This window comes from Halobellus sp. MBLA0158 (assembly GCF_041477585.1).
Classification (GTDB): domain Archaea; phylum Halobacteriota; class Halobacteria; order Halobacteriales; family Haloferacaceae; genus Haloquadratum; species Haloquadratum rubicundus.
On record NZ_JBGNYA010000001.1, the window covers coordinates 612,166 to 666,578 of the forward strand.

The 54,413-nt window shown below is 59.7% G+C and carries 62 protein-coding genes (2 of these 62 only partly in view); 19 read left to right on the plus strand and 43 right to left on the minus strand.

Features of this window, described 5'->3' with window-relative positions:
- Positions 1-28: the 3' portion of a zinc-dependent alcohol dehydrogenase family protein gene (locus tag OS889_RS03090; RefSeq protein WP_372387173.1), read on the plus strand. The gene continues 989 nt to the left of window position 1, outside the view; 28 of the gene's 1,017 nt are visible here — the last part of the coding sequence; its start codon lies beyond the left edge, outside the window; it ends in the stop codon at positions 26-28.
- An 18-nt stretch (positions 29-46) separates the two neighbouring features.
- Here the strand turns inward: OS889_RS03090 and pdxT are convergent, their stop codons facing one another.
- Together pdxT and OS889_RS03100 are read right to left on the minus strand one after the other, a co-directional pair.
- Positions 47-643, minus strand: coding sequence for a pyridoxal 5'-phosphate synthase glutaminase subunit PdxT (gene pdxT, locus OS889_RS03095; RefSeq protein ID WP_372387175.1), 597 nt, complete (start codon positions 641-643; stop codon positions 47-49).
- Positions 644-695: 52 nt separating this feature from the next.
- Positions 696-860 carry a preprotein translocase subunit Sec61beta gene (locus OS889_RS03100; protein ID WP_372387176.1) on the minus strand — a complete coding sequence of 55 codons (165 nt, stop codon included), beginning with the start codon at positions 858-860 and terminating at the stop codon, positions 696-698.
- A gap of 157 nt (positions 861-1,017) precedes the next feature.
- On the opposite strand from OS889_RS03100, the gene trxA reads away from it, so the two are divergent.
- Entirely contained in the window at positions 1,018-1,296 is a 279-nt protein-coding gene (gene trxA, locus OS889_RS03105; RefSeq protein ID WP_372387178.1) for a thioredoxin, read from the plus strand.
- Between the two features lie 120 nt (positions 1,297-1,416).
- Positions 1,417-1,566: a 50S ribosomal protein L40e gene (locus tag OS889_RS03110; RefSeq protein WP_372387180.1), complete on the plus strand. Its 150-nt coding sequence runs from the start codon at positions 1,417-1,419 to the stop codon at positions 1,564-1,566.
- Between the two features lie 119 nt (positions 1,567-1,685).
- On the opposite strand, the gene OS889_RS03115 is transcribed toward OS889_RS03110, so the two are convergent.
- The 6 genes from OS889_RS03115 to OS889_RS03140 all read right to left on the minus strand — a co-directional run bounded on the left by OS889_RS03115 (position 1,686) and on the right by OS889_RS03140 (position 6,603).
- Positions 1,686-2,171 (minus strand): hypothetical protein, encoded by a 486-nt coding sequence (locus tag OS889_RS03115; protein WP_372387181.1) that lies wholly within the window; start codon positions 2,169-2,171, stop codon positions 1,686-1,688.
- Positions 2,172-2,291: 120 nt separating this feature from the next.
- The gene (locus OS889_RS03120; RefSeq protein ID WP_372387182.1) at positions 2,292-4,121 is read right to left on the minus strand and encodes a ribosome biogenesis/translation initiation ATPase RLI; all 1,830 of its coding nucleotides are present in this window, start codon (positions 4,119-4,121) and stop codon (positions 2,292-2,294) included.
- Positions 4,122-4,124: 3 nt separating this feature from the next.
- Positions 4,125-4,439 carry an EMC6-like membrane protein gene (locus OS889_RS03125; protein WP_372387184.1) on the minus strand — a complete coding sequence of 105 codons (315 nt, stop codon included), beginning with the start codon at positions 4,437-4,439 and terminating at the stop codon, positions 4,125-4,127.
- A gap of 65 nt (positions 4,440-4,504) precedes the next feature.
- Positions 4,505-5,221 carry a class I SAM-dependent methyltransferase gene (locus OS889_RS03130; RefSeq protein WP_372387186.1) on the minus strand — a complete coding sequence of 239 codons (717 nt, stop codon included), beginning with the start codon at positions 5,219-5,221 and terminating at the stop codon, positions 4,505-4,507.
- Positions 5,221-5,880 carry an organomercurial lyase gene (gene merB, locus OS889_RS03135; protein ID WP_372387187.1) on the minus strand — a complete coding sequence of 220 codons (660 nt, stop codon included), beginning with the start codon at positions 5,878-5,880 and terminating at the stop codon, positions 5,221-5,223. The genes OS889_RS03130 and merB overlap by 1 nt, the downstream gene beginning before the upstream one ends.
- Before the next feature lie 81 nt (positions 5,881-5,961).
- Positions 5,962-6,603, minus strand: a complete 642-nt coding sequence (locus OS889_RS03140) for a helix-turn-helix domain-containing protein (protein WP_372387189.1) — start codon at positions 6,601-6,603, stop codon at positions 5,962-5,964.
- Positions 6,604-6,816: 213 nt separating this feature from the next.
- Between OS889_RS03140 and OS889_RS03145 the strand changes: the two genes are divergently transcribed.
- A complete protein-coding gene (locus OS889_RS03145; RefSeq protein WP_372387191.1) occupies positions 6,817-7,407 on the plus strand; it encodes a 50S ribosomal protein L15e in 591 nt (196 codons plus the stop codon).
- A 337-nt stretch (positions 7,408-7,744) separates the two neighbouring features.
- Here the strand turns inward: OS889_RS03145 and OS889_RS03150 are convergent, their stop codons facing one another.
- Positions 7,745-8,176, minus strand: a complete 432-nt coding sequence (locus OS889_RS03150) for a rhodanese-like domain-containing protein (protein ID WP_372387192.1) — start codon at positions 8,174-8,176, stop codon at positions 7,745-7,747.
- A gap of 59 nt (positions 8,177-8,235) precedes the next feature.
- Entirely contained in the window at positions 8,236-8,847 is a 612-nt protein-coding gene (locus OS889_RS03155; RefSeq protein ID WP_372387194.1) for a DUF7384 family protein, read from the minus strand.
- Between the two features lie 498 nt (positions 8,848-9,345).
- Here OS889_RS03155 and OS889_RS03160 point away from each other — a divergent pair, with 498 nt between their 5' ends.
- On the plus strand, positions 9,346-11,013 hold the full coding sequence (locus OS889_RS03160; RefSeq protein ID WP_372387195.1) for a sensor histidine kinase: 1,668 nt from the start codon (positions 9,346-9,348) through the stop codon (positions 11,011-11,013).
- A 43-nt stretch (positions 11,014-11,056) separates the two neighbouring features.
- Here OS889_RS03160 and OS889_RS03165 read toward each other — a convergent pair whose 3' ends face one another.
- Positions 11,057-11,647, minus strand: a complete 591-nt coding sequence (locus tag OS889_RS03165; RefSeq protein ID WP_372387197.1) for a DsrE/DsrF/DrsH-like family protein — start codon at positions 11,645-11,647, stop codon at positions 11,057-11,059.
- Between the two features lie 110 nt (positions 11,648-11,757).
- The gene (locus OS889_RS03170) at positions 11,758-12,003 is read right to left on the minus strand and encodes a sulfurtransferase TusA family protein (RefSeq protein WP_372387199.1); all 246 of its coding nucleotides are present in this window, start codon (positions 12,001-12,003) and stop codon (positions 11,758-11,760) included.
- 333 nt (positions 12,004-12,336) lie between these two features.
- Here OS889_RS03170 and OS889_RS03175 point away from each other — a divergent pair, with 333 nt between their 5' ends.
- From OS889_RS03175 to OS889_RS03185, 3 genes are read left to right on the plus strand one after another with little or no spacing between them, the layout of a single operon-like run.
- Positions 12,337-13,530, plus strand: coding sequence for an MBL fold metallo-hydrolase (locus tag OS889_RS03175; protein ID WP_372387200.1), 1,194 nt, complete (start codon positions 12,337-12,339; stop codon positions 13,528-13,530).
- Positions 13,531-13,538: 8 nt separating this feature from the next.
- Positions 13,539-14,096, plus strand: coding sequence for a YeeE/YedE family protein (locus OS889_RS03180; protein ID WP_372387202.1), 558 nt, complete (start codon positions 13,539-13,541; stop codon positions 14,094-14,096).
- Position 14,097: 1 nt separating this feature from the next.
- Entirely contained in the window at positions 14,098-14,517 is a 420-nt protein-coding gene (locus OS889_RS03185; RefSeq protein WP_372387204.1) for a YeeE/YedE family protein, read from the plus strand.
- Positions 14,518-14,956: 439 nt separating this feature from the next.
- Here OS889_RS03185 and OS889_RS03190 read toward each other — a convergent pair whose 3' ends face one another.
- Positions 14,957-15,613: a potassium channel family protein gene (locus OS889_RS03190; RefSeq protein WP_372387206.1), complete on the minus strand. Its 657-nt coding sequence runs from the start codon at positions 15,611-15,613 to the stop codon at positions 14,957-14,959.
- Positions 15,614-15,703: 90 nt separating this feature from the next.
- Positions 15,704-16,342 (minus strand): DUF2238 domain-containing protein, encoded by a 639-nt coding sequence (locus OS889_RS03195; RefSeq protein WP_372387208.1) that lies wholly within the window; start codon positions 16,340-16,342, stop codon positions 15,704-15,706.
- Between the two features lie 122 nt (positions 16,343-16,464).
- Between OS889_RS03195 and OS889_RS03200 the strand changes: the two genes are divergently transcribed.
- Positions 16,465-17,088 carry a metal-dependent hydrolase gene (locus OS889_RS03200; protein ID WP_372387210.1) on the plus strand — a complete coding sequence of 208 codons (624 nt, stop codon included), beginning with the start codon at positions 16,465-16,467 and terminating at the stop codon, positions 17,086-17,088.
- Positions 17,089-17,156: 68 nt separating this feature from the next.
- On the opposite strand, the gene OS889_RS03205 is transcribed toward OS889_RS03200, so the two are convergent.
- Positions 17,157-17,339, minus strand: coding sequence for a hypothetical protein (locus tag OS889_RS03205; protein ID WP_372387212.1), 183 nt, complete (start codon positions 17,337-17,339; stop codon positions 17,157-17,159).
- A gap of 121 nt (positions 17,340-17,460) precedes the next feature.
- Between OS889_RS03205 and OS889_RS03210 the strand changes: the two genes are divergently transcribed.
- Complete coding sequence (locus OS889_RS03210; RefSeq protein WP_372387213.1) at positions 17,461-17,856, plus strand: hypothetical protein; 396 nt, start codon at positions 17,461-17,463, stop codon at positions 17,854-17,856.
- Between the two features lie 47 nt (positions 17,857-17,903).
- On the opposite strand, the gene OS889_RS03215 is transcribed toward OS889_RS03210, so the two are convergent.
- From OS889_RS03215 to OS889_RS03230, 4 genes are read right to left on the minus strand one after another with little or no spacing between them, the layout of a single operon-like run.
- Positions 17,904-18,914 carry a cytochrome b/b6 domain-containing protein gene (locus OS889_RS03215; RefSeq protein ID WP_372387215.1) on the minus strand — a complete coding sequence of 337 codons (1,011 nt, stop codon included), beginning with the start codon at positions 18,912-18,914 and terminating at the stop codon, positions 17,904-17,906.
- Positions 18,911-19,318 carry a hypothetical protein gene (locus OS889_RS03220; RefSeq protein ID WP_372387216.1) on the minus strand — a complete coding sequence of 136 codons (408 nt, stop codon included), beginning with the start codon at positions 19,316-19,318 and terminating at the stop codon, positions 18,911-18,913. Before OS889_RS03220 ends, OS889_RS03215 begins: the two co-directional genes overlap by 4 nt.
- Complete coding sequence (locus tag OS889_RS03225) at positions 19,315-19,956, minus strand: 4Fe-4S dicluster domain-containing protein (RefSeq protein WP_372387218.1); 642 nt, start codon at positions 19,954-19,956, stop codon at positions 19,315-19,317. Before OS889_RS03225 ends, OS889_RS03220 begins: the two co-directional genes overlap by 4 nt.
- Before the next feature lie 37 nt (positions 19,957-19,993).
- The gene (locus OS889_RS03230; RefSeq protein WP_372387219.1) at positions 19,994-23,353 is read right to left on the minus strand and encodes a formate dehydrogenase subunit alpha; all 3,360 of its coding nucleotides are present in this window, start codon (positions 23,351-23,353) and stop codon (positions 19,994-19,996) included.
- 198 nt (positions 23,354-23,551) lie between these two features.
- On the opposite strand from OS889_RS03230, the gene OS889_RS03235 reads away from it, so the two are divergent.
- The gene (locus tag OS889_RS03235; protein ID WP_372387220.1) at positions 23,552-25,738 is read left to right on the plus strand and encodes a hydrogenase iron-sulfur subunit; all 2,187 of its coding nucleotides are present in this window, start codon (positions 23,552-23,554) and stop codon (positions 25,736-25,738) included.
- A complete protein-coding gene (locus tag OS889_RS03240; RefSeq protein ID WP_372387222.1) occupies positions 25,738-26,364 on the plus strand; it encodes a TorD/DmsD family molecular chaperone in 627 nt (208 codons plus the stop codon). Before OS889_RS03235 ends, OS889_RS03240 begins: the two co-directional genes overlap by 1 nt.
- A gap of 4 nt (positions 26,365-26,368) precedes the next feature.
- Here the strand turns inward: OS889_RS03240 and OS889_RS03245 are convergent, their stop codons facing one another.
- From OS889_RS03245 to OS889_RS03255, 3 genes are read right to left on the minus strand one after another with little or no spacing between them, the layout of a single operon-like run.
- On the minus strand, positions 26,369-26,596 hold the full coding sequence (locus tag OS889_RS03245) for a hypothetical protein (RefSeq protein WP_372387224.1): 228 nt from the start codon (positions 26,594-26,596) through the stop codon (positions 26,369-26,371).
- On the minus strand, positions 26,589-26,867 hold the full coding sequence (locus OS889_RS03250; RefSeq protein WP_372387226.1) for a hypothetical protein: 279 nt from the start codon (positions 26,865-26,867) through the stop codon (positions 26,589-26,591). Before OS889_RS03250 ends, OS889_RS03245 begins: the two co-directional genes overlap by 8 nt.
- On the minus strand, positions 26,858-26,998 hold the full coding sequence (locus OS889_RS03255; protein ID WP_372387228.1) for a hypothetical protein: 141 nt from the start codon (positions 26,996-26,998) through the stop codon (positions 26,858-26,860). The genes OS889_RS03250 and OS889_RS03255 overlap by 10 nt, the downstream gene beginning before the upstream one ends.
- A gap of 79 nt (positions 26,999-27,077) precedes the next feature.
- On the opposite strand from OS889_RS03255, the gene OS889_RS03260 reads away from it, so the two are divergent.
- A complete protein-coding gene (locus OS889_RS03260; RefSeq protein WP_372387230.1) occupies positions 27,078-28,295 on the plus strand; it encodes a DUF7405 family protein in 1,218 nt (405 codons plus the stop codon).
- Between the two features lie 7 nt (positions 28,296-28,302).
- Here OS889_RS03260 and OS889_RS03265 read toward each other — a convergent pair whose 3' ends face one another.
- From OS889_RS03265 to OS889_RS03300, 8 genes are all read right to left on the minus strand, one after another.
- A complete protein-coding gene (locus OS889_RS03265; protein WP_372387232.1) occupies positions 28,303-28,446 on the minus strand; it encodes a hypothetical protein in 144 nt (47 codons plus the stop codon).
- 184 nt (positions 28,447-28,630) lie between these two features.
- Complete coding sequence (locus tag OS889_RS03270; protein WP_372387234.1) at positions 28,631-28,969, minus strand: hypothetical protein; 339 nt, start codon at positions 28,967-28,969, stop codon at positions 28,631-28,633.
- On the minus strand, positions 28,966-29,109 hold the full coding sequence (locus OS889_RS03275) for a hypothetical protein (RefSeq protein WP_372387236.1): 144 nt from the start codon (positions 29,107-29,109) through the stop codon (positions 28,966-28,968). Before OS889_RS03275 ends, OS889_RS03270 begins: the two co-directional genes overlap by 4 nt.
- Positions 29,109-29,372, minus strand: coding sequence for a hypothetical protein (locus tag OS889_RS03280; protein WP_372387238.1), 264 nt, complete (start codon positions 29,370-29,372; stop codon positions 29,109-29,111). The genes OS889_RS03275 and OS889_RS03280 overlap by 1 nt, the downstream gene beginning before the upstream one ends.
- Before the next feature lie 48 nt (positions 29,373-29,420).
- A complete protein-coding gene (locus OS889_RS03285; RefSeq protein ID WP_372387240.1) occupies positions 29,421-30,182 on the minus strand; it encodes a DUF7124 domain-containing protein in 762 nt (253 codons plus the stop codon).
- A 598-nt stretch (positions 30,183-30,780) separates the two neighbouring features.
- The gene (locus OS889_RS03290) at positions 30,781-31,701 is read right to left on the minus strand and encodes a hypothetical protein (protein WP_372387242.1); all 921 of its coding nucleotides are present in this window, start codon (positions 31,699-31,701) and stop codon (positions 30,781-30,783) included.
- Positions 31,702-31,786: 85 nt separating this feature from the next.
- Positions 31,787-32,506: a hypothetical protein gene (locus OS889_RS03295; RefSeq protein WP_372387244.1), complete on the minus strand. Its 720-nt coding sequence runs from the start codon at positions 32,504-32,506 to the stop codon at positions 31,787-31,789.
- 312 nt (positions 32,507-32,818) lie between these two features.
- A complete protein-coding gene (locus OS889_RS03300; protein ID WP_372387246.1) occupies positions 32,819-33,808 on the minus strand; it encodes a Cdc6/Cdc18 family protein in 990 nt (329 codons plus the stop codon).
- Positions 33,809-33,870: 62 nt separating this feature from the next.
- On the opposite strand from OS889_RS03300, the gene OS889_RS03305 reads away from it, so the two are divergent.
- Positions 33,871-34,908 (plus strand): Cdc6/Cdc18 family protein, encoded by a 1,038-nt coding sequence (locus OS889_RS03305; protein WP_372387248.1) that lies wholly within the window; start codon positions 33,871-33,873, stop codon positions 34,906-34,908.
- Positions 34,909-35,099: 191 nt separating this feature from the next.
- Here OS889_RS03305 and OS889_RS03310 read toward each other — a convergent pair whose 3' ends face one another.
- From OS889_RS03310 to OS889_RS03330, 5 genes are all read right to left on the minus strand, one after another.
- Positions 35,100-35,495, minus strand: a complete 396-nt coding sequence (locus tag OS889_RS03310) for a GIY-YIG nuclease family protein (RefSeq protein ID WP_372387250.1) — start codon at positions 35,493-35,495, stop codon at positions 35,100-35,102.
- Positions 35,496-35,677: 182 nt separating this feature from the next.
- A complete protein-coding gene (locus tag OS889_RS03315; protein ID WP_372387252.1) occupies positions 35,678-36,076 on the minus strand; it encodes a hypothetical protein in 399 nt (132 codons plus the stop codon).
- Positions 36,076-37,197, minus strand: a complete 1,122-nt coding sequence (locus OS889_RS03320) for a hypothetical protein (RefSeq protein WP_372387254.1) — start codon at positions 37,195-37,197, stop codon at positions 36,076-36,078. Before OS889_RS03320 ends, OS889_RS03315 begins: the two co-directional genes overlap by 1 nt.
- A gap of 142 nt (positions 37,198-37,339) precedes the next feature.
- Complete coding sequence (locus tag OS889_RS03325; protein WP_372387256.1) at positions 37,340-37,732, minus strand: DUF8104 domain-containing protein; 393 nt, start codon at positions 37,730-37,732, stop codon at positions 37,340-37,342.
- 36 nt (positions 37,733-37,768) lie between these two features.
- Positions 37,769-37,921 carry a hypothetical protein gene (locus OS889_RS03330; RefSeq protein WP_372387259.1) on the minus strand — a complete coding sequence of 51 codons (153 nt, stop codon included), beginning with the start codon at positions 37,919-37,921 and terminating at the stop codon, positions 37,769-37,771.
- 114 nt (positions 37,922-38,035) lie between these two features.
- Between OS889_RS03330 and OS889_RS03335 the strand changes: the two genes are divergently transcribed.
- Complete coding sequence (locus tag OS889_RS03335; RefSeq protein WP_372387261.1) at positions 38,036-38,452, plus strand: hypothetical protein; 417 nt, start codon at positions 38,036-38,038, stop codon at positions 38,450-38,452.
- A 157-nt stretch (positions 38,453-38,609) separates the two neighbouring features.
- Here OS889_RS03335 and OS889_RS03340 read toward each other — a convergent pair whose 3' ends face one another.
- The gene (locus tag OS889_RS03340) at positions 38,610-39,872 is read right to left on the minus strand and encodes a PD-(D/E)XK nuclease family protein (protein ID WP_372387263.1); all 1,263 of its coding nucleotides are present in this window, start codon (positions 39,870-39,872) and stop codon (positions 38,610-38,612) included.
- A gap of 473 nt (positions 39,873-40,345) precedes the next feature.
- On the opposite strand from OS889_RS03340, the gene OS889_RS03345 reads away from it, so the two are divergent.
- Positions 40,346-40,612 carry a hypothetical protein gene (locus OS889_RS03345; protein ID WP_372387265.1) on the plus strand — a complete coding sequence of 89 codons (267 nt, stop codon included), beginning with the start codon at positions 40,346-40,348 and terminating at the stop codon, positions 40,610-40,612.
- 502 nt (positions 40,613-41,114) lie between these two features.
- Here the strand turns inward: OS889_RS03345 and OS889_RS03350 are convergent.
- The 6 genes from OS889_RS03350 to OS889_RS03375 all read right to left on the minus strand — a co-directional run bounded on the left by OS889_RS03350 (position 41,115) and on the right by OS889_RS03375 (position 47,316).
- The gene (locus OS889_RS03350; RefSeq protein WP_372387267.1) at positions 41,115-41,510 is read right to left on the minus strand and encodes a TRAM domain-containing protein; all 396 of its coding nucleotides are present in this window, start codon (positions 41,508-41,510) and stop codon (positions 41,115-41,117) included.
- Between the two features lie 107 nt (positions 41,511-41,617).
- A complete protein-coding gene (locus tag OS889_RS03355; protein WP_372387269.1) occupies positions 41,618-42,289 on the minus strand; it encodes a nucleotidyltransferase domain-containing protein in 672 nt (223 codons plus the stop codon).
- 47 nt (positions 42,290-42,336) lie between these two features.
- On the minus strand, positions 42,337-43,575 hold the full coding sequence (locus tag OS889_RS03360) for a tyrosine-type recombinase/integrase (RefSeq protein WP_372387271.1): 1,239 nt from the start codon (positions 43,573-43,575) through the stop codon (positions 42,337-42,339).
- 283 nt (positions 43,576-43,858) lie between these two features.
- Positions 43,859-44,569, minus strand: coding sequence for a hypothetical protein (locus OS889_RS03365; RefSeq protein ID WP_372387273.1), 711 nt, complete (start codon positions 44,567-44,569; stop codon positions 43,859-43,861).
- A gap of 150 nt (positions 44,570-44,719) precedes the next feature.
- Positions 44,720-45,136: a hypothetical protein gene (locus tag OS889_RS03370; RefSeq protein WP_372387275.1), complete on the minus strand. Its 417-nt coding sequence runs from the start codon at positions 45,134-45,136 to the stop codon at positions 44,720-44,722.
- Positions 45,137-45,312: 176 nt separating this feature from the next.
- Entirely contained in the window at positions 45,313-47,316 is a 2,004-nt protein-coding gene (locus tag OS889_RS03375) for an ATP-binding protein (RefSeq protein ID WP_372387277.1), read from the minus strand.
- A 128-nt stretch (positions 47,317-47,444) separates the two neighbouring features.
- Here OS889_RS03375 and OS889_RS03380 point away from each other — a divergent pair, with 128 nt between their 5' ends.
- The 3 genes from OS889_RS03380 (at position 47,445) to OS889_RS03390 (ending at position 48,589) form a co-directional block, all read left to right on the plus strand.
- Positions 47,445-47,678 (plus strand): DUF433 domain-containing protein, encoded by a 234-nt coding sequence (locus OS889_RS03380; protein ID WP_372387279.1) that lies wholly within the window; start codon positions 47,445-47,447, stop codon positions 47,676-47,678.
- 109 nt (positions 47,679-47,787) lie between these two features.
- Complete coding sequence (locus OS889_RS03385; RefSeq protein WP_372387281.1) at positions 47,788-48,069, plus strand: UPF0175 family protein; 282 nt, start codon at positions 47,788-47,790, stop codon at positions 48,067-48,069.
- Between the two features lie 10 nt (positions 48,070-48,079).
- The gene (locus tag OS889_RS03390; protein ID WP_372387284.1) at positions 48,080-48,589 is read left to right on the plus strand and encodes a PIN domain-containing protein; all 510 of its coding nucleotides are present in this window, start codon (positions 48,080-48,082) and stop codon (positions 48,587-48,589) included.
- Positions 48,590-48,657: 68 nt separating this feature from the next.
- Here OS889_RS03390 and OS889_RS03395 read toward each other — a convergent pair whose 3' ends face one another.
- Positions 48,658-54,413 carry the 3' portion of a GLUG motif-containing protein gene (locus tag OS889_RS03395; RefSeq protein ID WP_372387286.1) on the minus strand. Its footprint extends 5,119 nt past the window's final position, so the window shows 5,756 of its 10,875 coding nt (coding positions 5,120-10,875); its start codon lies off the right edge, out of view; it ends in the stop codon at positions 48,658-48,660.

A 54,413-nucleotide genomic window follows, 5' to 3' on the forward strand; every position in this document is an offset into this window, starting at 1 on the left:
GGGCAAGGTCGTGATCAGCGTCGACTGAGAGTAATCAGTATGAGGATCAGGCCTCGACGGCCCGCTCTTCGAAGAACGCGAGGTCGTGGATCCGGCTGTCCTGGGTGAGTTCGGGGTGGAACGAGGTCCCCACGACGACCCCGTCGCGGACGGCGACCGGGCGGCCGTCCCACTCGGCCAGCACCTCCACGCCGTCGCCGACCTCGTCGATGACGGGCGCGCGGATGAACACCGCCGGGAACGGCTCGTCGAGGCCGGCGACGTCCAGCGGCGCCTCGAAGCTGTCGACCTGGCGGCCGAAGGCGTTGCGGTCGACGGTCGCGTCCAGGACGTCGAGTGTGTCGACGCGGTCGTCCTTGGCGTCCCGCGAGGCGACGATGAGCCCCGCGCAGGTCGCGAGGACGGGCTTTTCGGCCTCGACGTGAGCGACGATCTCCTCGTCGATGCCCTCGCGGGCGAGGAGTCGCGAGATCGCGGTCGACTCCCCGCCCGGCAGGAGCAACACGTCGCAGTCGGGGACGTGCCCCGACTGTCTGATCTCGACTACCTCGACCTCCTCGCCGTGGGCCGCGCCGGCGCGCCGGATCGCGGCGGCGTGTTCGGAGACGTCGCCCTGAACGGCGACGACACCCGCTCGTAACATACGCGTGGCTCGGGGGTGAGTGGACAAAAAGCGTCCGTTCGCCTCGCCGACCTCAGATCGCGACGACGTTCAGGACGAGCACGCCGATCCCGAAGAGGAGTCCGAACGCGACGACGGTCTTGGGGTCGATGCGGATGGCGTTGCGATCCTCGGCGTCGAAGTAGCGAACGAGGCCCGCGCTCGACATCAGGCCGCCGCTGTTCTGGCCGCTGCTCATACTCCCACCTCGGTGGTCCGGCGCCTAAACGTTTCGGATGCGCGGTTCCGCGGTCGCCGACCCGACCGGCCGCGACTGCGGCGGAGTCCGCTTCCGGGCGGAATTGATCCTGTGGAAACGCTTATGCGACGCCCCGCGTTACGTCGCTACGCACACGATGACCGTCCGAGTACTCGACTTCTACGCCGACTGGTGCGGCCCGTGTAAGAAACAGGACCCGATCCTCGACGAACTCGAATCGGAGTACGGCGACGTCGACTTTCAGAAGATCGACGTCGACGAGGAACAGGACCTCGCGAATCAGTACCAGGTCCGCTCGCTGCCGACGGTCGTCGTCGAGCGGGACGGCGAGATCGTCGACCGCTTCGTCGGGTTCACCCAGCGCGAGGACATCGAAGACGCGCTCAATCAGGCCGCCCAGCCGGCCGGCGCCTGACCCGCGCCCGACCACCGAGTTCCGCCGCCGCCGCTCTGTTCCGCCTTTTCGGCCCCGATCGCACGACCCGGAGTCGCCCGTCTCGCAAGCGTTATACTGCCGCGTCCGGTAGCGGGGCGTATGCCAAAGAACGAGGCCGCGGTCGACCGGATGCTGGAAAAGCAGATCTGTATGCGCTGCAACGCGCGGAATCCCCAGCGCGCCGAGCAGTGCCGCAAGTGCGGGTACAAGAACCTTCGACCCAAGTCGAAGGAACGCCGCACCGCGTAATCGACGGTCTCGCTTCTCTCGCCGTCTCCGACGCGTCAGCGGCGGCGCTCTTCTAACCGAATCTTGGCACCGACGCCGCCGTCGCCGACGACAACCCAAAAACAGAACGTCGGACCGCTCTACGCCCCTCGGGCCCACAGCACCGTCGCGTCGACGGCGTCCGCGAGGTCGCGCTTGTGCGTCACCGCGAGCGCGATCGTCAGTCCGACGCCGTACAGCGCGATGGCGATCCACCCGTAGCCGACGAGCGCGGCGTCGATCCCGGCGACGAGCCCCGCCGTCCACGCGCCGGTGAGGACCGCCCACCCGACGAGCGCCGCGACGTACGCGTAGAGCGGCGCGCCGCTCAGGCGGTGCTCGTCGAAGCGCGCGAGCCGCCGTCGGTTCGGCTCGGTCCGGAACAGGCCGTCGCCCCGGAGGTGTACCGACGCCATCGACACCCCGACGACGGCGCCGAACGCCGCGATTGCGAGCCACCCGTAGCCGAGCACCGACGGGTCCATCCGCAGATCCGTTCCGAGCCAGACCGCCGACCAGCCCGCCCACACGATCACCGCGGCGCCGTAGCCGCGGTACGCCTGCCGAATGACTCCTTCCAGAGACATAGGTCACGTATGCTAACGACCATCATAAATACATACGGTAATTTATGTATATTATACGACTAAAACGTCGAGAACCAAATTCGGCGTCCGCGGCGCGCCGTTTCGGCCGCGCGGCGTCCGCTACGGCGCGTAGTAGTACTCGCCCTGTTTCTTCTGCTTGCGGTCCAACTGCGATCCGGGCTTGTTGATCCGAGGGCGCTGAGTCCGCTCGTCGCGGCGGAACGTGATGTCCAGGTCCGCGAGGAAGTCGTTCATCCCCGCGCGCATCTCCTGGGGCGCCGCGGCGTGGCCGTACTCGGAGGGTTCGCCGTCGAACACCATCAGCCGGTCCGCGAGCAGGTCGATCATGTAGATGTCGTGGTCGATGACGAGCACCGTCTCGTCGTGGTTCTCGGCGTACCGCCGGATGGCGCTCGTCGCCTGCACGCGCTGTTCGACGTCCAAGTGCGCCGAGGGCTCGTCCATCACGTACAGGTCGGCGTCCTCGGAGAGACACGCCGCGATGGCGACACGCTGGCGCTCCCCGCCCGAGAGGTCGTCGAGGTTCCGCTCCATAATCCGGTCGAGCTGGAGCGGGTCCGCGACCTCGGTCTTCCAGTAGGAGGTGCCGAAGTCGTCGGTGATCGACGAGAGGAAGGCGTCGACGCGCATCGGCTGGTCGATCTCGATGTACTGCGGCTTGTAGGAGATGTCGAGCCGGAAGTCGAGTTCGCCCTCGTCGGGGGAGAGCGCGCCCGTGAAGAGCTTCGCGAGCGTCGACTTCCCGATCCCGTTGGGACCGACGACGCCCAGGACCTCCGACTCGTAGATCGTCCCGGCCTCGACTTCGAGGGCGAACTCGCCCTCGCCGTAGGACTTCCGGAGCTCGGGGTAGTCGACGAGCGGCGTCGACTTCGAGGTCTCGCGGGGGGCGTGCTCGTGGAACTCGATCTCGTTCGGCCGGATCCGCATGTTCTCGTTGGAGAGGTAGCCCGTGAGGTACTCGTTGATGCCGTTTCTGACGGACTTCGGGTCGGTGATGACGCCGAAGGCGCCGGGCTCACCGTAGGCGACGTGGAGGGTGTCGGCGAGGAGGTCCAAGATCGCGAGGTCGTGTTCGACCGCCAGCACCGCGCGGTCTTCCTCCTCGGCGAGTTCGCGGATCAGCCGCGCCGCGGTGACGCGCTGGCCGATGTCGAGGTACGGCGAGATCTCGTCGAGGAAGTAGAAGTCCCGGTCGCGAGCGAGCGTGGCCGCGAGCGCGACCCGCTGGAGCTCGCCGCCCGAGAGCGTATCGAGCGGCTGGTCGACGACCGGGCGGATGCCCAGCCGGTCGATGTAGTCGTCGAGCGCGCCGCGCTCGTCGGTCGACTCCAGGAGGTCGATCGTCGTGCCGTCGAACTGCTTGGGGAGCTGGTCGACGTACTGGGGCTTGCGCGCGATCGACACCTCGTCGTTCCGCACGCGCTCGACGTAGGTCTGGAGCTCGGTCCCGCGGAAGCGGTCGAGGACGGCCTCCCAGGTCGGCTCCTCGTCGTGGGCGCCGAGGTTCGGCACCATCTCGCCCGCGAGCGCCCGGACGGCGGTCGTCTTCCCGATCCCGTTCGGCCCGAGGATCCCGGTCACAGAGCCCGATTCGGGGACCGGCAGCCCGTAGAGCGCGAAGGCGTTCTCGCCGTAGCGGTGGACCGGCTCCTGGTCCAGCTCGGTGGGCAGATTGATGATCTCGATGGCGTCGAAGGGGCACTTCTCGACGCAGATGCCGCAGGTCTCGCCGAGGCAGACCTCTTCCGAAATGCGAATCTGGTCTGGGTCGCCGTCGAAGGGCTCGTCCTCCTCGTAGTACTCGCCGCGGGTGACGATGCACTCCTTTCCGGTTCGATTGGGCGGGCAGTAGTTCGCGCACTCGTAACTGCAGCGGTCGGGCTGACACCGATCGAGATCGACGACCGCGATGCTGTCGTCCGCCATAGCTTACAGCGCGACGCCCTCGGTCAGGAGAATGCCGAACGTGATGAACCACAGCGCGAACGTCATGAACGCCACGTAGAGGTAGTCCTTCGCCCCGAAGTCGGAGACGTCGATCCCGCCCAGCCGCAGGATCGGGAACTGGAGGACGACGAACCCCGCGACGATCATCAGCGACTGCCGGCTCGTCGCGGCGTCGACGCCGGTCCCGACGACGTTCGCCGACGCCAAGGCGGCGGCGACGCCGGCCAGACAGGCGAGCGTGGTGACCGTGACGCCCCGGAGGTGATCGGAGAGTCCGCTCTGCGTTTCCGTAGCCATAGGTACGCCTCCGACACCCGGCGTCAAAAGCCGTTCGTTCCCGCAGCGACCGCCGACGCCGCGGCCTACAGCTCGAAAGTGGTGATCGTGCCGAACAGCCCGGTCGTCACGTCTACCGGATCGAGGCCGGCGCGCGCGACGATCCGCCGGGGCTCCTGCGTCCAGCGACAGCCCGCGTTCGCGTAGTGGGCGTCCGAACGCCAGTCCTGATACCGGGCGATGATGCCGACGTCGCTCCGGCCGTGTTCGACCAGACGGATCGTCCCGCCGGGCGCACGGACGCGATCCATCTCCCCGAGCGCGGCGACCGGATCCGGGAACGTACACGTCGACAGCGCCGAGAGCACCGCGTCGAACGCCCCGTCGTCGAAGTCGAGGTCCTGGGCGTCCATCCGGTACAGGTCCCCGTCGATCCCGAGGCGATCGAGCCGGTCCCGCGCCTTCGCGAGCATCTCGCCGCTGATGTCGACGCCGACGTACTCGACCGATTCGGGGAGGTACTCGGCGTTCGTGCCCGTCCCGCAGGCGACGTCGAGCACCCGGCCGCCCACGTCGCCGAAGCGCTCGCGCCGGTACCGGCCGGTGACGAGTCGCTCGATCCGCTCGAAGCGGTGCAGCCAGTCGGCGTACTCGTCGTACGACGCCCGGATCTCGTCGAGCGACATCGGGCGGTCCAGGCCGGCCGTCTCTGCGGGCTCGGGGGTCGCCGCCGACTCGCCCGCCTCGCGCCCCGTCGGATCGGTCTCCCGCCCGTGGTCCCGCTCGCGGCGACGGGCGGACATCAGGGATCGACCTCCCCGACGCAGGCACAGCCCTCGTCGGCGCCCCGCCTCGGCTCCCGCCCTCCGTCACCGCCGAACTCTCGCCCCGCGAGCCGCGCCAGCGCCGCCAGGGCGCCGTCGAGCGGCAGGGCCTGGGTCGCGACCTCGGGGCGCGCGGCCGCCCACCGCTCGTACTCGTCGCGGGAGACGAACGCCTTGCTGTGCGGACAGACCCGGCCGTACATCCGCTCGGGAGTCACGGGCCCGCCCGGCGGGCTCGCGTCGCGTTCGACCCCGAACGAGAGCACGGCCCCGTCGGGCGCGTTGACCGCCCCGTCGGCGTCGTATTCGACGCTCAGCCCGCGGCCCTCCAGCGGCGAGACGGTCCGGACCGTGACGTCGCCGCCGCGTAGCCCGGCGTAGATGAAGGCGTCCGTGACACACCGGAACGACTGCGACTCGCCGCCGGCGACCGCGCGGTGCGGGGACGCGTCGGTCGTACAGAGGTCCGTGGCGCGCGCCGGGCGGCCCAGGGCGTCGGCGAAGGTTGCCATCATCCGCCCCCACAGGTCGCCGAAGGTCTCCGGCTCGGCGTCGAAGCCGAAGGCGTCGGCGGCGTGCCGCCGGACCGGCTGGTCGAGTTCGATGCTCGCGTCGTCGGTCGCTCGCTCGTCGGACATCACACTCGAAACGACGGGACGCCGACGGATCGCCCTGGCTCCCACGCACGTGGGGGGATTTATCCCCCGCTCTCCCGGCCGTCACCGGCCGTCAGAGAGCAGCGCCGCGAAGACGTTCCGCTGTGCCCGCTGGAGGTGCTCTCGCACCGTCGAGGGATCGAGGCCGAGCGCGTCGCCGACCTCCTCGGTCGTCGCGCCGCGGGGGACGTCGAAGTACCCCCGATCGAACGCGGCTCGGAGGACCTCCCGCTGCCGCGGCGTCGCCGCGTCCAGCGGATCATCGGGCCCCTCGTAGTCCGACATCGCCCGCAGGAGCACGTCCGCGCCGGCGGCCTCGTACTCGCGGACGCGCTCGCCGATGGCCTCGTGGCTCCCGAGGATGGTCACGTCGAGTCCCTCTTCGGTCGGATCGATCCCGCGCTGGGCGACGTCGGTCTCGTGGTACGGCTCGACCGCGTCGCCGACGTCCGAGACCGCGACCTTGCAGAGGTACGCCACGCTCCCGCGGTCGTCGATGCGCTCCCACCATTCGACCTCCGAGCGCGCGTCCAGGCGGTCCTCGGCGACGGCGTCTTCGACCGTGACGACGAGCAGGCAGCCCGATCCGCGACACTGGAGTTCGCTGACCCGCCGGAGTCCCGCGCGTCGGAAGACCGAGACGAGCGCTCCGATCCCGAGATCGGCCAACTCGGCGTCGGAGAGGTGGATCGTCGCCTCGCGCATACGGGCTCCTTGCACCCGTTGCCGTCAAAGTTCTGGCGGGGGCGCGCCCGCCGGTGCGGCGCCCGGTTCGCATTCGAAGTCGTTAAGAGCGCCACGGCGGTAGCGTGACTAACTCGCTGGTCGAACGGGACGCCAGCGGGCACCCGAGAGATCGGGACGAAATGTGGGCCGGCGTCGAACGCCGCCCGAATCGCAAGCGCCCGTGGTGACACAATGGCACGAAGCTTCTACTCCCACATCAAGGACGCGTGGAAGCAGCCCGGCGACGGCAAGCTCGCCGAGCTGCAGTGGCAACGAAAGCAGGAGTGGCGCGACCAGGGCGCCATCGTCCGCGTCGACCGACCGACGCGCCTCGACAAGGCCCGCGAGCTCGGCTACAAGGCCAAGCAGGGCATCGTCGTGGTGCGCGTCTCCGTCCGCAAGGGCGGCGCCCGCAAGCAGCGCTTCAAGGCCGGCCGCCGGTCGAAGCGCCAGGGCGTAAACCGCATCGGCCGCCGCAAGAGCATCCAGCGCATCGCCGAGGAACGGGCCGCGCGCAAGCACCCGAACCTCCGGACGCTCGCCTCCTACTGGGTCGGCGAAGACGGCTCCCAGAAGTGGCACGAGGTGATCCTCGTCGATCCCGAGCACCCCGCGATCGAGAACGACGACGACCTCAACTGGATCTGCAGCGACGACCAGAAGGGCCGGGCGTTCCGCGGCCTCACCAACGCCGGCAAGTCCAACCGCGGCCTCCGGACTCGCGGCAAGGGCGCCGAGCACACCCGCCCGAGCATCTCCTCGGACCGCCGGCGCGGAAAGTAACGGCGCGGCCGTCCCTCGACGCTCCGATCGGATTCTCCGTTTTTTTCGCGCGGACCAACTCCAGAGGTCGCTACTTCGAGCACATAACGACACCTTCGACTCCCCGCTCGCGAGAATCACCCTCATCTTTTTTCAATACCGACTGACCACCGCGGGGTATGGAACTCGAAGGCGACTCACAGTGTCCGAAGTGCCGATCCGACGACGTCGAGGCCGAGGAGGGCGGCCTGCGGGTCTGCGGGAACTGCGGGCTCCGCTGGCAGGCCTGACGGCGGGTCCGGCCGCGGCCGCACCGTTTTTTCGGAACTGATCCGCCAGCGGCGACTCCGTCGCCCGGTCAGAACGGCGCCTCGGGGCCGTCGGTCGGCCCCTCGTCGGGAGCGGCCGCCGATCCCGTCGACGATGAGCGGTCCTCGGTCGGACCGTCCCAGGCGTCGAAGCCGCCGCGGAGGCTCGACACGTCCGCGTCGAGGTGGCGGTCCAGCACCGACGCGACCCGCTTGGAACTCTTGCCGACGTAACAGGCGACGACGACCTCGTCGGCCCGCGCCCACGCCGCGTCGAGGGCGGCCGTCGAGAGGCGGTTCGGCGGGACGTTCACCGCGCCCGCGATGTGGCCGTCGGCGTAGGAGGCCGGGTCCCTGATGTCGACGACCGAGACCGCGGGGTCGTCGTCGGCGTGAGCGTCTACATCCGAGTCGCCGTCGCCGCCCCCGTCGACGTCGTCGAGTCGCGCACGCAGCGCCGCGGGCGTGATCTCGTCTACCATCTCGCCTCACTCTACGGCCCGCCGCGGAAACACGCTTCGGTCCCGCCTCGGGGTCGACCTCACTCGCGCGGGTCCCGATCCGGGCCGGGGTACTCGCCGCCCGCGACCTCCCCGTAGAGGCCCTCGGGATCGAACAGCGTCGCGAACGCCCGCGGGTGGCGGGCGCTCACCGACAGGCGGCCGCCGAGCGTCGCGCTCGCCTGCGTCGAGAGGAGCCGCTCGTCGAGGGACAGCAGGTGCATCGCGCCGCCGCGGTACGCCGAGGCCAGCGCCGGGTGGTCGCCGAGGGGCTGGGAGACGGGCTCGCGCCACGCGTCGACCCGCTCGCGCCAGTCCGCCGCGAGGGCGTCGTCGGCGAGGTCGGCCACGACCGCCGCGGCGTCGTCCACGAGCGGGTCGCTCGCGACGAGGGCCGTCCAGGAGTGGGCCCGGAGGTGATCGAGCGCGCGCCGGGCGTCGCCGTCGACCAGGAGGTCGGCCGCGAGGACGTCGGCGTCGGCGACGACGCGCGCCGGCCCGGACTCCGCCGGCGGCGACACGTCGCCGTCGCTCCCGGTCGCGTCGCTACCGTCCCGCTCCCGATCGCGGACCCGTTCGAGCGCCCGGCCGATCGCCGCCTCGTCGACGTCGGCCTCGGCCGCCCGGTCGAAGAGCGCGCCCCACGATTCCATACGTCGGATTCGAAGACGGTCACAAGAAGGCTACCGGTTTCGCCGGCCGCGGGACCGTCGTCTGCCGCGCTTCGGCCTCCGTTGTCCCCCAATCCCGGTGACGCCCTTCCGGCCGCGACCGGCCGGGTCCACGGACGGTTGTCGGGCGCTCTGGGTGGGTCGCTGCCAGAAGTGAAATAAAATTTACCTGTGAGCGAAAATGAACGACTGGCGCCGCGTCGGTTCACTCAGATGCGGATGAATCAGCGGATCTTCGGTCCGTCCCGTCGATCGACGGGATCGGCGCCTATTAAGTAATAATTCTTACAATACTTATATGCTCCGTGGGGAATTTACATTCGGTGAGATGAATCCAGGGGTGGGCTACTCTTCGAGACCGTGTCGGGGGGCGCGGTCTCGATTCGGATACAGAACTCTCGTCTCTCACGGTCCCGACACTCGCATTTCGGGCCCGTATCGATCGTCACCTTCGACTCGCGTTCACCTGCTCGATAGCTTATGGCCGAGTGGCTGACGCCGACGGTCGCCATCGCGCTCATGTACCTGGGGGCGGTGCCCTCGGTGGCGATCATCTACGTCCTCTACGAGCACCGGCACAACCCCGGCGTCCCGTGGTTTCTGGCACTGATGGGGATCACCACGGTCTGGGCGGTGCTCTTCGCCACGTTCACGCTCGTCAGGTCGCCCGCGATCACGCTCGCCCTGGCGAACCTCTTCTGGGCGGCCGTTCCCTCCACGGCGGTCGCGATGTTCCTCCTGGCGTACGAGTACGTCTTTCGGACGGTCGCCTCCCGTCGGCTGATCTCGGCGCTCTTCGCGCCGGTCGCCGTGCTGTTTCTGCTGTCGTGGAGCAATCCCGGAAACCTCGTGTTCACGTCCGCGTACGGCATCGGCCCGGACGGATTCCTCTACGTCCCGCCGCTCGGCGGGCCGGTCAAGATCCTGGTGACGAAGGTCTACGGCTACCTCCTGGCGTCGTTCGCGGCGGGGATGTTCGTGGGCGAGGCCCTGCGAACGAGAGGGGTTCGCCGCCGACAGACGCTCTACCTGCTCGTCATCCTCTGTGCGCTCGCGGCCACGACCCTGATCAAGATCGTGGGGCTGGTCCCCGAGTACTTCGATCCCACGTCGGCCGCCTACTCCGTTTCGGGGCTGTTGTTCGCGTACTCGATCGAGAAGCACGGCCTCCTGAAGTTCGCGTCGGTGGCGCGCGACCAGGCGTTCCAGGAGGTCAAAGACGTCATCGTCGTGGTCGATCCCGACGACGTCGTGGTCGAGATCAACCGAGCGGGCTCCGACCTGCTCGGTGAAGCGGTGCTCGGCAAGCCGCTCGCCGAGGTGCTGCCGGACCCGTCCGAGAGCCCCGGCGAGACGCACGGCCGGACCGTCGCACTCGACGGGGCGGACGGTCGGCGCTACTTCTCCGAGCAGACCTCGCGCATCCCGTACGGACGCGGGGACCCCGGACAGCTGGTGGTGCTCCGCGAGATCACCGACCTCAAGCAGCGACAGGACGAACTCTCCCTGCTGAAGCAGATTCTCGTCCGGGTCTTCCGGCACAATATGCGCAACGACTTCAACGTCATCGAGGGGTACGCCTCGGAGATCCGACAGCGGGGCGACGGCCGGATCACCGAGATGGCCGCGACGATCCAAGAGCGGGCGCGACACCTCCAACAGGAGTCCGAAAAGGCCCGGGAGCTGGAGACGTTCTTCGGCGACGAGGACCCGGTCGCGGTCTCGCTCCGTGACGAGATCGACGGCATCGTCTCGCGGTACGAGGACCGGTCCGACGTCGTGATCCGTCAGTCCGTCGACGACGTGACCGTGCTGGTCGACCCGAAGTTCGGCCTCGCGCTGGACGAGCTCGTCGACAACGCGATCACCCACCACGAGTCCGCGGGGCCGGTCGAGATCACGATCTCCACGGAGTGCGACGACGACCTGGTGGTCCTGACCTTCGAGGACAACGGCCAGGGCATCCCCGGCGAGGAGATCCGGGTGCTCGACGCGGGCGAGGAGACGAACTTACAGCACTCCTCGGGCATCGGCCTGTGGCTCGTCCAGCTCATCGTGACCCGACCCGGCGGGAAACTGCACATCGACTCGGGGCCCGAGGGGGCGCGGATCGAACTGCACCTCCCGCGCGGGGACGACGCCGACTGAGCGCCCGGCGCGACCACGGGACGGCACGGGCGACCGACCGAAGCTAGATCAGGAGTTGGATGTCGGCCTCGGCCATGTCCTGGATGGCCGTCGCCGCGCCGACGCCCGTGCGGACGCCGTCGTAGAAGTCGTCCTCGTCGTAGCCCATCAGGTCGATCGTCATCTGACAGGCCTGGAACTCCACGCCCATCTCCAGGGAGGTCTCGATGAGCTCCTCGATGGTCGCGGTGTCGTTGTCTTCGATCCGCCGTTCCATCATCGAGGTCGTGACGCGGTCCATCCCGGGGAGCGCGCCGACGACGTTCGGGACCGGCATATTGGGGTTGCCGACCGAACTGAGCTTGAGGTCCGTCGAGCGCTCCTCGTGGAGGATGTCCAGGCCCCAGAAGGTGTGGAAGACCGTCACCTCGTAGCCGAACGCGGCGGCCGTGCTCGCCAGGATGAGCGGCGGGTACGCCATGTCGAGCGTCCCTTTCGTGGCGATGATGGACATCTTCTTTCCGCCGTCGTCGGCGTCGCCCTCGGCCAGCCGCGCTTCGAGCTCGTCGACGCGGGCGGCCAACTCCGCGCGCGTCGGCGCGTCGTCATCCGATGGAGCGTTCTCCGCGTCGGCGCCGGAGGCGTCCGTACTCATCTCAGCGCACCTCCGTTGCCGTCGGCGCGTGCCCCGAGATGATTCCCGGACGGCGCTGCGGGCCCTCGCGGGCTCTCGCTGTCGACGGTGGATCCGACCTTGCCCATCGTCTACTCCGTCTTGCGCACGTAGTGCGTGTACACGTCGCCCTCTTCGACCTGGTCCAGCATCTCGACGCCGTCGGTGCCGGACGCCCAGCCGTCGAGGTCGCTCATACTGCCGGGGTCCGTGGCGACCACTTCCAGCACGTCGCCCTCGTCGAGGTCGTCGACGGCGGACTTCGTCTTCACGACCGGCATCGGACACGAGGCACCTTTCACGTCGAGCGTCTCCGTGATGTCGAAATTCACACTCATTGTAGGTCCGCTCCTTGTTCGTATTGGAGCTACTGCACAATACTGATGCGGAGATTAAAAGAATGTCGATTCTTGTATCTACGGCACACTTCTACTCCCGCGAATTTTCTGATCCAACACGCGGTCGCGCTCGGAAACGCGCGGAAAACAGTACTAGCTGATCGCAGTGAACGGCAGATGTGCGGATATGTCGGAATCAGAACTGTCTCTCGGCTCCGTCTGCCGTTCGATCGACGCGTCGCTTCCGTTTCTCCCGACTATCTATATTGCATAAAATACGAACTACTATGCAAACCCTTTTGTGCGCCTACCCGGTACGAACGGATGCACAACATGGATCCCGAAGACTTCCCGACGCCCGACGCGGACGTCGAGAGTGTCGACCCGGAAACGCTCAAGGACCGCATCGACGCCGGCGAGGACGTCACGATCCTCGACGCGCGGATGCAGTCCGATTACGAGGAGTGGCGCATCGACGGCGAGAACGTCACCTCGATCAACGTCCCGTACTTCCAGTTCCTCGACGAGGAGATCGACGACGACGTCCTCGCTTCGATCCCCGACGACCGCGAGGTCACCGTCCTGTGTGCGAAGGGCGGCGCCAGCGAGTACGTCGCGGGGACGCTCGCAGAACGGGGATACGACGTCGATCACCTCGAAGACGGAATGAACGGCTGGGCGCGCATCTACGAGCGCGTCGAGGTCGCCCGGTACGACGGCGCCGGCACCCTCTATCAGTACCAGCGGCCCTCCTCGGGCTGTCTCGGCTACCTGCTCGTCGCCGACGGCGAGGCGGCCGTCGTCGACCCGCTGCGGGCCTTCACCGACCGCTACCTCGACGACGCCGACGAACTCGGCGCCGACCTCGTCTACGCCCTCGATACGCACATCCACGCGGACCACATCTCGGGCGTGCGCGACCTCGACGAGGCGGGCGTCGAGGGCGTCGTCCCCGCGAACGCGGTCGACCGCGGCGTCACCTACGCCGACGAGCTGACGACGGCCGCCGACGGCGACACCTTCGAGGTCGGGGGAGCGACCGTCGAAGCTATCTACACGCCGGGCCACACTACCGGTATGACCTCCTACCTGCTCGGTGGGAGCCTGCTCGCGACCGGCGACGGGCTCTTCGTCGAGAGCGTCGCCCGCCCCGACCTCGAAGAGGGCGACGAGGGCGCCCCCGACGCGGCGCGGCTGCTCTACGAATCGCTCCAGGAGCGCGTGCTCTCGCTCCCGGACGACACGCTCGTCGGCGGCGCCCACTTCAGCGACGCCGCCGAGCCCGCCGCCGACGGGACCTACACGGCCCCGATCGGCGACCTCGTCGCGGAGATGGACGCGCTCTCGATGGACGAGGACGCGTTCGTCGACCTGATCCTCGCGGATATGCCGCCGCGGCCGGCCAACTACGAGGAGATCATCGCGACCAACCTCGGACAGCACGCCGTCGACGACGAGGAGGCGTTCACCCTCGAACTCGGGCCGAACAACTGCGCGGCGAGCCAGGAATCGCTCGCGGGTGACTGAGCGGGCCGATGATCGCTGATCCGGTACCGCTCCAGCTGTTCGCCGAGCTGTTCCCCGACGGGATCAGCCGCTACGCCGTCGGCGGACTGCTCGTGGGCCTCGGCGCGGTCGTGATCTACGTCGGGACCGGCATCGCCGCCGGCGCGAGCACCTTCCTGGAGTCGACGCTGTCGTACGTCTCCGAGCAGTCGCGGTTCCAGCGGTACGTCGGCTCGCGGGACTGGCGCGTCGTGTTCACGCTCGGAATCGTCCTCGGCGCGTTCGCCTTCGCCGCGACCGTCCAGTCGGGCGTGCTCGCGACGCCCCTCTACGACCCCGGCTCGACCGAGGGGCTGTACGAGGCCTTCGGCGTGACGCTGTGGACGACGGACGTCCAGCCGTGGCGGCTGTTCGTCGGCGGCGTCCTGGTCGGGATCGGCACCCGGATCGGCAAGGGGTGTACCTCCGGTCACGGCGTCTGCGGCGTCGGCTCGGCCTCGAAGACGTCGCTCGTCGGCGTCGCGACGTTCCTCTTCGTCGCCATCGTGACCGCGCAGGTCGTCGCCGCCTTGGGGGTGAGTCCATAAGATGGCTGATCGGCATCCCCTCTTTATGCCGCTGATCCTCGTCGGCGGGCTGATCTTCGGCTTCGGGCTCGGCTTCAGCCAGATGGCCCGGCCGGAGGTCGTCTTGGACTTCCTCCAGTTCGAGGACTTCGGCCTGCTCTTCGTGATGTTCGGCGCCGCGATCGTCACCGGGGTCGGCTTCGCCGTGATGCCCCGGATCCGCGACGCAGCGCCGCTGACGGGCGACCCATACGAGCGCCGGCTCAAGCCCTTCGACCGGAACGTCCTGGTCGGGGGCGCGATCTTCGGCGTCGGCTGGGGGCTCTCGGGCATCTGCCCCGGCGCGGCCTACGCCAGCCTGGGCGTCGGCAACGTCACCATCCTGTGGGCGCTCGCCGGGATGTTCGTCGGCGCGTACCTCCAGGGCTACGTCCGGAGCTGAGCCCGCCTCTTCGCCCTTTTCGTATCGCCCCCGACCGCGTGAGCGCCCTCGCTGCGCCCGCGCCCGCGACGATCCCGATCCACTGCCGACCACTCTTCCCTCCCCGCCGACGCTGGTTTCGCCTGTCAGCCTGGGATAATTACCAGACTGCGACAGGATGTGTGCTAGAAGTCTGCCTCTCGTCTGACGCGGTTTTAAGTCACGAACGGCCGATCACACACTCGGGCGCGCACCGACGGCCTCACGGGGCTTCGGCCTCGTGATGGGAGCGCTCGCACGTCCCGCTCGTTCGATCGCCTCGCGGTCGCGAGTCCCAGTGTGGGCGCTCCCGTCGCTCCCATCCTCCCACCGCGCGCCCGGCACGCGGCGTTGCACCCCGGTTCGACGGCGTCGTCGTCCCCCCGGCGACGCACTCGACCGCCTTTCGGCGCTCGTTCCCTCACTCGCCCAGCAGCGCCGCTCGCGTCCGTTCGAGCCCGTCGTCGTCGACCACGAGCGCGAGCTGGTCGCCGGCCTCGACGACGGTTCCGGGGAGGGGAATCGTCATCTCCTCGCGCTCGCGACCGTGCGCGTAGATCCGCCCGAAGTCGCCGAGGTCGATCTCGTTGACCTTCTGTCCGACCACCGGCGCGTCCGCGGGGATCGTCACCGTCGTGAGCCGGAGCTGTTCTGTGAGCTCGCCGAGCGCGTTGAAGCTCCCGCCGAGGAGCGCCGTCTTCGCGCCCGCAGCGCCCAGCCGCTCGGGGTAGACGACCTCGTCGACGTCCTCCTCGTAGCGCTCGTAGATCTCCTCCCGGTAGTCCTCGCTGATCCGCATCACCACGCGACAGCCGAAGCGCTTGCCGATCATACAGGCCGCGAAGTTGCTGTTCGGATCGCCGGTGAAGCCGCCGAGCGCGACGGCGTTCTCGACGCCAGCCCGCTTCAGCACCGACTCGTTGGTCCCGTCGCCCTCGACGACCTCGAAGCCGGCCTCGCGGGCCCGGTCGGCCTTGTCGGGGTCGTTCTCGACGACGACGACCGCCCGGCCCTCCTCGTGGAGGATCCGCGCGGTCCGCGCGCCCACCCGTCCGTACCCGACGATGATGAACGTCATATGCCAACGTAACACACTCCGCACACAAAAGCGTGGACCCGCACGGAGCCGGGAAGTCCGGGACGGAAGCGGAGGACACGCGGCGTCGACTCATTCCGCGTCCGTGGCGTTCGCCGCCAGGAGGCGCTCGCGGATGGTCTCGACGAGGTCGGAGAGCCGCTCGGTGCCGAACAGCGCCACGAGGAGCGCGCCGACGCTGTCGAAGACGAGGTCCAGGATCGTGTCCTCCAGCCCGTACTGAATCAGGACGGCCTCCGCGCCCGCCGCGTCCGCCGCGAGTCGCCCGACGAACTCGACGACCTCCCAGAACACGCCGAGCGCGAGCGTGAAGAGGAGCAGGAACACCGAGAGGAACCGCGGGGGAAAGGAGACGGCCTCCGAATGGAGGTCGATGGCGCGGGTGGCGGCGTAGCCGACGGCGGCGACGAGCGCGGCCGAGAACGTGTGTGTCAAGTGATCGTACCACACGATATTCTCGTAGAGGCCGATCATCCCGAGCGTGTGGAGGAGCACCGCGAGCGTCACCACGAGCGTGAGCCCCGGCGAGAGGCGGAGATTCCAGTCCCGCCGGAGGAGCGCGGGCAGGTAGGTCACGCCGAGGGCGAAGACGGCGTTGACGACGACCCCGAGGTTCAGCGTCGCGACGCCGACGCCGAGGACGACCGCGATGGTCATCCGCATCGCGCTCGCTGCGAGCCGCGCGGCCGTCGTCCGGGAGGGAAGCCGCATAGCCGGCCGTTCGCGGCCCGTGGTGAAAAACGGGAGCCCCGCGAATCTGGCATATTCCTCGCCAATACGTGCTAGCGCGACACACGAAACGGTCTTACGCCGGATTCGCCTACTACACGGTGATGATGGCCACCACGCACGCGCTCGCGGGCGTCGTGCTCGCCGTGACCGTCGGCGCGTTGTTCCCCGAGAGCGCGGCCGGAACGTCGCTCCTGCCGGTCGCCGCCGCGGCGCTGGGCGGCCTGTTCCCGGACTTCGACCTCTACGCCGGCCACCGCCGGACGCTCCACTTCCCGGTGTACTTCGGCGTCGCCGCCGCCCTCGCGACCCCCGTCGCGGTCGCGGTCGGGACGCCCCTCGCCGTCGGCGCGGCCCTGTTCCTCGCCGCCGCGGCGCTGCACTCGGCGATGGACGCCCTCGGCGGCGGGCTCGAACTGAAGCCGTGGCTCGGGACCTCCGAGCGGGCCGTCTACAGCCACTACCACGGCCGGTGGATCCGCCCCCGCCGGTGGATCCGCTACGACGGCGCCCCCGAGGACCTCGCGCTCGCGGTCGGCTTCGCGGTCCCCGCGGCGTTCGTCCTCGACGGCCTCGCCGAGTCGGTCGTGTTCGCCGCCGTCGCGGTCTCGGCCGTCTACGTGCTGCTGCGGAAGCCGATGGTGCTCGCCGCCGAAGTCGTCGTCGACGCGCTCCCCGATCAGCTCGTGGCCCGCCTTCCGGCCCGGTTCGTCGAGGACTTCCGGTAATCGTTTTCGCTTCTGCCGTCGCTGGGTGCGGCCCTCGCCCTCTGCCGCGCTCTTTCTCGACGTCGCGATCAGGCCATCGACAAGGTCGACACGACGAGTCCGACGAGGAACACCGCCAGCGCGACGACGGTGCTCCACCGCGACCACGCCGACTCCCCGGACCCGCCCTCGCGGGTGAACACGAACACCACGCCCGCGAGTGCCAGTAGCAGTACCGCCGCAGCGTACACGGTGTACAGTATCCCTGCCATATGCTATGAATTATCACGATAGTACAAAAAGATGGACCCGATCGACCCCCGATCGGGGCCGCGGGAACCGGGGACTGCGGCGGGCCAAAGGGTAATGTCGATCCCCCTGTTACGGGGTGGTATGCGAATCGAACTCAGGGTCTGCAAGCACTGCCACGAGGGCGAACACGGAAACGAGCAGAAGACCGCCGTGACGCGGGATATGGTCCGGTGCGCAAAGCAGGTCAGAGAGTACAAGGACCTCGTGAGCCTCGACGGCGTGTACATCACGATGGTCGAAGAGGGCGACCCCGGCGGCGCGGAGGCGCTCCCGGCCATCGTCGCCCGCATCGAGAACGACCAGGTCGCCCTCTCGGACACCCAGCTCGTGATGGAAGACCAGGACGGCAATATGCTCGTCTACCCGGAGCCCGAGGACATCCTGAACGTCCTCACGCGCAACATCGATCAGATACAGGAACAGACGCGTCAGGACGTCACCGTCGAGCTCTCCGAGCAGGGCGCGAAGCTCCTCTGAGAGGAGAGGCGAAAAATACTAAATGGGAGAACGGCGACGGTCTCCGGTCAGTCTTCTGCGGGCTCGCCGCCGTCGGTGGCGGTGCGGCCCTCCTCGCTGACTTCCTTTTCGAGTTCGCGCTCCCAGCGGACGCGCAGCACGTTCCCGTACATCGACAGCACGAGGCCGAAGAGCAGGACGAAGATGCCGATGTTGATCCCGACGGTCAAGAGGAGGTTCGTCGGCCCGCCGCCGATGGCGATCTCGCGGGGGACGGGATACCCCTCGTCGAACAGGCTCCCCAACAGCACCGAGACGATGCCGATGACGACGAACGAGCCCATCACCGTCGAGGCCCACCGCCAGGAGGGCGACAGCGACAGATTCTCGATGCCGGTGCCCTCCGGCTCCCCGTCGCCGTGGTGCTCCGGCACCATGCTCCGCGGGATGAACGCCTTCGTCTCGATGGGGTAGAACGCGGGGTGGAAGCCGTGTTCGTAGATGTGGAACATCACGCCCATCAGCATGATGACGCCGAGCAGTCCGTGGAAGACGACGAACGCCATCGCGGCCGCCTTCGTCGCGAAGAGGTCCATAATTCCGGTCTTGCTCCAGATGAGCAGCCCCGAGATGGTCAGAAGCGTCAGCTCGATGGCGAAGATGAACACGACGCCCTTGCCGACGTACGACAGCAAGGGCACCTCGTCGGCCGTGTGACCGGCGAACTGTCGGGCGTTGGGATGGCGTTCGTCGGCCCGTCCGAGCATAAACCTGATGTCCTGAACGAACGCCTCCATATCTCCCCGTTTGGGCAGGATCTCTCGGAAGTTGCTCCGACCGGTCGGAGAGATCACTTGGAGGACGATCCAGAACACGACGAGAGCGACGAGGCCGGCGCCCGCGACCCGGTGGACGGCGGCCACGCCCGCGGTGCCGCCCATCAGGCTCGCCAGCCACCACAGTTCGTCGTTGAACATGATGCCGTAGCCGGTGAAAAACAGGAAGAACACGTCCAGCGCCAAAAGCGAGTGGAAGACCGTGGTGACGCGCGTGAACTTCCCGTGATCGAGGTTGGTCATTCGGACCCACCTCCCTCACCGCCGGTGGTGCCGCCGTCGGCGGCGACGGCCTCGCCGCCCGTCTCGTCGGGCTGGCGCATCCGGTTGGCCAGCCGCCGGAACGCCGCCCAGTGGAGGAACACCATCAGGAGGATGAAAAGCCCCATCAGGACGTCGGCGGCGTGGACCAGGGCGACGAGGAAGTCCAGCGAGGGGATGGTGTTCCCGGCCACCCAGTCGGCCCCGACCCCGCGGCTGGGACCGGTCGCCGTCGGGCCCACCCGGAACAGCGTCTCGTAGAACGGGCCGAACCCCGAGGCCCACCAGATGGACAGCGCCGCCACCGCGACCCCGACGAGCGCGCTGAGGTAGACCTGCCAGGCCTCGTACCCCCGGACCTCGGGGAGGTCCTCCGCGTGGCTCATGCGAACTCACCGGCGTTCTCGCCGAAGATGATGTTCATCGCGACGTCGTTGAAGAAGACGCCGCTGTCGCGCTTTTCCATCTCGTCGGCGATCTCGCCGGGCGAGCCGACGAGGATAGCGTCGGTGGCGCACTCCTCGGCGCAGGCCGGGCCCTTGCCGACGTCCTGGCGCTCTTCGCACATCGTACACTTGTCCATCGTCCCGCCCGTGCCGAACAGCTTGGCGGCCCCCTCGTCCTCCTCGGGGAACTGCGGCGCGCCGAACGGACAGGCCGACAGGCAGTACTGACAGCCGATACAGAGGTCGTCGCGGACGTCGACGAAGTCGCCGTCGGTCTTGATGAGCGAGTCGGTCGGACAGACCGACACGCAGGGCGCGTCCGAGCAGTGGTAACACTGCATCGGAATGGCCGTCTCGCCGGGATTTTCGCCGGCCTCCAGCGCCCGGCCGCTGGCGGCGTTCATCCCGTCGGCGCCCTCTTGGCCCTCCAGCATCGTCGAGATGCTGATCCGCTGTTCGTCCCGCGGCACGTCCCACGTCCGCTTGCAGGCGACGACGCACCCGCCGCAGTCGATGCAGGCCTCCACGTCGGGGAAGATGCGGGTCCCCTCGCCGACACTCATCACGCCATCACTCATTACTTCCTTAGATGATTTTGACATTCGGTGTCACCTCCTATTGGACCGCCTCGCTGTCGCGGACGTCGAAGTCCTTCTGGAGACCCACGCCCTCGCGGTCCTGCGGGAACTCGATGTCGACGTCCATATTGAGCTGTTCGAGCAGCTCCGGCGTCGCCGGGCGGACGGCCACCATCGACACCTTCGTCTCCTGCATCTGGGTCTCGACGTCGTAGCCGCGCGCCGTGATGGCGTTGGCCGAGTCGCCGATCGCGTAGGGGACCATCCCCTCGGGGTATTTGTCCTCGAGGCTCTGGCCCTTGAAGACGCCGCCCCAGTGGTACGGCAGGAACACCTCGCTGTCGTTGGGGCGGTCGGTCACGCGGGCCTTCACCAGCACGGAGCCCTTGTCGGTCGAGGAGACGACCACGAGATCGCCGCCGTCGACGCCGAGCTCGTCGGCCTTCGCGGGCGTCATCTCGGCGTACATATGCGGCTGCAGGTCGGCGGTGTGGATGTTGTTCCGCGTCTCCGCGCCGCCGCCCTGGTGTTCGACCTGCCGGCCGGTCGTCATGATCGTATCGAGGTCCGGCCCGTCGCCGTCGCCGTGGATGATGTCCGTCGCCCGCTGCTGTTCGACGGCGTTGTTCTGGTCGAGCCGGTAGAAGTTGAGCTGTTGGCCGTTCGCGGGCCACTCTTCGACCAGGTCCGGCCGCGGGCTCTCGATGGGCTCGCGGTGGACTGGCACCTTGTCGAGGAAGTTCCAGACGACCGCCCGCGCCCGCCCGCGTCCGGTCGGAGCGTCGACCTGCCGGTAGTCGTACTGCTCGTAGAACTCCTCGTCGATGTCCTTGTCCATCAGCGGGTTCTGATTCAGCGCCTGCGCGGCCGTGTAGACCGACTGATCGGGACTCAGCGCGTGTTCCTGCGGGATCGTGAGTTCGTCCGACTGCGTGCTCCGCGTCGGATCGAGCACGCTCTCGGGGAAGGTGGTCTTCCAGCCCGGATACTCGGGCACGCCGTGGACCATCCCGTCCTCGGCGCTCTCGCGCTCGCCCGCCCAGTCGGGGTCGTAGGGATCACGCAGGAGGCTCAGCGCGTCCGCCTGGCTGTCGTAGGTGTCGCCGACGGCGTCGAGCGTCTCCTGGAACGGGTACGGTTCGTCGGTCGGCATCGCGTCCCAGTCCTCGGGGGTCGGCGCCTGCACGCCCCAGCGCGCGCGGAAGTCCTGGCCGCCCTCGCGGGGGTCCCAGTCGTCGTTCCAGATGATGGGCGTACCCGGGTGGCCCTCGCCCCAGCAGGGCCAGGGCAGCATCCAGTACTCGCCCTCGACGGGCGTCCCCGGCGCCCCCTGCAGGTCCTCGTCGGAGAACGCGTAGTCGTACTCCAGGTGCTGCTGGAGGCGCTCGGGCGTCTGGCGGTAGCCGATGGTCATCGTCCCGAGGTTGAACTCCCGGATGACCGACTCGTAGCTGGACTTGCCGTTGTGGATCTCCGGGCCCTCGCCCCAGTCGAAGTGCTCGCCGAAGCCCAGGCGGTCGGCCAGCTCCTGCATAATCTGCAGGTCGGGCTTGGAGTTGTGCTTCGGCGGGCCGACCGGCTCGGACCACTGGGTCGAGCGGTGGGAGTTGGTCAGCGAGCGGTAGTGCTCGTACTGGCTGGAGGCCGGCAACAGCAACACCGGCGGTCCCTCCTCGTAGTCGGGGAGAACGCTCGCCACGGAGGGGAACAGGTCGATGACCACGAGCAGGTCGAGGTTCTCCATCCCCTCTTTCATCTGTTCCATCTCGCTGATGGAGTTCGCCGAGTGGCCCCAGAACACCGCGATCTTCAGCTGATCGGGCTGGTAGATCGGCGTCTCCTGATACCGGTCACCCTGATCGAGCGCCGCCTCGAACCACCGGGCGACCGTCAGCCCGTTCTGGAACATCATCGAGTTCTCGGCGGGGTTGGCCGGACCGTGGCCCGGATCGTCCCGGCTCTCCGGGAGGTCGGCGTCCTCCGAGCCCTCGTACTGCGGGCTCTGTCTGATGTACTTGTCCGGCGGCATCAGCTCGAACCGGTCGTACATGTCCGCGAACGAGGTGGAGCCGCTCGTCTGCGGCGTGTTGTCCCACACGTCGGCCCACCACGACCAGCCGCCGGGCGTCAGCCCGTAGTACCCCGGCAGGATGTGGCTCGCCACCGCGAGGTCGGTCGCGCCCTGGACGTTGGCGTGGCCGCGCATCACCTGCAGGCCGCCGCCGACGCGCGCCGAGCTTCCGGACGCGAGGCTCGTGAGCGCGTACGAGCGGATGTTCTGGGTGCCGTTGTTGTGCTGGGTGCCGCCCATCGCCCACTCGATCTGGACGTGCGGGCGGTTCTCGGCGATGAGGTCCGCGATGCGTTCGATGTCCTCGACCGAGACCCAGGTGATGTCGGAGACGGTCTCCTTGTCGTAGCGGTCGAGTTCCGCGGCCGCGTCCTCCCAGCCCTGGACGCGGTCTGTCAGCATGTTCTGCCCGCTGTCGTCGGCGTCGGGGTCGACCGCCAGCCCGTGGCGGTCCCGGAGGTCCTTGATGACGCCCATCATCAGCGCCACGTCGGTCCCGGGACGGAACCGGACGAACTCGTCGGCGTGGGCCGCGGTCTTGGTGAACCGCGGGTCCAGACAGAGGATGGTCCCGCCGCGCTTCTGGCCCTCCAGGATGTGCTGCATCGCGATGGGGTGGGCCTCGGCGGGGTTCTGCCCGACGATGATGTTGAGCTCGAAGTTCCGGTAGTCGTTGATCGTGTTCGTCATCGCGCCGTAGCCCCACGTGTTCGCGAGGCCGGCGACGGTCGTCGAGTGGCAGATCCGCGCCTGGTGGTCGATGTTGTTCGTGCCCATGAACGCCGCCAGCTTCCTGATGGCGTAGGACTCCTCGTTGGAGTGGTGGGCGCTGCCGAGCAACATCACGCTCTCGCGGCTGAGTTCCTGGTCGACGTCGACGGCGTCCGACGGGCTCGTCGGATCGTCGGGCCACAGCGCCCGGATGTCCGTGGCCAGCCGGTCGTAGGCGTCGTCCCACGAGAGCTTGCGCCACTCGCCGTCCTCCTGTATCATCGGGTGCTTGACCCGCTTTTCGGAGTGTTCGGTCTCGTAGATGCCGGCGCCCTTCGAACACAGCGACCCGCTGTTTATCGGGTGTTCTTCCCACGGCTCCATTCCGACGAACGCGTCGCCCTGCTTTTCGCCCAGGAAGCCGCACCCGACCGAACAGTAGTTACAGATCGTCTTCGAACGCTCGCCCGTGGTGTCTTGCCCGTCGACCTCGCCCTCGCCCTGTGCGAGTGCCTGTCCGACGCCTCCACCAGCCAGCGTCAGCCCCCCCGCCAAGGCGCTCGCTTTCAGGAACGACCGCCGGTCGAGGTCGAGCGATACCGGTTCAGCACTCATACACAGTCCCTCGGTATGCGAATTGGTAGCATAGCCGACTCCCATAGTGCTTCCGTGCAATCTATAATAAAAGTTAACGTTGGATTTAGGGCAACCTAAACCAAAATCCAGTAATTTTCGCCGGGAGTGAAACGGGATTCAGTTTCGATTCGGCGATTCGGCGAAAGGCATTTGGGTAGGTCACCCATGCCACAGGCTATGAACGTCGGCGCCTTCGTGTGTTCCTGTGGTGGCTCCTGTGACATCGATCTCGAGTCCGTTCGGGACGGCGTCCGCGACGTCGACGTGGTCGCCAGCTCCGAACTGCTCTGTCAGGACGGGCGGGAGCCGATGGCGCAGGTCATCGAGGAGTACGACCTCGACCAGGTCATCGCGACGACGCCCGCCGACAGTTGCCAGGCGCGCATCCGCGAGGTCGCGGACGCACAGGGGCTCCACCCCGACGCCACCGCGTTCGTCGACCACCGCGAGGGCGCCGCCTGGGTCCACGACGAGCAGGCGGCCACGGAGAAGGTGGCGCGCCTGATCAACCGCACGTACGCCGGCCTCGAACAGGAGGCCATCTCGCGGACCGTCTCCCGCGACGCGGGCGACAGCGTGGCGGTCGTCGGCGACGCCGAGGGCGCGGCGGCGCTCGCCGACACCGCCGACGTGACGCTGATCGCCGACGGCCGGGACTTCGCCGACGTCGAGGAGCTGTCGGACGTGACCGTCGAGCGCGGCCGCGTGACGGCGGTCGAGGGCCACTTCGGCGCCTTCGAGCTGACGCTGGAGGCGCGGGTCACAGACAACTGCATCGACTGTATGGAGTGCGTCCGGGAAGGCCCCGACGGGATGGTGACCGCCGATCCCGTCGACGTCGCGCCCGAGGCCGACGGCGGCGAGTGGGTCGAGGTCTGTCCGACCGACGCGATCGACCTTGACGGCGTCGAGCGGACGCTCACCTTCGATCAGGTGGTGATCCCGGGCGCCCGGCCCGCGGCCCCGGCCGGCGAGGTCGGGCTCTACACCAGCCAGATCGACGCCGGCACCGTCGCGGCCGTCGAGTCCCGCCTCGGCGGCATCGAACACCCGCAGTACCTCGATCTCGATATGGACGTGTGCGCGTCCGGCGCGTCCAGTCAGCGGGGGTGCAACGAGTGCGTCGACGCCTGCCCCCACGGCGCCGTCGACCGGGTCGCCGTCGACGAGGTGGCCTTCGACGAGGTGGCCTGTCAGGACTGCGGCGCCTGCACGAGTTCGTGTCCGACGGGTGCCACGGGGCTCAGAGAGCCCTCCAACGAGCGCATCGCCCGCGAGGTGGAGGCCCTGCTGACCGCCGAGAACGACGAGGGCGGGTGGTTCTCGTGGGGGAGCGACGCCGCCATCGACACCGAGGTGGTCGCGTTCGTCTGCTCGGAGCGGGCCGCAGAGCGCCTCCGGGCCTACGGCCGCCGCGCCCGCCACGCCGACGACGTCGACTACCCGCCGGTCCTGCCCGTCGAGGTCAACTGCACGGACACGGTCGGCGAGGCCCACGTGATGCACGCGCTCGCCGCGGGCGCCGACGGCGTGGCCGTCGTCGGGTGCGGCGGCGACTGCCTGCACTCGGGGCCCGACCCGAAGGTCGAGCTGGTCGAGCGGCTGAACCGCGCGACGACGGACCTCGGCCTCGGCGAGCGCGTCGGCTTCTTCGCGCCCGAGACCGAGGGGCCGGACTCGTTCGTCGCGGAACTGTCGACGTTCGTCGACGGCCTCGAGGAGTCGCCGGTCCCGGCGGGCGAACACGTCGCCGAGGGCCGCGCCCGCGACGTCGCCGCCGGCGCCGGGAGCGGCGGTGCCGCGATGGCCGACGGCGGCCCGCGACCGCCCGGCGGCGACGGTCACGGCCCCGCGTTCAACAGCCACGAGTGGACCCTAGAGAGCGTGCGGACCATCACCGACTACGTCGACCCCGAGCGCGACGTCGTCCGCGGGCTGAAGGACTTCGGCTGGATGGATGTCTCGGACGCCTGCAACCTCACGCCGACGTGTACGAACCTCTGTCCGACCGACGCGGTCCAGCGCACCGACGAGGCGGACCTGCTGTTCAACCACGAGCGCTGTGTCAACTGCGGCCTCTGCGAGGAGGGCTGTCCCGAGACGGCCATCACGATGCGGGACGGTCTGGACCTCTCGCGGCTGCCCGAGAACCGCGGCGGCGAGGCCTGGGAGACGGTCTACGAGGGCGAGATCCTGGAGTGCGTCCGGTGCGGCAAGCCCTTCACGAGCGTCGAGTCCGCCGAGAAGATCCAAGACGAGGTCGGCGAGCAGGTGGCCGGCATCGCCCCCGACAGCGACCACAGCATCTTCGAGTACTGCAGCGACTGTCGCGCGGGGCTCCTCTTCCAGCGGGGTGAGAACTGATGGACGACGCCGCCGTCTACGACGCCCGCCTCGAACTGGTGGACTTCTGCATCGAGGTGTTCTGGGACACGCCGGGCGAGGAGTTCGTCGCCGAGCTGTTGGACGGGTCGGTGTCGATGCCCGACGACCCGATCACCGACCACATCGACGAGGGCTTCGAGCGGCTCGAAGCCTGGCGCGAGCGCAACCGCGACCGCTCGCCCGAGTCGGTCCACCAGGAACTGGAGCGGGAGTACACCCTCCTGTTCGTCGGGCCGCGTCCCCCCGTGCTCCCCCACGAGACGTACTACCGGGACGACACCGACTTCCTCGGGGAGGGGCTGGCCGAGGTGTCGGCCAGCTACGCGGCCGCCGGGTGGAGCCCCCCGGAGGAGTACCCCGAAGAGGACGACTTCATCGCCGTCGAGTTGGCCTTCCTGCGGCACCTGATCGAGCGCCAGCGGCGGGGCGACGCGGAGACGGTCGGCTTCGAGCGGGTGTTCATCGAAGAGCACCTCCAGCAGTGGGTCGACCCGTTCCTCGCGGAGATGCGCGAGGAGGCCGACGACGGGCTGTTCCTCGCGGCCGCGCTGCTCTTCCGCGGGCTCGTCACCTTCGAGGACGAACTGGTCGCCCAGCTCGCCTGAGGCGCTAGCCCGCGCGGTAGACGGCGGCGAAGGAGGTCGCGAGCGCGACCGCCGCCAGCGCGACGGCCACGGGCGTCGACTGCTCGACGGTCCGCTCCATAATGTGGTAGGCGGTCCAGCTCTGTTCGAACTCCGCGAGCAGGGCCACGAAGCCGACGGCGCCGACCACGATACACAGCACCACGAGACTCGCGAGGGCGACCGATCCGGCGTACCGGCCGGTCTCACGCATCGTCGATCACCGCCCGGCCGACGACCAAGATCACGAACAGCGGGCCGAGCACGACGAGCAGCCGGCTGACGAAGACGGCGGTGTAACTGAGCGTCGACTGCAGGTGAATCGCCCAGTGCCAGGTGCCCTTCACCTCGGCGATGATGGCGACGGTGCCGACGAGCAACAGCGACAGCCCCAGCAGCGCCGTCAGGAGATACACCGCGATGCGGACGTACCCCAGGGCGGTCGCGGCGTCGATTCCCATCCGGCCGTCGGACTCTACGGCCATCCGCCCACCTCCCGGCGATAGATGTCGAAGAGCACGAGGAAGAACACGACGGCACCGACGCCGAGGATGGTGACGGCCAGCCGCGGCGACAGCGGCAGATTCGGCCCGGCGTGGATGGGAACGAGTGTCACACACACGGGAATACGGGCAGAGTAAGTAAACGCTTGCGCCCACGCAACGCTTTTGTCGACGTACCCCTAGTCGCGTGCAATGTCATCACGCCGCACAGTACTGGGCACACTGGCCGGCCTCTGCAGCAGCCTCGGGCTCTCGGGCTGTATGCGCGTTCTCGGAGAGCGCGCGCCGACGCCCGCGGACCTGCCGCCGAATCCCCACGCCGAGGGCCTGCCCGACCGCCAGCACGCCTGGGACGGCGCGCTCCGGAGCGACCGCCACGGCAATCTCCTGCCGCCCCGCCACCACCGCGTGCTCCTCTTGGACCTGGACACGACGCCCGACGACGACGCCGCCCGGACCGTCGAGCGGGCGATGCGCACGCTGGAGGGCGCCTACGACTGGGGTCCCGACGGCCTGTTCCACATGCTGGCGTGGGGGTCGCGGTACTTCGAGCGGCGCGGGCGGCTCGACTCCGGGCCCATCAGGGAACCGCGGGTCATCTCCCGGACGGACGACCCGGACCTCCTCGCGTTCGACGCCGCGGTGGTCTTGGCCAGCGACGTGCCCTCGCACCTGGCCGCGGCCGAGAGCGCGCTCCGCGGGGACCGCGAGACGCTGAACGGCGTGTCCGTCGACGCCCACCTCGCCGAGGTGTTCGCCGTCCGCGGCCGCCGAACGGGGTTCGTCGGCGAGGGGCTCCCCGCGGCACACACGGACGCCGAGGGGGTGCCCGCGGGCGCCGTCCCCGAGGACGCGCCGCTCTTCACGGGCTTCTTCTCGGGGCGGCAGGGCACCCAGGCCACCGAGGACCGGGTCACCATCGCGGACGGCCCCTACGAGGGCGGGACGACGATGCACCTCTCGCGGCTCGATGAGTCGCTGTCGGGCTGGTGGGACCTGAGCGAGTCCGAACGGGTCGAGCGGATGTTCTCCGGCGACGTCGACCCCGCGGACCTGGCGGACTTCGAGACCACGGTCCCCTTCACGGGCGGGGTGGCAGAGCGCGTCGCCGACCACGGCGTCGCGGGGCACCACGAGAAGGTCGCCCGCGCCCGCGAGGACGGCCGGCCGATCATCCTCCGGCGGGACTTCAACACCGTCGACGGCGGGCAGGCGGGCCTCCACTTCCTCTCGTTGCAGGCGTCGCTCGCGGACTTCGAGAAGACGCGACGAGCGATGAACGGGTGGTACCTCCGCGACGACCACGAGGACGTGACCGACCGCTCGAACAACGGCCTGTTGGACTTCATCACGGTCGCTTCCCGGGCGAACTTCTACGTCCCGCCCCGGCGGAATCGGGCCTTCCCCTGACCTTCGATTACTCCTCGTCGGGCGCGGTCACGTCGCCGTCGACCTCGCCGGGGCTCATGTCGACCGGCCAGACGCCGTGGTCCCAGACCTTGAACCCGTTGTACTCCTCGACGGCCCCCTCCGGCTCGTAGTCCGTCTCGTGGTGTGCCATACCACACCAGTCTGCGGGCCGGCGGCTTAACGTTTGTGTCGGGCCGACTGCCGGTCGCCGTTCGCCGGCGGTCGCACTCTCCGGCCGCGGTGAGCACCGCAGGACGATACTGGGGGCCGGAGCCGAACGGGAGCGGGAGCGAGAACGATAATGAGACCGAGACCGAGATCGGGTGCCAGCGGTCTCAGGTCGGTGGCGCGTTCGGCGGCCGCTCCTCGTCGTCGTCGAGGAAGACGCTGGCGAAGAGGTCGACGTGCAGTTTCAGGACCGCCGCCTCGTCGATGCCCGCCTCCGCGGCCTGGGATTCGAGGAACGCGGCGAGGTCGTCGGTCGGCTCGTAGCGCACCTCCCGGCCGTCGACGGTGAATTCGACCTCGTGGACGCCCGCGACGAGGTGTTCGATCTCCAAGAGCGCCTGCTCGACCTTGGTCTCTAAGGCCTCCTCGGTGTCCATCAACCGCTGTTCGCCCCACTCTTCGGCCGCCGCGTGAAAGCGGTCGTCGACGGTGAACGAGAGGGTCAATACGACACCCCCTCGCCCTCGAAGGCCGTCTCCCAGAGCGTCTCCTCGCCGCACTCCGGGCACTCCTGTTTGAGCTCTGACCGCTCGAACCGCCCGAGGTTGGCCATCGTCCCGCAGACGGAACACTCGAAGTACGGCATCACTGGGGCGGCCAGGTCTCGGGTGCGGGATCGGCTTCCGTGACCTCGCTGTAGAGGCCGACGAGCAGGCCGAGGAACGCGATCAACACGAGGAGCCCAACGACGCCGCCGACGGCCGTCTGACCGACGTACGCCGACGTGTCGAAGGCCATCCAGTTGAACCGTCCCGCTACGTCCAGTACCGTCAGCACCGTCCACAGCGTCGCGACCAGTATCGCGACGGTGACGATGCGCGCCTCCCTGAGTGCCGTTCGCAAGCTCATTGTGTACGCCTCTCACGGATATTGCACACCGGCCGTCAAAAAACTATGTCACGCACCCTCGTGGTCCCAGCCGGCCTTCTCGGCGGCCTCCGACAGCGGGAGGAACTCCCAGCCGGCCCGCTCGGCGATGCCCTCCTCGCCCTCGCGGCCGACAAGCACCAGCCGCTCGGCGTAGAACATCGAGTTCTCGTCGATGTCGGCGAGCCGCTCGGCCGGCTCCATCCCCGATCCGTTGAAGAAGTCCAGATCGAGGTGGTGGTCGCGCTGGAACTTGTTGAGGACGTGCGCGGGGACGCCGCCGACGATGCCGATCCAGTCCGCCCAGCGGTTCGCGTCGGCGAACGCCCCCGACGGATTCGCCAGCGCCGTCGCCGCCTCGTAGGTCAGCGCCAGCGTCATCTCGTCCACGCCGCGGCCGTGCGGGCCGGCGTTCTCCGCGTCGGATCCGCTCGCCGCGTCCGCGTCGGCCCCGTCGGCCGCGCTCGACTCGCCTCCGGCGACGCCGCCCGCACCGCCGCCCTCCTTCGGAATGCCGACGGGCTTGTCCTTATCCGAGCGGGGGACGTGTGGGACCCGCGTCTCGGCGGGGTCGGCCCGGGCCGCCTCGCCGTCGGCCGCGGCGTCGACGGTCCCGGATCCGTCGTCGGAGTCCGGGCTTCCGGGTGGTGCTGATACGCCCGCGGCCGCTGTTCCGTCGTCGCGGTCGCCCCCGGGCGCCGTGTTCTCGGGACTGAGCCAGTCGCCGTCGTCCGAATCGTCCTCGCGCTCGCCTTCGGTCGTCAGTTCGTCCAGATTTACGTGGTCGGTCATCGTTCGAGTGGCCTCCCCGCGCCCGGCGCGTGCTCGGCCTGCGGTCCGCCGTCGGAAGCGGGGTGTGTCATCTGGTGTCACAAGCGGACGTCGAGTGATAAAGTTTCCGCGGGACGGCGCTCCGGTCGCTCGGCGGACGTGAGGCCGTTCGGACGAACGCGCGGTAGAAAGAGCCTAGGCCGGGATTTGAACCCGGGGTCTCGTCCTTACCAAGGCGTTGACACCTTCCGTGGCCTGAAACCCGAGTTTTGTCCGGAGTCAGGCAACACGTTTTCGACCGGTTTGTTGAGTGTCGACGCTGTCTTGGATTCTGCCGTATTTTCGGGTGCTGGCAGGTTTCTCCGTCACTGTAGTATTATCTTGCACCCTCTTGAAACACCGGGCAAGCAGGCTTCGGGCCTGAGATATAATGCGAGGTCCGAAGGTATACTTCCCGAGGGAGTCCAACATCTCGGCGGCTTCATTCCGCGTGAGGGGGTCGTCACAGATTTCATCGTTTCCGGTGACAGGGGGTATCCTAACTATATCGCGCATCCCACGTGTATCAGCTGGATATGTCCTGGTGGAGCGCAGTCCTTTGCCTACGAAGGATTGCGTGCTAGTGCTCTAATTCTATCTCCTCCAGAGCCAACCTAATGAATTGGTATTCGACGTCATTTTCATCAAGGTCTGAAAGTTCTGAGATTGTGATATTCTCTAGTTCGATTTCAGGGATGTCATCAATTAGCTGGAGGCCCGGGGGTAGACCATTAGCCGGCCCTGCTCTTCTTACTGATTCCGTCATTAAAACGGGGAACAGTGTAAGTCCGTCACCGGAATAGCGGTTTTTGAACTCACGGAAATGTGCATCAGGCGGATTTGGGAAATTTTTGTAGAAGACTATCTGGAACAGTAGTTGATGGTGATCTCGAATTTTTCCCTGCTCAATCTGTTCTTGTTCTATTTCCTTCGCTGCGGCTTTCGCAGGTTCCCGTTGTGGACTTGGCAGAATGATAGTAGTGTACGTATCCCCTCGATCTACGAAGGAACAAATGATATTCTCCTCTCTATCAGTTGATTCACCATTGTTCCATTTATACAGAGTTTCAAAGAATGCCTCTGCCATTTCTTTTTCACTAAATATCACCCCGATAGACCATCCACTCGGAGTCCCAACATAGAGGTTTCCTTCCCACGTCGAGTTATCCCACTTCTCAGGCAAGGGATGAACAAAGGCGCTCGTGATTGACAGGACGATTCTCTCTAATATTTGCTCTATTATTATTAGACCGATAGATAGACCAATTCCGAAAGGAGATCGAATAGAAATAATAGAAGTGATAACACCAATTAGCGTTAGTACCCTTCCTGTCCATTTCACCTTCGTTTCGTGTGTCTCGTGAACGACAATTTTTGGGAGATGACCTTCCTTCTCGATTCTAATCCAATTCCTACGCCGATTATTAGCCAAAATAAGTTTGTTGCGTACTCTAATCCAGTAGCGCCGAAAGAGATCACGAAGAGGCCAGTCAATACCCATCAGAAGATACCAGTCATAATAGGTATTAGAAACCTTTGCTGAACGTAACCGTCCAAATGCCCGCAGCGAAACTGGAATTAGCAGATTATTCGGTTATATCTTGTTCAAGATTTACCTTAATCGATAGAATATGAATTGAATTCTCGTCCAGTGGCTCCTCTTCCCCACCGTCTGCATAGAAGCCATCACCTCGTCTGAAATCTGAACCGTAGCCAGTAAGATGGTTAATCCGGTTATAGGTATGCTCATTTCCGATATATCCCATAAACAATTCCGTAAATAGCGATTTCGGCTGCTTGCTGTGATATTTCTGGGTCAAGATTGTATCATCCTCAAATTCTCTTAAGTCAGTTCCCACAACCGATACTGCAGGAACAACCGCCATCCCGTTGGTAGAATAATCAATTACGAATGAATCTGTAGTGAGTCGAAGCATACTTTCGCACTGTTCCCTCAATTTACCAAAATTAGTATAATGTCCACTTTCCCGCCTCTTTGCTTGAACTAATATCGCCGTTTGTAGTGTGTAGCCAGATGATGAGACATCATACATAATTGCATAATCTGCACCTATATCACTCTCCATATGTCTTTGGACTCTGTCAGCAGTCACATAGAACTCGTCAGGAATACTGTCGTTAGAAGGAACGTGGCTAGCGATTTCTTGAAGGAATCCACTAGTAATATCATCCTCTTCTTTATGGATTGCAGGATCGGATATAGAGTAGTTGTCAATTGTATTCTCCGCTGCTTCTTGGATTTCCTCACCTAATGCGTAAGCATAACTCCCGTAATCCTTAATCATAGAGAGAGTTGAATCGTAGAGTGGAATATAATTAATCAATAGGAAGAAGAGTATACCCCAGAATATCTCGGGTGATCTAAATATCCCTGATATAATCACGCCGTCTCTCTGCTTTGTCAGCGCTTGAACCCTTGTTGTAGTGTTTGTCCAGTACCTTTCCGCTCATATTGACCTGTTCTCTGGTCACGTCCTTGGGTTGTCTCGTGTTCTGAGTGTCTATCCGATCGATGACCGTTTAGCTAAACACGGTCTGAGAGGCGCGTGAGATAAAGAAGGAGGTCGCGTTCAGATGGGTCTGAGGAATATTTAGACTCAGGTCATTTTCAAATTCTCTATTGAAATCTTGGTTTCACCTTCTTGTTCTGCTTTTCTCCCTGCTTTGTGTAGTGTTTTGAGTGCTGTTCGGCAGTCACCTGAGTTTTCGGCTACCTGTTGGGCGATGGCCTCGATGACTTCGTCCGGTACGGCTCCAGGCTGAAACGCCTTCTCGGCTCGTTTCTCAAGGATTTCCTGGAGCTGTGAAGCGTTGTAGGGCTGGAATTGGAGTGTTTGACAGTTCAAACGTGAGCGGCTTCTGGGATCGAGTTGGACTTGTTGTGGTGGCTGGTTGGAGACCATTACTAGGCCGAGGCTGTTTTGGCTTTCTTGGTTGACCATTGAGAGGTCGTAGATGACTTCGGTGGGGTCTTCCAGTTGGTCAAATTCGTCGATTGCGACGGCAACGCCTCGGTTTTTGTCCAGCCACTCCTTGATCTTCGACAGGAGTTCGTCGATGGGTTTGCCCTTCCGCGGTGCTGGGTACCCGAATTGTATAAGTAGTTCTGTTAGGAGGCTGGGGCGGGTGTTGTATTTCCAAGAGTTGATGAAGACGGCTTTGCCCGAGGTTTCGTCTTCGAATTTGTCGAAGACGTGTTTGACTGTCGTTGATTTCCCTATGCCGGCGGGTCCGTGTACCAACAGATTCTCCGGCGTTTTTCCGTGTCTTACGGGTTTGATTGCTTGTGCTATGCGTTGGATCTCTGTTTCTCGGCCTACCGGTTTCTCCGGTTGGTGGCCGCTGTCAAGGTATTTTTCCGACCGGAAAATGTTCCCTTCTGAATTGGATTCAAACACGTCTGGTTTGGACACCTCCCTAAGTGATTCTGTTTTTCCGAGTTTTAGTTTCAAAAGAGAGGGTTGGCTCCTTGTTTCACTTGCAGAGCCGTAGACAAACCAGAAAACAACCGGAATAACCGGTACAACCCTCGTAACGGCTTTAAATAACAGTTCACCCTTATTTACAACTAATAACCTCTGACTCAACCGAACACCGGTACCTGAAAACCAGTATACCGCTTGTAACCATCCGACCTTTTCCTGCTACTATGAACTCCTCTACGTCTTTGATCTCCGACCCAGGACCACTCCAACCCGAAACAATACCACTCGAATTTGAGTGCCGGCAACAAGCACTGGAACAACTCAAAAACCGTGCTGACAGCGGCCGGAACATCCACCTCTACGGAGAAAGAGGTACTGGAAAAACCCACCTCACACTATCCACTCTCCAATCAATGGATGACGTGCAAACCTGCTACGTCGACTGCCGACACTGCCAAACACAGTACCAAATACTTCAACAAATCCTCCGAAAATTGACCGGAGAACCCGTCAAAGACGGATTACACACTTCCACGCTTCAACGCCGAATCGAAGACCGGACTACCGCAGTACAGACAATAATCGTCTTAGATGAAATCGATTTCCTACTACAAGAAGACGAAGACAGCACTCTCTACCACCTCTCACGCACATCCAACCCAATCCACCTCGTCACTATTTCACCCAACAAAACCGAATTACAAGACCACTTAGAAGAAAGAACATACAGTTCTCTCCAACCCCAAACCATCCAACTACAACCATATACCGAAGACCAAACCTACCAAATCCTGCTACAAAGAGCACAGAAAGCCCTAAAACCACAGACACTGCAAAAACAAGCCCTCGGAAAAATCACCTCACAAGCCGACGATCTCAAGTCTGGTCTGCATTGGCTGAAAGCAGCTGCCGAAACAGCAGAAAACGCAGTAACCGTCTCCACCGTTGAACAAACCCGAGAGAAGGCTTTCAAGCAGCACGCACAGCAACTGCTACAACCATTCACCCAGCACCACCACCTAACCCATCAAGCCATCAAAGAACTCCACAGTGAACTTGGAACAGTGACTGCTGGAGATGTCTACCAAAAATACCGTGAACTCACGGACAAACACGAAATAGACTCACTGACTGACCGGAGGATCAGCGACTATCTCAAGCACTTAGAGCTGCTTGATTTGATCGAGGCAGAATATCACTACGGTGGACGAAAAGGTAAAACCAGGGAGATCACCGTCAAGAGATCCGTATCTAATCCATAATAGCAATTAATATACTGTTATCCTAACCCGTGTGTGGTGCTCGGGCCAATCTCCTCACCAAACGATACGAGATCTTCTGATGGCAGCCAAGTAACAAAATATTCTTTCAATTATTGTGATGACTCGTAGTAACTGGGACTGCATCGTAGATGTTTGGGATTGGAACGAGTATCTGCGAAACCGATGAAATGTTAATCCGATGAATAGCGTGGATTGAGTTCGGCCTCGATTGCTTCCTCTATTAGTCGCCTTCGTTCACGGCTCCCTGTCACCTCAACGTACTTGATCGCTGTTCTATCCCAAATATTTCCTTCCCGACCTCCTTCTATATTGATTTCATCATCATCTTCGACCAACGCCAACAGATTACTCCCGCTCCTTGTACGAAAGTGATCGCTGATGCGTCGAATTAGAGCCTGCGTCTCCCCAACGTACAACAATTCACCCGTCCTCCGATCATAGATACCATACACGACACTTCGTTTTGATGCACTCGGTTCCTGAAGTTTGAATTCTCTGATAAGTCGTTTATCCTCTGCATTCAAAGACTTCGCTATTTCTCCTGAAACCAAGTCATCGAGACCCATAGAGTTATTAAACGAGTGGTAGGACCGTAAATCTTCAGCAGAGTTTGGCTCTACTCGTAGTCTGTTACAAATCACTGGTAAAAGATGAAATCAAATTGAAAACCACTGTGACAAAAATTAGATAATATAGAAATCATTCCTTCCTCCTACTTCCGAATTAAGAAAATTCGACCATCAATTCCCTAGGCTTCTTTCACGTCACCATCAAGGTATTGATGGTACTCAAAGTAGTTTTGTTCATCTATATCCTCGGCCATTTCCCTAATACCTCCTTCCAAATATTGCTCCATAATATCCTTCAAATCCTCTGCAGAAGCATCCTCGTGCCGACGTTCAATCATCGTTCGGAGAACCTTGTCTTGGTCTAAGGATTCCATCTTTATTGGCTTATTTGTGCTCTTCGGTTCCTCACGTCGTTCTTCTTTGAAACCAACCGCAATCGCCAGATTCGCTATTTGGGTGTTTTCCACCGGATTACCGTCGTTGTTCTCCAGTGTTTCATTAATCGAGGTCGCTACCTTGTCGAATTTCTCGGTCGTGACGTGAACGGTTTGAGCACCGGATATTTTGTCGAATTCCATTATTTCACCTTATTAAGCTCTGAGTCCTTTCCATCAGGCTTGATTTCGTAGTGAGCACCAATCTCCTGTTGAACGGATTCACCAAGATCACGAAGTTCGGAATCCGTTACGAGCAGTAGGAGCGGCTCATCCAGCGACGCAAAGAACTCACCTTGCGCCTCACTGTTAGTCAAGTCGAGACGGCCAGCAACGGTATCGAACACAATCGTCGAGGAATAACGGGCGTACTTATTGAGGCCGAAAATAAAGCTGAGAGCGGTTAATTGCGATTCGCCTGCTGACGGTTGGTGATTGACCATATCCTTTGTCTCGCCGTCGACCTCGATAAGCTGGAGAACATAGGAATCGTCCTCATCTGGACTCCCACGGAAATCAAGTCCCTTGTAGCGCTCGCTCATAAACTCAGACTGCGCTACCTGATTGAACACCTCATTCATTTCATCCCGGATCTTTTTCCGCTTCTCCCGGACGTGCTCCTCACGTATCTTTTTCAATTTCTCAATAGCAGTCTTAGCCGCCTCAATCTTATCGGCAACTTCTTCCAGATCCTTGTTCGAGGAGCGCTCTTCCCGCTTATTCTCTAACTTCTTGATCTCCTGATTCTTTTTCTGAATCTTCTCTTCTCGATCCTCGATATCCTCTCGAAGATCCCTAATGTCGTTTTCGAGCTGCTTGATATTCTGTTCTAACGTGTCTCTCTCACTTTCATCAGGAACGCCTCCTAATTCATCTAACAGCTCATCACGGCGCTCCTGCTTCTCATCAATCTCGTCCGTAATCTCTTCAAGCCGGACTTGTTTGTCACCAGGAGCATCTTCGGGTGCTTCGACGGAGTCAAGCCTATCCCGCATCTCACGCAGTTCAACTATTCTCTCCGTAATTTGCTCCTTCAGATCCTCATCGTGGTTCTCGTGATCGTGCTGTTTCAGATATTCAATATCTTCGTTCCCGCAAATCGGGCACTCACCGTCTCTGGCTTCTTCAGTTAGTTCGTAGATAATCTGGTTACGCTCAATCTCCGATAGTTGCTCGTCATATTCCTCAATCTGATTCTCAAGTTCCTGTTTTAAATCGACGACATCGTCAAACAGAATAGCGTAAGCAGTCCACGACCCGACCACCACTATCTCTCCGTCTTGATGACCCCTCCGGGTAGCGATCAGTCCTGAACGAGGGTCTATTGCCTGTTTCGATATTATGGTCTTGTAAAAAAGTGGTAAAGAATACAGTGGCTGCTGAGATTCTTTCTGTCCGATCCTGATGTCATAGTGAGAGAAACTCGTCGAATAGCTCGGTGTCACTAGCTTCTTCTAATTTGCGGAGAAGTTCCCGGCGTTCCTGCTCCAATTTTTGTTTGTCGTGCCAGTGCTGCTGTTTCTCTTCTCGCAACTGGCGGTAGAACGAACTAATCTGGTTTTTCAATTCTTGTCGTTCTCCGGTTTTTCCAGTTCTCTGTTTGTAAAGCGATTCGAGCCTGTCTGTGTACCAACTAAGTTTGGATTCGAGTTCGTCGACGATCTCCCTGTGAATCTCATCACGCTCTTCGAGCTGTTGTTCGATGCGTTCGAGTTCTTTTTCAAGACGTTGTTGCTGCCGCTGACCGGTCTCCTCCAATAATTCGTTGATGTCGAATTCGGGGTTATCGAGGTAGTCCACAGAAAACAAAAAATGGGGTGAAGGAGGTATTGGTGGTTAGTCTTCGCCGTGTTGCAGAAGCCCCCGGTATTCCCTTGCCCTCTCTCGATACAACTTAGGCAAATCCTTGATCTCTTCCTCGCTCCAAGAATTGACTTCTTTCAACAGCTCTTCTGCCTCAGCTAGTCGACGTGATAGTACCTGTGACATACTTACACAAACTTTAGAAGATGTTGAATTGTTTTGTCTCAGTCCTTGTATCGGTTGAAATCGGGTTTAACAGGGAATTAGTCTTGCTGTAGCAGAATAAACAGATAATTTGTAATGGTGGAAGGCTTCCACCGCGTCAACTTAGAGAAGGTTAACGCCTTCAAAGTCGACAACCGATACCTGTTCAAGCACTACTTCGAGGGAGACGAGGTCTTCGCCCGTCTAAGAAAACACTACAACCACAACCAGTACCGGTTCGAAGTCCCGGTTGAAGATTTTGAAGAAACCAAGTCATTCCTCGCAGAACAGGGTTATGGACTCGTCGCTGTTCAGGCGGCGGAAGAGTTCGTGGTGGTGGTACGGAAGTATACTGAGCATCCGGGTAACATCTTCAAGCAATCAGTTACCCAACGAAGTATACCGAAGTACAACTGCTTCCTGATGACCACCCAAACCGCAGTCAAAGAAGCAGCCGCCCAAACCAGCACCGCCAAACCACTCAACAAAACCAAGATCGACAACCCATTCTAACCCCCAGAGCGCCACAAAAACAGTCAATAATACCCACCTCTTGACTTCTGAATCACTCAATACGGAAGACCTATCCACCACACGAGGTTGTGCAAGAGTGAGTGTGGATCAGTAGTTATCCAGGGTAAGCCATCTGTAGATCTATCTGAAAGGATATTTACTCAGTTTCCGCAGCAATATCGAGCGCACGCTCGTGAACTTCGGTCAGGACTGGTGCTAATTCGACGAACTCCTCGAAGGCCTGTGCCAGCGTCTCGTAGAATCCTTCGGGACCACGTTTCGGGTCGAAGGAGTACCATTTCTGGGCCTGTGTCTTGTTGCCTCTGCCGTGTTCGATATCGTGTCGCTCACGAATCGTGGCCAGATCGTCATAGAACTCTTCGTTCGTTAAGTCCTTGAACGCGTTCCTATAGGCGTCGGGTACGCCGTTGGGCGAAGTGTAGACTCGGAACCTGAGCTCACCCTCAGCCCACGTCTCTCGTTTACGCACGAACTGCTGAAATTCAAGTCGATACCGGGCGTCGTCAACAGCCTTGACTGGCTTTCCGTCGGCGTCACATCGCCAACCGTGCTTGAACAGCAGGCCGTACTTCGAAGGATCACAGTACCACTCGTCGGTCAGGCTCTCGGGAGCATACCGCTCACGAAACCGAGTCGCCCAGCGGTCCCGTTCTCGCTTCCGGACCGCCTCGAAGGCCTTTCGTGCGGTCCTGATCTCGTCGTAGTGTTCGATGTACAGTGCCATCTGCTCGCGCTGGCGTTCGGTGTACTCCTGGTCTTCCATACTAACCTCCTCGCTGATCGCATCACGGAAATCCCGCAACTGCGCTGCTCCCCGTTCGGTCGCGCCGCCTCGTGTCGACAGCAATACGTCGTCGAACACGTCGACAACCGTATGCCAAGACACGTCATAAAACCTATCAGCTACAGAATCAGAACGGGTAGCCTTAGAGATGTAAACGTGGTACTCATCGCTTGGTGGGACTGATACGTTATCCGGCAAGAAATTATCTTGAACATACTGAGTGGTCTGGTTTCTCCCCTCGCTGGCGTTGACTTTCAGTTCGAAACACACGGACCACTCTTCAGGGCAGTAGGCAAGCAGGTCCGGACGGTTGCCACCAGTGCTCTGGACTTCTGACTCCACGACGATTTCGTCGCCAGACTGGTGGTCGAATTCGGCACTCCCGTCGTGGTCGGCAACCACTGCGAGTATACCGTCTAGAATTGCCGTCTTGAAGCCGTGTGGTTCTGACGGGTCGAGGAAGTACCTGAGCAGACGGTTCCAGTAGGCCTCTGTTTGCTGCTGGTTCAGCACCGCTAGCGTCGGCCGCGGTGGCTCCTCAATTTCGGGAACTGACCGGACTGCGGTCGCGAACGTCTCCAGTGTCGTCTGTAGGTGCTTGACTGATTGGTCCACCTTGCTAGTTATATACACTCACAGTCACTTATATTTCTAGACCAGTGGAATGCGTGCTCTCGCCAGCTGCTTCCCCCCGTTCCTGATGGGGTACCGATACTATCTCGAAAAATCGGCTCCATAAATCCAGACGGATATTCACCAAACAGGATTCAATCCTAAATCGAGCCAAGCCGAATATCAGCATTTTAGGCTTTTACTCCCACCATTTCAGTTCTTTACTAAGCTCCGATTGACATCTTCCACATCGATAGCGATGCTTTGCATACGGTCGTCCAGTTTCTTCGTCAATCAGAAAGTCCGCAATAAGTATAAGTTCAAGATTATTTTCCTCACCACATTTCAGACAGGTAGTCACGGAAGAGTGATCGTTGAGTCAGAAGTTATTTTTTATCCTCATATTTAAGAGTAATACGGTACTAGAATAGGTCAACCGACAGAACATATTAGTTACTTGATCACTAATATGTAGTATGGTCGGTTGGGAAGACCACAAAGATGTATATCCACAAGAGAAAAAATACAGCGTAGTTGTACTTGATCCGTGGAAAGCACCCGACGACGACGATTTTGTCTACAAAATCAAGGAAATTGATACCCTTGAAGAAGGGCCAGAAAACACTGCGGGAAAAGGCCCTATGAAAGGAGAGTCTATATTCGTTCTCGATCAGGATGGGAATACTATATCTCTTCCAGAAGAGTTAGAAAAATCTGGAGTAGAAGAGGATGGGAGTGTCTAGTTTGGAGCATTGAGCCAGGAAACAAACGCTTGGAGCCAATTTTCGGCAGTTTCGAGGTTCGGCGTTTGAGTTAGAGGAGGGGCGCAGCATTGGGAGACCACAGAGATCCACGCCGTGACACCTAGTATATCCTCATCTCTCCGGCACTGCAACAGATACCCTCCACAGATTCGATGCCGAAATGGACGAACTCAGAATACGTGGCAACCGTCGTCGATGTCCTCGCTATTGGTGTTCTCGTATTCTACAGTTCGGTCATACAAACTGGCCCAACCGTTGATGAAATCCTATTCGTTTTGCTAAGCATCACTGTCCCTGTGACTATTGCATACGAGATTGCTCGTCGCCGGCTGTGACCGACTCGCGCTGGGTATCTCGCATAGTTATCGGAATACTCTGTCGAACTGGTAGAACCTTTACGATCAATACGCACGCAAGCTCCGCGGCGCATTCAATTGGGAGATTGTGGAATAAACCACCGTGAGAAGAGTTCTATGACATTCTAGTCGATTACTTCTGCGAATCCGACATTTTTCCTCACTTCTTCTACCCTGATTTTGGGCTGCTCACCGGGTGCAGCTCCTGGAACGATCAGGACGTACCCACGGTCGACCTTCGCAATTCCGTCTCCCTGATCACCCACAGATTCAATCGTTACCTCCAAGGTTTCGCCTTCACTTACCGGCGGACCACTGCTTTCATCAACCATTTGGCGTCCATCTGCTTCATCCTCCGAAACAGCTTCTTCGGCTTCAAGCAATGCAACACGGACAGTCTCACCCTTGTCGACAGATCCGAGATCTAGTTCGCGGTCAGGAACCTCCACGACATAACCTCCGTCTCTCTTCGTGACCTCTGCTGTGTAGACGGTATGAACCGAATTAGGAACTTCAACCATAGTCTTCTCAAAATGCAGACGGAGTCAACTTAAATACCTTCTAACGTTACTGAGTCGGGTTACAGATACATTCGTACTTTTTTCCAGCCAGTTGTAGGATATGGCTGTTATCCATTGAAGACCGCCTCTTGGATTTGTTCGAGTTCGTTGGTTTCACGGAGTTTGATACCTTCTGAAAAGATTTCCTGGAGTTTTTCCCCGTAGCTCTCAGCACTTTCCACTGATTCAACGAGGACCTGGAACTCGTACCGGTTTCCATCGAACCGTTTTTCTTCGATTTCTTGACGTATGTCCTGTACTGTGCGTCGTGATTCTAGAAGGTCGTTTTCTACGATGATTTGGATGTCGATGTCGCTTGCGCGGTCCGCTTCTCCTCGTGCTACGCTTCCGAACAGGATTACTCCGGCGACGTCGACGTCGGTTTGATCGAGTTGGTCGAGGAATGCTTTGACTGGTGTTCTGAACTCTTCTTGCGGTATCGACAGGAGTGGATCATCGGGGTTGTGGTACCGTGTTCTGTTGGCTTTGATCAGTTTTTTTCGTCCTTTTCTCTGTGTTTGGATGAGGTCTGCGGCTTCTAGGACGTTGAGTGCTGTTTGGATGGTATCGCCTCCGTGTTCGGTGGTGTTGCGGATTTCTGTGACTGTGAATTCTTGGTGGGGGTTTCGTAGGAAGAGTAGTAGGATGTCTTGGGTTGCTTGGTTTCGGAAGAGTCGTTGTTGGGGTAGAGGAAATTGGATGTAGACCCCACTCCCCTTCTCGTCAGTATAACTGGTCATAACCAGTAATACTGGTCAAATTTTTATATTTCTAACCCCCCGCCTTCTCACTGTAACTTATCCAAACGCTCCAACTTATCCAAAACCCCGTTCTCTTCCAACTCAGACAATTTCTCCAACACGTCTTGCTTTTCCTCACGGCTTTTCTCTTCTCTCAAGTTGAGGGGGCGTCCGCAGCTACGGCACTCACTGTACTGCGATTGATTCTCCGAACCGCAGAACGAGCATTCAATTTTCTGGTCTTCTTCTGTACTTGAGTCAAGACCGTATTGGTCGCGGATTGCTCTGTTGACGTCGTCGTTGTTGAGATGGACATAGACTTTAGCGCGGTCACTTCCTGGCTTCCAGCCGGCGAACTTGTTCAACTGCTCATACCCCATAAACGTCGCAACCTCAGTCAAACGAGTATGCCGCAAATTGTATGGAGTGCGTTTATTCTCCGGAATATCAGCCTTTTCACACGCATTTTTGAATCCGCGTCGGAAAGCATCGTACTTCATCCGATCCGCCAAATCAGGCTCATAGGCGCAAGATTCGTCGTGGTGGTGCGGGATCTCACCACAGTTACTGCACTGTTGCTGCTCAGTCTTAACCCACAGAGGAGCATTAGGATCCTCAATATCGCCAGGCTCCCCGCCCAAGGGATGAGACGCGATCCACTCTCGTAGAGGTCTCCCCGATCGGACAAGCTGGTTCGTCCTGTCTGGCGTTCCCTTCGCACCTTCCAAGTAGATAAAATCGCCTTTCTCGTTGGACGTGAAGTCTCCAATATTACGGGAAAGTAGTTCACCTGGCCGCGCCGCAGACTCGTACAAAACGTAGGTAAAGGCTCTATCACGGGTGCTCGTAAAGCTCCGAACCAACTGTTTCAGTTCATCTTCCGTAAACAGGTCTTCACGGGAGACAGAGGTCGGCTTATTGCTTTTGTGAACCGAAAAGAACTGGACCTTTTCGGGTGCCTGACCCTTGTTCTTCGCCGTGTACAGCTTCTTGACCGCGCAACGGAACTTGTGCTTCGTTGCCTCCGCGTAATCACTACGATTCAAGGCCGCGACGACATTCTTGATTTCTTGCTCAGAAGCACCGTCTATAACAAAATCTTCAGGCGCAAACTTATCGAGAATGGTTTTCCAAGCGTAGGCATACCGCTGCTGTTGGCTTTCGCCGATGCCTTCTGCCGCAGCGTGGTTGATCAAGTCGCGGACTGCCTCGAAATTCTCCTGAGAGACCTCGTCTTCCAGATTTTGAAGAGCGTTAGATACGTTGATGTATTCGGTCGTGGTCATAGTTCTTCGAATCACGTAATGGATAGAGAAGGAAGGAGAGGAAACACAGAGATTCGAATGATGGCTGGTCCACTGAAGCGTTGATTGAGTTGGCCGGTGGGAACCCTTGCCGGCGTTCTCTTGCCCCCGCTCTCACTTGGTGTCCATTGAACCGTTCGTAGATTGGACTCGCAGACCCTGATACGAACAGTTAAGAGGTCGTTTTTTACTTTCTCTTGTCTTCTCCTTCCTTCGATTGGGTTTTCAAGAGAAAATTAGTGTTTTACTTTTAAATTAATTTGCTTCAGATACGATTCCTAATCTGGTTTTTCCCCTCCTTGATGGTTTCAATCGGGCTGAGGATTCTGCCCGTGATACGGTCTGCGAGTGAGATGATTCTAGCTAACCAGTGTTTGGATGGCTGTTCTACGACCTTCCAGTCGTCTTGCTCTAATGATCGAGCAATTGGCTTTCGATGCGCATCTCCACAACTCACAAAGACGTTCTCGAATCCGTTTTCAGCAGTTATCTCTTGGATTCTCTCGGTCATATAGTCGTCACGACCGCCTTTGGCCTCGCCTTCGATCAACCCGAAGAATCCGAGCGGCCAAGTCAACCCGAAAAATAATACAAGCAGGACAGCAGCCAGATAGGGAATCCACGTCGGAGCTGTCAACCCGAGAAAGCCGAGTCCTCGAATTACAACTTGTCCGGTCGAGCCTAATACAATCAGAGTGAATATAGGTGAGCCGAGGAGGAGAAAGGTCCGTTTCCATCGAGGAACCATTTCATATGTTTCGTGGACATCAGCGTCAACTTCAAAGAACGGAGTACCCGATTCCTCAACCTTCTCCCTGAACTCCTCTGGAGGATTATAGACACGGCCAAAGGTCGCTCCATACATCAAATGACCTACCGCATAAAACGAGTATCCAACCGTGAGATCTCTCTCAAAATAATCCTTATCGTGGCCCTCACGAAATACCGCATCAAAACCGGACAGATCCAGCTGCATCAAAGCCTGTCTATCCTTCTCCGACAAATGAACCTCGCCCTGAATCTCAGCCCTCGGCATTCTTCCTAAACTCTGCTTGTAACTACAGAAATCCACCGAACTATCAATCCTCTCGTAGGTGAAAAAATATATAGAATATTCGTATTAAATTTAAATAACTTCTTCAGCTAATCTTTCAAAGTCATCTCTGAGCTTTTGATTTCGATTGCTGTCCGAATATGGTCTTACGCAGGCTTGTCTAACCGTTTCATAGCCTACATCGTTACTGTCTGACACAGTCTGAATTGCTTTTTCCAGCTTGGCCTGGCTTTTCTCCTTACCGCCACGAATGGTAACATCTTCGCGGTTATATTTGAGAAATTCTTCTGCGACTTCGTACCGATACAACAGATCCTGGTCGCTACCAGTATGGTCTGGGAGTATCTCTCGAAGTGAACCGACCAATTCTTCGCCGTGTTTCTCGATTACAACATCCCAGACAGTTCTTATGCCAGGCATCGTCGGTACCTGGATGCTGTACTTTGAGTCTGGGAATACGTCCTCAGAGAGATCAGTGTCTTCTGTCAATATGGATCAGCACCATTTCGTATGGTGCAATTGACGATAGGTGGGCTGGTAAAATATAGCGACCGACGCCCAAAATCAGCAGTCATCACAGTTCTAGACATTTTCCCTGCTAACAATAATACAGCCTCAAAACAAGACACACAAACCTTTCCGATCAGCCGAAACCGCCGAACCACCTACAATGACAAGCTCTCCACGTCGTTGAACCGTCGAAGCAGCCGAAACACTACCTGATCTGGATCTAATCCGTTCTCCTGTAGTCTTTGCTGTAATCCGTCTTGGATTTCTTTGTTCCGGCAGGCAATCCAGATAGTGAAGTCTCGGTTGAGGTGTTTCTCTACGTGTTGGATTTCTCTTGGTTTGTCTCCCATTGCGACTTCGACCGCTAACTCCGTGTTTCCCATATTGATGTAGATGTCGGCATCGAACTTTTCTAGGAAGGCGTCCCAGCCGGCTTCCTCGAACAGGTCTCGTATCTTGTGCTGCCAGTATTGGTGGATGATTCCGCCACGACCCCCGTGTTTCACTTCCAGATCTAGATCTTTTTCAGCGTATTTTCGGCCTTGTTCGGTGAGTTGCAGCAGCTTTCGCTTGTCCTCTTGTTGGTGGATTCTGCGTTCAACTGCTACGCCCTCGTCGACGAGCTCGTTCTTCGCCTTGTTTCCCTTGTACCGACTGGAAAAATCGCTGTATCTCTCGGTCAGTGGTCGGAACGGATCGTTGACAACGTCTTCGAGAAGTCTTTCAGCACTGCTGGAGAGCTGTACCTCGCTGTTTGGATCACGGGGGTCGCTTGGAATCTCCGATCCTTGTTCTTCGTTGCTGTTGCTTGGTCCGATTTTTTCTCGGAAGTCGGGGGTGGTTTCTCTTGGACTATGGCTGAGTTTTTCCCAGTTCTCGGCTTGCTGTTTTCGCAGCTCTTTGTCTGAGACATTCTTGTCTAACCGGTAGTTGTCGAGTTTGACCGGTACCGGACTACGGTTTCCGACCTGGACAACTGCTTCACCTGTATCGAGTTCCTGTGCAAATTCCATCTGCCGCTTAGACAAATTCATCGACTCCGCGACGGCTTGGAACTGCTTCTGATCACCAGTAGACAGCAAAGCTTTGGTGTAGGTATTGGCCTTGATCGAGTCCGTCAACTTCGACGCCTCTTGGTCTGCTACGACTAGTCCTTCACCGAATTCCCGCATCTTCGCCGTCAACTCATCAATCTCCGGAATACCCGACGCATCCTGTCTTTCTTTGTAGACACTGAAGACTCGTTTGCCTTCATCCAAGAAGAAAGCGTGATTCAAACCACTGTCTCGCTGGTTCTGAGCTAACCGGTACTCGTAGACGTATGCGAACAAGATCTCCATCAAAAAGTTCTGGACATCCCGAGAGAGGCCGTCAAACTCGAAGACAACATCCCGATCCAGAAGCTCTTCCGCTCCGTATCCCTTGCTGCAGTCGAGCACTGTTCCTGCAACCAAGTTCATCGACTCCAACCGGTTCAACAGTGTGTCGCGGTAATCCGACGCTTTCCGTACATAATTCAACCTCTCTTTCCTGATCAACAGCTCCAGTTCGTGCAAACTCGGAAACGGTTCCTCAAAACTATCAAACAAGCCGTACAACCGGTATAGCTCGATGATTTTCTTCAACAGGTAGTTTTTCGATCCGCTCAACAACGCAGTGCTATGCCCAAAGATCTCAGCGAAAACCTGCGCCCAACGCCTCGGTGAAACATTTCTTGGCGGCCTCAACGGATTCAACTTGATCTCAGACCAAGGCAGCACCAACAAACCATCCAAACCCTCTACAAGATGGCGGTAATCCTGCTTCAAATCAAAAGCCCAAAACGGCCTACCCAACTCCTCCATCAAGTTATAGAACAACGTCGTCTTCCCCGAACCCGACTGCCCCACAGCCAACAGATGCTTGGTAAAATCGTCCTGTGAAAGACCGAATGAACCGCCTCGAAACGTCTCACCCAAAGAAACTTCACCAAACCACGTTCTCTCATCAAACGGGTACTGCCAGTTCTGCACCGACTTACCGATCACTGCTTTCAACGCCGCCTCCTGCAATCCATCGTTCTGAGAAATTCCCGCAGCTAGAACCAATCGCCGAACACTGGGGTCCTCAAGCAAACCCCTTTGATCCGCTACGCTCAGAAGCCGTTCCCCAGAATCCACCACAGATGACTACAGATCTCAAAGAATCTCAAAACAGGAAGGGTATAGCCTGTTTCAAATGAAGAATCCTCCAATAAAGGCTCTGAAAAACAAGAATTTTAATAAAAATTGTCAGACAAAAATTGGATATGACTATTCAGAAGAGCGAAGAACACAGCAACGGAGCACCAACCATCGAAGGCACCGGCATACGAGTCGAAGATATCGCCAATACATACGAACACAGCGAATACAGCCCTGATGAAATAACAGAACTATACCCGGACCTATCTCTCAGCGACGTCCATACAGCACTCGCATACTACTACAAAAACATCGAAAAATTCCGCTCCAAAAGCCCTGAAACAGGCGTCTCCGCGTAGTGCTCCTACTCAGATAAACCCAGTCTCTCTTTGCTACACGTACTGTTTTATATCTTGGTCTACCATTTCTATTTGTAGAAACAAAGAGGTGACTGGGATCGTGATAGATGTGGACGAAGACGCCGAAATCCTACGTGAAAGCGGCGGCTTCAGCTCTCGCAACGAAGTAGTTGAAGAAGCGTTTAGAGCGCTTCTCAAAGAAAATCCTGAACTCCGTATCGAGTTCGCTGTCGAAAAATACCGGTCTGGATCAGTCAGCCTGAACCGAGCCGCCGAAATAGCCGGCAAATCCACTGAAGAATTCAAAGAGATTCTCAAAAACCGTGGAATCGAACGCAGCATCGGCTTTCTCTCAGAGGAAGATCGCGAACAGCGTTTGAACGAGATGTGAAGCAGGTTAGATGGTCGTCGTCGACAACAATATTCTAAGCTCTCTTTCCAAAATCAACCGACTGAACCTGCTGAACAAGGTATTTGACCAAGTCTCAACAATACCATCAGTTATCGAAGAACTTCACGGCGGCGGAGTCGCAGATTCAGAGTTTGTTGGGAGAATTGAAGAAAAGAAATCAAACAACGGCGGCTGGCTCAAAATCCGCTCACTGACCGAAGAAGAACTCGAATTCGCCGAAAAAGTTATCGATAACTCTCTATCTTTTACAGATGCTGAATGTATCGCAGCCGCAAAAACACAGGACAAAATCCTACTCACCGACGACAAACACGTAGGCGAAATCGCATCACAAAACAACATCAAAGTCTGGGATCTAAAACTGTTTATACAAGCCTGTATAGTCAAAGACCTGATCGAAACACAACCACAGTTAGACAAACTCATCCAACAGCTTGAAACAGAAGATAATTACCAATTTACCGGCCAAGACCGCGAAGACCTGAAAAAACGGCTATGACTGAAGTTAGGAACAACTGAACCTCTACTTCAGTTGAAACAAGATTCCAAACGAACTGGATCTAACTTTTAAACCGATCCTCTTCTTGAAAACAACAATACTGCAGCTCCTACGAGCGCAATGATCGTAGCTAACGGTCCGAAGCCCGGTGCCTCCGATCCTGTCGTCTCTGCAGGTGTTGTCGAAATCGGCTCTTCCGTAGTAGTGGTAGTTGTTGAAGTATTCTGAACGGTCAGCGTTGCAAGTTGATCTCCAACGATCAGGGTGTACTCTCCTGGTTCCTCAAACGTAGGTAGATATACGAGAGTCGCGTTCTCTCCCGGTTCAAGATTATCTACTTGGCTACTAGAACCAATACCTTCCTGTAGAGTACCGTCGCGGTAGACTTCAAGAGTATATGATGCGTTTGTCGTTTCTGTACCATTATTGTAGACCACAGCCTCCACTCCAACACTATCGCCTTCATCTATCGTGGTCCGCGTAAGAGTTAGATCAGTGATTTCCGTAGAGATCTCACCGTCATCCGATCCTCCACCACCCGGACCGGTACCGCCGCCACCATCGGACGAATCACCGTCAGTCGAAGTAACGTTTATCGATGCTACTTGACGCTGTATCCCTGTGAAGCGGTCAGTAACCCGGATCTGATAATCACCGGCAGAGATATCGGTATCTGCAAGATCGAAACTAAACGCTGCTTCGCCTTGTCCATCAAGTGTGTAGACTTGACTCACAGCAACAGAGCTGCTGGACTCATTGACCAGTCCAATACGGATTTCCCGGGCAGCCACGTTCGACTCAATTGTACCGCTAAGTGTCGCCGACGTATTCACAGTTGAAGAGTCAACCGACGCCGCAAACTCCAGCCGCGCCACTTCGAACGTCGAGGTTTCAACCCCTGCGACACTGACCTGATAATCACCGGTTGAAACTGCCTCTGTATCCAGCAACGCGATCCGGCTATCACTACCCGTCGACAGTTCCTGAACCAGCGTCCCATTCTGAGAGATCGTCACATCCGAGTTAACCGTATCTGTAACAACTGCAAGTATTGAACCTCTGTACACGCCTACATTATCGCCTGAGTGGACAGAAACCGGTGCCCGAGTAACAGACACGTTCTGCGGAGTATCCAACGGCACATCCTCGGTACTAACAATACCATCTTCAAGACGGAGCGTCAGCTCCGAGATGATAACTTGATCAAGCTCGATGACAGCACGACCACCATCTATCTGCACAGTTGTGTTCGTAGTATCAATCTGTGCCCCATCAGCGTACAACTCAAAGTTGCCGCTAAGATTCTGCACCGGTTCTGAGAACGCTACTTCGATCGCCGGAGACCCATCCGCCTGCCTGTACTGCACAGCACTTCTGACCTCTGGCGACGTTTCTGTAGTAGTATTGGTTGAACTTACAGTGATCTTAGATAACCAGAACTGGCTTTCAGCTTCTGTCGCACCCTGATCACCTCCCAGCACGAACTCTCCCAGCCCTGTCTGAACCGCAGAATAGACTGTAGTGTTCTCAGGAACGGAGTAATTGCCAACCCCCATTCTATCTCCACTATCTGAAAGCCTGAGAATCTCCTTGTCCTCAGTTACAGCTGAAATGTTTCCGTCAAATACCGTTACATCAATCGGCGGCCCAGTATCGTAGGTACGATCCCACTCAACGTTGTTACTCGGAGTGACGCGGACAACCCGGAGCGAACCAGTCGTCTCGTTAGTACCGGTAACGAGGATATCCCCATCAGGCAGTGTTTGTAGCTGCGGCGAAGACAGATTGGGGACGGTCCGTTCCCACCTTTTGCTTCCATCAGCTTGGAGAGCGTACAGGTAGGTCGGCTCAGAATTGAAGCCTGCGACACTGAACACTGCTCCATCACCCAGACCTGCTCCACTGTAAGATAACGCACCGTACGAATCGTTGGTTATCGACAGAGTCCGGTTCCACTGCTCAACCCCACCTGAATCCGTCCGGATAAACCTCGACTTACGATCATCACTACAACAAGTATTACCAGCTAAGAACATAGCGCTACCATCACTTTCGACAATAGCCTCGTAGGTACCTCCAGAAAGATCGTCGGCACGCTGCCAAACAACACTACCGTTGCTGTCGAGTTTGACGAACGTATCTATACCTACAGTGACGAAACCCCCGTCACTGGTTCTAATAATATCCTTACTCGTGTCAACATAGCCAGGGTCTGCAGTAGTAATCCATTCCCGATTTCCATCAGACCCAGCTTTGAGAACAGTTACATTAGTCTCTGACCCAGAGTCGCTTACATTAGCATCCGTAACACCCGCAAGTACAACTCCTCCGTCACCAGCTTTAATCAGTTCTCCAAATCTGGAGGTGGCTGCCTGATCAGTCTCGTAACTCCGACTCCAATTACTGGTAGTGGTAAAGGAGACAGTCCGAGTAGAGAAATGCGGAACATTGAACGCAACCCAAGAACTCTGGCCCGGCCCACCAGATTTGTTGACCACAAACGGTTGTTCCTCACCATCAAGATACATCGTAAGATCGTCGATATCCTGTGACGCAGATATCGCTTGAGTCTGAAGATAGAAAGTCACATTCTCAGCATCATCAGGCGCAGAAATAGCGATCGAATAATTCGTCGACGACGAACGGAGAACATCAACAGAGGTTTTGTCACTGCTTGCAACAGATTTCTCAACCCTGATTTGACCGGCGAGATCCGCATCCACTTGATCAGAACCCAGCCTAACCGTCTCAGAGAACGACGCGATATTCGAGACGTTTTCGACAGGAGTGACGGAAAGGGCGTCATCAGTGAAGGATGTACTGATATTTAGACTTGCACCACTTGGCGTCTCCAGTGATACAACGTATCCGTAGTCACCCGCCGGAAGTACAGACTGCGAGATATTCGTTCGGAACGAGTCCGTATTGTTGTCAACGCGTAGCGTACGGGTTAGTATAGGTGTCGCTTCCCACGTTTTGGCCGTATCGTAAACCCTGAGGATAGCCTCTGTATCTCGCGGGAAGAACTGTTTTGGCATCGAAACAGTGATAGTATCGTCGTTAATCGATGTCGTCGGTTCGCCTTCATAGCCGAAGATAAGAGGCCTCGAAGCCGTCGCAGCGACGGCTTCGCCATCTTCGCTACGTAATTTGATTGAATAGTTTATGAGACCGCGCTCGGTCGGAATAGACCCGCTTTCGACCGTCAAATTGTACTTTTCGACGCCAGTGGATGTGTAGCGATGGAGTTTCGGACTCCCAGAAACTGGGTCTCCCTGTGAGCCGAAGAACAAGAGCGCAAACTCGCTATCGTTTGCTATCGTGACGGATTCTGTGACTGAAGCGGTGAACTGAGGTTGTCCTTCTCGAACGAATACGAACTGGTAATTCGACCCATTATCGAAGGCCAGTTCTGTGTCTGATTCTACTGCTACAAGGTTTGATATGACCGTTGGATCCTTTCTTGGATTTGAAATCGTGTAAAGAACATCTGGATAGGTTAGTTCTAGCTCTTTGGGCGAATCGCTGTCTCCACCAGTATCTATATCCCACGCAAGTACTGGATAATCGCTCGGTTTTGTTACCCAGATGTTATCGAAGTCAAGCCCGCTCATATTCGATGCTGCCGCCGATCCCTGCATTTCAGCCGTCGTTAAACCGATCGCACTCCCAGCGGACGTAGTCTGACCTGTTGCTTGTTCATCCCAGTATGAATCCATAACAGTCCCAGAGTTACGACCTACCAATCCTCCGACTTGAGTGTCTCCAGTTACATATCCAACAGCGAATGAATCTCGGATTGTGGCCCCGAGGTTACGTCCAACGAGCCCACCAACCTGTGTAGAACCAGTCACATTTCCAGACGCCTTCGCGCTTTGAATTACGCTGTCGTTCTCATTTTCTCCGACGAGCCCACCAACCTGTGTAGAACCAGTCACATCACCAGACGCTGTGACATTCTGAATCGTGCTGTTGTGAACAGCGCTTCCGACAAAACCACCGGTTACCTCGGAACCGTTGACGTTTCCTGTCGAATACGATGACTCTACTGTTGCATTATCTGAATTAATTCCAATCAGGCCACCAGTGAAATATGTTCCGGAAACATTCCCAGTCGCATATGATAAGGTCACTCTACCTCCTTGTGAAAGTGAATTGAAATTATCGTTCCTGCCGATCAGTCCGCCTACTTGGAACGTTCCATTGACATTTCCTGTAGCGTACGATGCTATTACTGTAGTGTTATCAGAATTATACGCAACAAGTCCTCCCACCCACCCAGAACCATTGACGTATCCTGACGCATTTGACGATGTTACTATACCGTTCCCGTCATTGTATCCGACAAGCCCACCTATGACCTCTGTCCCGGAAACATTCCCAGTCGCATACGAGGACTTTACTGCACTGTTCTCATTGTTACTTCCGACAAGACCACCGATGAGTTCTGTCCCGGAAACATTCCCTGTCGCATAGGATGACTCTATATTAGCATTATCATAGGTAGAGCCGACAAGACCACCAACTCTATCTACTCCGGTCACTTTTCCAGAAGCTCTTCCATCATAGAGAGTACTGTTGTTATAAACATCTCCAGCAAGTCCGCCAACAGAATAAGAACCGTTGACATCCCCGGATGCCGATACATTCTGAAGTGAGCTATGATCCTTAGCATCTCCGACTAACCCGCCCAGAGAATAGGTGCCAGTTACATTTCCGGACGCTGTGGCGTTCTGAATCGTGCTGTAGCTGGCACTAACTCCAATAAGTCCGCCCAAGCCAACAATACCCTCCACGTTGCCGGACGCCGTTATATTCCGAAGTGTGCTATTACCTTCAGCATTGCCGACAAGCCCGCCTACAGCATAGTAAGAGCCGGTTACATTTCCAGATGCTGCCGCACTCTTGATCGTGCTGTTGCTGTAAGAGCTCCCGACTAAGCCGCCTACAAAGTCTGAACCGTTCACATCGCCAGACGCTGCCGCACTCTTGATCGTGCTGTTGCCTATGGTGTCTCCGACAAGTCCACCTACATCATTCTCGAAGCCCATTACATTTCCCGAGGCTGTCGCACTCTTGATTGTGCTGTTGTACCTACTCTGTCCGACAAGTCCTCCAACTTCGCTGGAGCCAGTTACATTCCCGGATGCTGTGACGTTCCTAAGTGCAGTATTGTATATAATTCGTCCTACAAGTCCACCTACATTGTCAGAGCCGTTCACATTCCCCGATGCCGTTGCGCTCTGAATCGTGCCGTTATCCCTAGCTTTTCCTACAAGCCCCCCTACGAAGTAACTAGATCCGTTCACATCGCCAGACGCTGCCGCACTCTTGATCGTGCTGTTGCTAGCACTGAATCCGACGATTCCACCCACAAAGCTAGACCCAGTCACAGTTCCAGATGCGGAGATATTCTGAAGTCTGCTGTTATCCTCAGCCTCTCCGACAAGCCCCCCGACGCTACCGGATCCGGTCACGTTTCCGGAGGCTATCGCACTCTTGATCATACTGTTATCAACGCTTCCGACAAGTCCGCCCACATCGTTAGAACCGGTAACGTTTCCAGAGGCTGTCACATCCTGAATCGCGCTGTTGGCGTAAGCATTTCCAGCGAGTCCACCCACTGAGAAACCACTACCCTGTACATTCCCAGAGACTGCGACATTCTGAACTGTGCTGTTGCCAACACTACCGGCGAGTCCGCCTACATCTTCTGAACCAGTTGCTCCGAGTTGCGCAAGCGAGACATATTCAATCGTTGCTGACTCAATATAGCTAAAGAGTCCAATGCCACTTTCATTCGGACGTTCGATCGTAAGTCCAG

What these genes read in the sequence shown, in the direction of transcription:
- pdxT (WP_372387175.1), bottom strand. Translation starts at nt 643, where the DNA reads ATGTTACGAGCGGGTGTCGTCGCCGTTCAGGGCGACGTCTCCGAACAC.
- OS889_RS03100 (WP_372387176.1), bottom strand. Translation starts at nt 860, where the DNA reads ATGAGCAGCGGCCAGAACAGCGGCGGCCTGATGTCGAGCGCGGGCCTC.
- trxA (WP_372387178.1), top strand. Translation starts at nt 1,018, where the DNA reads ATGACCGTCCGAGTACTCGACTTCTACGCCGACTGGTGCGGCCCGTGT.
- OS889_RS03110 (WP_372387180.1), top strand. Translation starts at nt 1,417, where the DNA reads ATGCCAAAGAACGAGGCCGCGGTCGACCGGATGCTGGAAAAGCAGATC.
- OS889_RS03115 (WP_372387181.1), bottom strand. Translation starts at nt 2,171, where the DNA reads ATGTCTCTGGAAGGAGTCATTCGGCAGGCGTACCGCGGCTACGGCGCC.
- OS889_RS03120 (WP_372387182.1), bottom strand. Translation starts at nt 4,121, where the DNA reads ATGGCGGACGACAGCATCGCGGTCGTCGATCTCGATCGGTGTCAGCCC.
- OS889_RS03125 (WP_372387184.1), bottom strand. Translation starts at nt 4,439, where the DNA reads ATGGCTACGGAAACGCAGAGCGGACTCTCCGATCACCTCCGGGGCGTC.
- OS889_RS03130 (WP_372387186.1), bottom strand. Translation starts at nt 5,221, where the DNA reads ATGTCCGCCCGTCGCCGCGAGCGGGACCACGGGCGGGAGACCGATCCG.
- merB (WP_372387187.1), bottom strand. Translation starts at nt 5,880, where the DNA reads ATGTCCGACGAGCGAGCGACCGACGACGCGAGCATCGAACTCGACCAG.
- OS889_RS03140 (WP_372387189.1), bottom strand. Translation starts at nt 6,603, where the DNA reads ATGCGCGAGGCGACGATCCACCTCTCCGACGCCGAGTTGGCCGATCTC.
- OS889_RS03145 (WP_372387191.1), top strand. Translation starts at nt 6,817, where the DNA reads ATGGCACGAAGCTTCTACTCCCACATCAAGGACGCGTGGAAGCAGCCC.
- OS889_RS03150 (WP_372387192.1), bottom strand. Translation starts at nt 8,176, where the DNA reads ATGGTAGACGAGATCACGCCCGCGGCGCTGCGTGCGCGACTCGACGAC.
- OS889_RS03155 (WP_372387194.1), bottom strand. Translation starts at nt 8,847, where the DNA reads ATGGAATCGTGGGGCGCGCTCTTCGACCGGGCGGCCGAGGCCGACGTC.
- OS889_RS03160 (WP_372387195.1), top strand. Translation starts at nt 9,346, where the DNA reads ATGGCCGAGTGGCTGACGCCGACGGTCGCCATCGCGCTCATGTACCTG.
- OS889_RS03165 (WP_372387197.1), bottom strand. Translation starts at nt 11,647, where the DNA reads ATGAGTACGGACGCCTCCGGCGCCGACGCGGAGAACGCTCCATCGGAT.
- OS889_RS03170 (WP_372387199.1), bottom strand. Translation starts at nt 12,003, where the DNA reads ATGAGTGTGAATTTCGACATCACGGAGACGCTCGACGTGAAAGGTGCC.
- OS889_RS03175 (WP_372387200.1), top strand. Translation starts at nt 12,337, where the DNA reads ATGGATCCCGAAGACTTCCCGACGCCCGACGCGGACGTCGAGAGTGTC.
- OS889_RS03180 (WP_372387202.1), top strand. Translation starts at nt 13,539, where the DNA reads ATGATCGCTGATCCGGTACCGCTCCAGCTGTTCGCCGAGCTGTTCCCC.
- OS889_RS03185 (WP_372387204.1), top strand. Translation starts at nt 14,098, where the DNA reads ATGGCTGATCGGCATCCCCTCTTTATGCCGCTGATCCTCGTCGGCGGG.
- OS889_RS03190 (WP_372387206.1), bottom strand. Translation starts at nt 15,613, where the DNA reads ATGACGTTCATCATCGTCGGGTACGGACGGGTGGGCGCGCGGACCGCG.
- OS889_RS03195 (WP_372387208.1), bottom strand. Translation starts at nt 16,342, where the DNA reads ATGCGGCTTCCCTCCCGGACGACGGCCGCGCGGCTCGCAGCGAGCGCG.
- OS889_RS03200 (WP_372387210.1), top strand. Translation starts at nt 16,465, where the DNA reads ATGATGGCCACCACGCACGCGCTCGCGGGCGTCGTGCTCGCCGTGACC.
- OS889_RS03205 (WP_372387212.1), bottom strand. Translation starts at nt 17,339, where the DNA reads ATGGCAGGGATACTGTACACCGTGTACGCTGCGGCGGTACTGCTACTG.
- OS889_RS03210 (WP_372387213.1), top strand. Translation starts at nt 17,461, where the DNA reads ATGCGAATCGAACTCAGGGTCTGCAAGCACTGCCACGAGGGCGAACAC.
- OS889_RS03215 (WP_372387215.1), bottom strand. Translation starts at nt 18,914, where the DNA reads ATGACCAACCTCGATCACGGGAAGTTCACGCGCGTCACCACGGTCTTC.
- OS889_RS03220 (WP_372387216.1), bottom strand. Translation starts at nt 19,318, where the DNA reads ATGAGCCACGCGGAGGACCTCCCCGAGGTCCGGGGGTACGAGGCCTGG.
- OS889_RS03225 (WP_372387218.1), bottom strand. Translation starts at nt 19,956, where the DNA reads ATGAGTGATGGCGTGATGAGTGTCGGCGAGGGGACCCGCATCTTCCCC.
- OS889_RS03230 (WP_372387219.1), bottom strand. Translation starts at nt 23,353, where the DNA reads ATGAGTGCTGAACCGGTATCGCTCGACCTCGACCGGCGGTCGTTCCTG.
- OS889_RS03235 (WP_372387220.1), top strand. Translation starts at nt 23,552, where the DNA reads ATGAACGTCGGCGCCTTCGTGTGTTCCTGTGGTGGCTCCTGTGACATC.
- OS889_RS03240 (WP_372387222.1), top strand. Translation starts at nt 25,738, where the DNA reads ATGGACGACGCCGCCGTCTACGACGCCCGCCTCGAACTGGTGGACTTC.
- OS889_RS03245 (WP_372387224.1), bottom strand. Translation starts at nt 26,596, where the DNA reads ATGCGTGAGACCGGCCGGTACGCCGGATCGGTCGCCCTCGCGAGTCTC.
- OS889_RS03250 (WP_372387226.1), bottom strand. Translation starts at nt 26,867, where the DNA reads ATGGCCGTAGAGTCCGACGGCCGGATGGGAATCGACGCCGCGACCGCC.
- OS889_RS03260 (WP_372387230.1), top strand. Translation starts at nt 27,078, where the DNA reads ATGTCATCACGCCGCACAGTACTGGGCACACTGGCCGGCCTCTGCAGC.
- OS889_RS03265 (WP_372387232.1), bottom strand. Translation starts at nt 28,446, where the DNA reads ATGGCACACCACGAGACGGACTACGAGCCGGAGGGGGCCGTCGAGGAG.
- OS889_RS03275 (WP_372387236.1), bottom strand. Translation starts at nt 29,109, where the DNA reads ATGCCGTACTTCGAGTGTTCCGTCTGCGGGACGATGGCCAACCTCGGG.
- OS889_RS03280 (WP_372387238.1), bottom strand. Translation starts at nt 29,372, where the DNA reads ATGAGCTTGCGAACGGCACTCAGGGAGGCGCGCATCGTCACCGTCGCG.
- OS889_RS03285 (WP_372387240.1), bottom strand. Translation starts at nt 30,182, where the DNA reads ATGACCGACCACGTAAATCTGGACGAACTGACGACCGAAGGCGAGCGC.
- OS889_RS03290 (WP_372387242.1), bottom strand. Translation starts at nt 31,701, where the DNA reads ATGGGTATTGACTGGCCTCTTCGTGATCTCTTTCGGCGCTACTGGATT.
- OS889_RS03295 (WP_372387244.1), bottom strand. Translation starts at nt 32,506, where the DNA reads ATGATTAAGGATTACGGGAGTTATGCTTACGCATTAGGTGAGGAAATC.
- OS889_RS03305 (WP_372387248.1), top strand. Translation starts at nt 33,871, where the DNA reads ATGAACTCCTCTACGTCTTTGATCTCCGACCCAGGACCACTCCAACCC.
- OS889_RS03310 (WP_372387250.1), bottom strand. Translation starts at nt 35,495, where the DNA reads ATGGGTCTCGATGACTTGGTTTCAGGAGAAATAGCGAAGTCTTTGAAT.
- OS889_RS03315 (WP_372387252.1), bottom strand. Translation starts at nt 36,076, where the DNA reads ATGGAATTCGACAAAATATCCGGTGCTCAAACCGTTCACGTCACGACC.
- OS889_RS03330 (WP_372387259.1), bottom strand. Translation starts at nt 37,921, where the DNA reads ATGTCACAGGTACTATCACGTCGACTAGCTGAGGCAGAAGAGCTGTTG.
- OS889_RS03335 (WP_372387261.1), top strand. Translation starts at nt 38,036, where the DNA reads ATGGTGGAAGGCTTCCACCGCGTCAACTTAGAGAAGGTTAACGCCTTC.
- OS889_RS03345 (WP_372387265.1), top strand. Translation starts at nt 40,346, where the DNA reads ATGGTCGGTTGGGAAGACCACAAAGATGTATATCCACAAGAGAAAAAA.
- OS889_RS03350 (WP_372387267.1), bottom strand. Translation starts at nt 41,510, where the DNA reads ATGGTTGAAGTTCCTAATTCGGTTCATACCGTCTACACAGCAGAGGTC.
- OS889_RS03355 (WP_372387269.1), bottom strand. Translation starts at nt 42,289, where the DNA reads ATGACCAGTTATACTGACGAGAAGGGGAGTGGGGTCTACATCCAATTT.
- OS889_RS03360 (WP_372387271.1), bottom strand. Translation starts at nt 43,575, where the DNA reads ATGACCACGACCGAATACATCAACGTATCTAACGCTCTTCAAAATCTG.
- OS889_RS03365 (WP_372387273.1), bottom strand. Translation starts at nt 44,569, where the DNA reads ATGCAGCTGGATCTGTCCGGTTTTGATGCGGTATTTCGTGAGGGCCAC.
- OS889_RS03380 (WP_372387279.1), top strand. Translation starts at nt 47,445, where the DNA reads ATGACTATTCAGAAGAGCGAAGAACACAGCAACGGAGCACCAACCATC.
- OS889_RS03390 (WP_372387284.1), top strand. Translation starts at nt 48,080, where the DNA reads ATGGTCGTCGTCGACAACAATATTCTAAGCTCTCTTTCCAAAATCAAC.